General features: G+C 62.8%; 60 protein-coding genes and 3 pseudogenes (1 of these 63 running past the window's edge). 23 read left to right on the forward strand and 40 right to left on the reverse strand.

Annotated elements, in window-relative coordinates; genetic code table 11:
• Positions 1-15 precede the first annotated feature (15 nt).
• The 6 genes from PX554_RS23410 to PX554_RS23435 form a co-directional block, all read right to left on the reverse strand.
• The gene (locus tag PX554_RS23410; protein WP_275504704.1) at positions 16-1,374 is read right to left on the reverse strand and encodes an FUSC family protein; all 1,359 of its coding nucleotides are present in this window, start codon (positions 1,372-1,374) and stop codon (positions 16-18) included.
• Positions 1,364-1,915, reverse strand: coding sequence for a MarR family winged helix-turn-helix transcriptional regulator (locus PX554_RS23415; protein WP_169801002.1), 552 nt, complete (start codon positions 1,913-1,915; stop codon positions 1,364-1,366). The genes PX554_RS23410 and PX554_RS23415 overlap by 11 nt, the downstream gene beginning before the upstream one ends.
• A gap of 124 nt (positions 1,916-2,039) precedes the next feature.
• Entirely contained in the window at positions 2,040-3,488 is a 1,449-nt protein-coding gene (locus PX554_RS23420; protein WP_067735500.1) for a coniferyl aldehyde dehydrogenase, read from the reverse strand.
• A gap of 63 nt (positions 3,489-3,551) precedes the next feature.
• Entirely contained in the window at positions 3,552-4,643 is a 1,092-nt protein-coding gene (locus PX554_RS23425) for a Zn-dependent alcohol dehydrogenase (RefSeq protein ID WP_067735497.1), read from the reverse strand.
• Between the two features lie 15 nt (positions 4,644-4,658).
• Complete coding sequence (locus tag PX554_RS23430; protein WP_067735494.1) at positions 4,659-4,934, reverse strand: hypothetical protein; 276 nt, start codon at positions 4,932-4,934, stop codon at positions 4,659-4,661.
• Complete coding sequence (locus PX554_RS23435; RefSeq protein ID WP_067735491.1) at positions 4,931-6,502, reverse strand: phytoene desaturase family protein; 1,572 nt, start codon at positions 6,500-6,502, stop codon at positions 4,931-4,933. The genes PX554_RS23430 and PX554_RS23435 overlap by 4 nt, the downstream gene beginning before the upstream one ends.
• Positions 6,503-6,907: 405 nt before the next feature.
• Between PX554_RS23435 and PX554_RS23440 the strand changes: the two genes are divergently transcribed.
• From PX554_RS23440 to PX554_RS26730, 4 genes and pseudogenes are all read left to right on the forward strand, one after another.
• Positions 6,908-7,105, forward strand: a complete 198-nt coding sequence (locus tag PX554_RS23440) for a hypothetical protein (RefSeq protein WP_084384988.1) — start codon at positions 6,908-6,910, stop codon at positions 7,103-7,105.
• A 64-nt stretch (positions 7,106-7,169) separates the two neighbouring features.
• On the forward strand, positions 7,170-7,394 hold the full coding sequence (locus tag PX554_RS23445) for a type II toxin-antitoxin system ParD family antitoxin (protein WP_217998669.1): 225 nt from the start codon (positions 7,170-7,172) through the stop codon (positions 7,392-7,394).
• On the forward strand, positions 7,391-7,720 hold the full coding sequence (locus tag PX554_RS23450; RefSeq protein WP_067735480.1) for a type II toxin-antitoxin system RelE/ParE family toxin: 330 nt from the start codon (positions 7,391-7,393) through the stop codon (positions 7,718-7,720). The genes PX554_RS23445 and PX554_RS23450 overlap by 4 nt, the downstream gene beginning before the upstream one ends.
• A gap of 89 nt (positions 7,721-7,809) precedes the next feature.
• Positions 7,810-7,998 (forward strand): annotated as a pseudogene (locus PX554_RS26730) (helix-turn-helix domain-containing protein); the annotation flags it as partial.
• Between the two features lie 72 nt (positions 7,999-8,070).
• Here PX554_RS26730 and PX554_RS26735 read toward each other — a convergent pair.
• Positions 8,071-8,265 (reverse strand): annotated as a pseudogene (locus PX554_RS26735) (hypothetical protein); the annotation flags it as partial.
• Between the two features lie 86 nt (positions 8,266-8,351).
• On the opposite strand from PX554_RS26735, the pseudogene PX554_RS23460 reads away from it, so the two are divergent.
• The 5 genes and pseudogenes from PX554_RS23460 to PX554_RS23480 all read left to right on the forward strand — a co-directional run.
• A pseudogene (locus PX554_RS23460) lies at positions 8,352-8,771 on the forward strand (Ros/MucR family transcriptional regulator); the annotation flags it as partial.
• A 108-nt stretch (positions 8,772-8,879) separates the two neighbouring features.
• Complete coding sequence (locus PX554_RS23465) at positions 8,880-9,455, forward strand: RNA polymerase sigma factor (RefSeq protein WP_067735477.1); 576 nt, start codon at positions 8,880-8,882, stop codon at positions 9,453-9,455.
• Complete coding sequence (locus PX554_RS23470; protein ID WP_067735474.1) at positions 9,452-10,423, forward strand: FecR family protein; 972 nt, start codon at positions 9,452-9,454, stop codon at positions 10,421-10,423. The genes PX554_RS23465 and PX554_RS23470 overlap by 4 nt, the downstream gene beginning before the upstream one ends.
• A 48-nt stretch (positions 10,424-10,471) precedes the next feature.
• A complete protein-coding gene (locus PX554_RS23475; protein WP_157081177.1) occupies positions 10,472-13,072 on the forward strand; it encodes a TonB-dependent receptor in 2,601 nt (866 codons plus the stop codon).
• A gap of 94 nt (positions 13,073-13,166) precedes the next feature.
• The gene (locus PX554_RS23480) at positions 13,167-15,485 is read left to right on the forward strand and encodes a hypothetical protein (RefSeq protein ID WP_157081176.1); all 2,319 of its coding nucleotides are present in this window, start codon (positions 13,167-13,169) and stop codon (positions 15,483-15,485) included.
• A 161-nt stretch (positions 15,486-15,646) separates the two neighbouring features.
• Here PX554_RS23480 and PX554_RS23485 read toward each other — a convergent pair whose 3' ends face one another.
• From PX554_RS23485 to PX554_RS23520, 8 genes are all read right to left on the reverse strand, one after another.
• Entirely contained in the window at positions 15,647-16,348 is a 702-nt protein-coding gene (locus PX554_RS23485; RefSeq protein ID WP_067735465.1) for an SDR family NAD(P)-dependent oxidoreductase, read from the reverse strand.
• A complete protein-coding gene (locus PX554_RS23490) occupies positions 16,345-17,085 on the reverse strand; it encodes a glutathione S-transferase N-terminal domain-containing protein (RefSeq protein WP_067735462.1) in 741 nt (246 codons plus the stop codon). Before PX554_RS23490 ends, PX554_RS23485 begins: the two co-directional genes overlap by 4 nt.
• A gap of 10 nt (positions 17,086-17,095) precedes the next feature.
• Positions 17,096-17,956 (reverse strand): CmcJ/NvfI family oxidoreductase, encoded by an 861-nt coding sequence (locus tag PX554_RS23495; RefSeq protein ID WP_067735459.1) that lies wholly within the window; start codon positions 17,954-17,956, stop codon positions 17,096-17,098.
• Between the two features lie 40 nt (positions 17,957-17,996).
• Complete coding sequence (locus tag PX554_RS23500; RefSeq protein ID WP_067735456.1) at positions 17,997-18,521, reverse strand: hypothetical protein; 525 nt, start codon at positions 18,519-18,521, stop codon at positions 17,997-17,999.
• Positions 18,522-18,805: 284 nt separating this feature from the next.
• Positions 18,806-19,720: a HEPN domain-containing protein gene (locus PX554_RS23505; RefSeq protein ID WP_067735453.1), complete on the reverse strand. Its 915-nt coding sequence runs from the start codon at positions 19,718-19,720 to the stop codon at positions 18,806-18,808.
• A gap of 1 nt (position 19,721) precedes the next feature.
• On the reverse strand, positions 19,722-20,255 hold the full coding sequence (locus PX554_RS23510; RefSeq protein WP_084384985.1) for a type II toxin-antitoxin system VapC family toxin: 534 nt from the start codon (positions 20,253-20,255) through the stop codon (positions 19,722-19,724).
• Positions 20,252-20,566, reverse strand: coding sequence for a type II toxin-antitoxin system Phd/YefM family antitoxin (locus tag PX554_RS23515; RefSeq protein WP_245656544.1), 315 nt, complete (start codon positions 20,564-20,566; stop codon positions 20,252-20,254). The genes PX554_RS23510 and PX554_RS23515 overlap by 4 nt, the downstream gene beginning before the upstream one ends.
• Before the next feature lie 200 nt (positions 20,567-20,766).
• Entirely contained in the window at positions 20,767-21,720 is a 954-nt protein-coding gene (locus PX554_RS23520; RefSeq protein ID WP_067735450.1) for an SDR family NAD(P)-dependent oxidoreductase, read from the reverse strand.
• Between the two features lie 125 nt (positions 21,721-21,845).
• Here PX554_RS23520 and PX554_RS23525 point away from each other — a divergent pair, with 125 nt between their 5' ends.
• Positions 21,846-22,754, forward strand: coding sequence for an AraC family transcriptional regulator (locus PX554_RS23525; protein WP_067735447.1), 909 nt, complete (start codon positions 21,846-21,848; stop codon positions 22,752-22,754).
• A gap of 80 nt (positions 22,755-22,834) precedes the next feature.
• Here PX554_RS23525 and PX554_RS23530 read toward each other — a convergent pair whose 3' ends face one another.
• Both PX554_RS23530 and PX554_RS23535 read right to left on the reverse strand, forming a co-directional pair.
• Positions 22,835-23,395: an RES family NAD+ phosphorylase gene (locus PX554_RS23530; protein ID WP_067735444.1), complete on the reverse strand. Its 561-nt coding sequence runs from the start codon at positions 23,393-23,395 to the stop codon at positions 22,835-22,837.
• 6 nt (positions 23,396-23,401) lie between these two features.
• Positions 23,402-24,037: a hypothetical protein gene (locus PX554_RS23535; protein ID WP_067735441.1), complete on the reverse strand. Its 636-nt coding sequence runs from the start codon at positions 24,035-24,037 to the stop codon at positions 23,402-23,404.
• A gap of 116 nt (positions 24,038-24,153) precedes the next feature.
• Between PX554_RS23535 and PX554_RS23540 the strand changes: the two genes are divergently transcribed.
• The gene (locus PX554_RS23540) at positions 24,154-24,600 is read left to right on the forward strand and encodes a hypothetical protein (RefSeq protein WP_067735438.1); all 447 of its coding nucleotides are present in this window, start codon (positions 24,154-24,156) and stop codon (positions 24,598-24,600) included.
• Positions 24,601-24,603: 3 nt separating this feature from the next.
• Here the strand turns inward: PX554_RS23540 and PX554_RS23545 are convergent, their stop codons facing one another.
• Positions 24,604-28,329, reverse strand: a complete 3,726-nt coding sequence (locus PX554_RS23545; RefSeq protein WP_067735435.1) for a conjugal transfer protein TraG N-terminal domain-containing protein — start codon at positions 28,327-28,329, stop codon at positions 24,604-24,606.
• A 14-nt stretch (positions 28,330-28,343) separates the two neighbouring features.
• A complete protein-coding gene (locus tag PX554_RS23550; protein ID WP_067735432.1) occupies positions 28,344-29,762 on the reverse strand; it encodes a conjugal transfer protein TraH in 1,419 nt (472 codons plus the stop codon).
• A 104-nt stretch (positions 29,763-29,866) separates the two neighbouring features.
• Between PX554_RS23550 and PX554_RS23555 the strand changes: the two genes are divergently transcribed.
• The gene (locus tag PX554_RS23555; RefSeq protein WP_275504706.1) at positions 29,867-31,057 is read left to right on the forward strand and encodes an ATP-binding protein; all 1,191 of its coding nucleotides are present in this window, start codon (positions 29,867-29,869) and stop codon (positions 31,055-31,057) included.
• A gap of 27 nt (positions 31,058-31,084) precedes the next feature.
• Here the strand turns inward: PX554_RS23555 and PX554_RS23560 are convergent, their stop codons facing one another.
• Positions 31,085-31,669: a hypothetical protein gene (locus PX554_RS23560; protein WP_067735177.1), complete on the reverse strand. Its 585-nt coding sequence runs from the start codon at positions 31,667-31,669 to the stop codon at positions 31,085-31,087.
• A 66-nt stretch (positions 31,670-31,735) separates the two neighbouring features.
• Between PX554_RS23560 and PX554_RS23565 the strand changes: the two genes are divergently transcribed.
• Together PX554_RS23565 and PX554_RS23570 are read left to right on the forward strand one after the other, a co-directional pair.
• Entirely contained in the window at positions 31,736-31,987 is a 252-nt protein-coding gene (locus PX554_RS23565; RefSeq protein WP_067735082.1) for an AbrB/MazE/SpoVT family DNA-binding domain-containing protein, read from the forward strand.
• Positions 31,984-32,382 (forward strand): type II toxin-antitoxin system VapC family toxin, encoded by a 399-nt coding sequence (locus PX554_RS23570; RefSeq protein WP_067735085.1) that lies wholly within the window; start codon positions 31,984-31,986, stop codon positions 32,380-32,382. Before PX554_RS23565 ends, PX554_RS23570 begins: the two co-directional genes overlap by 4 nt.
• Before the next feature lie 47 nt (positions 32,383-32,429).
• Here PX554_RS23570 and PX554_RS23575 read toward each other — a convergent pair whose 3' ends face one another.
• The 6 genes from PX554_RS23575 to PX554_RS23600 all read right to left on the reverse strand — a co-directional run bounded on the left by PX554_RS23575 (position 32,430) and on the right by PX554_RS23600 (position 39,207).
• Positions 32,430-33,326 carry a conjugal transfer protein TraF gene (locus PX554_RS23575; RefSeq protein ID WP_084384970.1) on the reverse strand — a complete coding sequence of 299 codons (897 nt, stop codon included), beginning with the start codon at positions 33,324-33,326 and terminating at the stop codon, positions 32,430-32,432.
• The gene (locus tag PX554_RS23580; protein WP_067735088.1) at positions 33,323-33,928 is read right to left on the reverse strand and encodes a S26 family signal peptidase; all 606 of its coding nucleotides are present in this window, start codon (positions 33,926-33,928) and stop codon (positions 33,323-33,325) included. The genes PX554_RS23575 and PX554_RS23580 overlap by 4 nt, the downstream gene beginning before the upstream one ends.
• The gene (locus PX554_RS23585; protein WP_067735091.1) at positions 33,900-34,757 is read right to left on the reverse strand and encodes a type-F conjugative transfer system pilin assembly protein TrbC; all 858 of its coding nucleotides are present in this window, start codon (positions 34,755-34,757) and stop codon (positions 33,900-33,902) included. The genes PX554_RS23580 and PX554_RS23585 overlap by 29 nt, the downstream gene beginning before the upstream one ends.
• Complete coding sequence (gene traN, locus PX554_RS23590; protein WP_245656525.1) at positions 34,729-35,940, reverse strand: conjugal transfer protein TraN; 1,212 nt, start codon at positions 35,938-35,940, stop codon at positions 34,729-34,731. The genes PX554_RS23585 and traN overlap by 29 nt, the downstream gene beginning before the upstream one ends.
• Positions 35,937-37,856 carry a hypothetical protein gene (locus PX554_RS23595; protein ID WP_217998663.1) on the reverse strand — a complete coding sequence of 640 codons (1,920 nt, stop codon included), beginning with the start codon at positions 37,854-37,856 and terminating at the stop codon, positions 35,937-35,939. Before PX554_RS23595 ends, traN begins: the two co-directional genes overlap by 4 nt.
• A 334-nt stretch (positions 37,857-38,190) precedes the next feature.
• Positions 38,191-39,207, reverse strand: coding sequence for a TraU family protein (locus tag PX554_RS23600; RefSeq protein ID WP_067735100.1), 1,017 nt, complete (start codon positions 39,205-39,207; stop codon positions 38,191-38,193).
• A gap of 104 nt (positions 39,208-39,311) precedes the next feature.
• Between PX554_RS23600 and PX554_RS23605 the strand changes: the two genes are divergently transcribed.
• Positions 39,312-39,620 carry a type II toxin-antitoxin system TacA family antitoxin gene (locus PX554_RS23605; protein WP_067735103.1) on the forward strand — a complete coding sequence of 103 codons (309 nt, stop codon included), beginning with the start codon at positions 39,312-39,314 and terminating at the stop codon, positions 39,618-39,620.
• A 12-nt stretch (positions 39,621-39,632) separates the two neighbouring features.
• Positions 39,633-40,172, forward strand: a complete 540-nt coding sequence (locus tag PX554_RS23610) for a GNAT family N-acetyltransferase (RefSeq protein WP_245656526.1) — start codon at positions 39,633-39,635, stop codon at positions 40,170-40,172.
• A gap of 29 nt (positions 40,173-40,201) precedes the next feature.
• Here the strand turns inward: PX554_RS23610 and PX554_RS23615 are convergent, their stop codons facing one another.
• The 13 genes from PX554_RS23615 to PX554_RS23675 form a co-directional block, all read right to left on the reverse strand.
• Positions 40,202-40,849, reverse strand: coding sequence for a conjugal transfer protein TraW (locus tag PX554_RS23615; protein ID WP_067735109.1), 648 nt, complete (start codon positions 40,847-40,849; stop codon positions 40,202-40,204).
• A complete protein-coding gene (locus PX554_RS23620) occupies positions 40,842-41,654 on the reverse strand; it encodes a DNA-methyltransferase (protein WP_084384972.1) in 813 nt (270 codons plus the stop codon). Before PX554_RS23620 ends, PX554_RS23615 begins: the two co-directional genes overlap by 8 nt.
• Positions 41,644-41,877 carry a hypothetical protein gene (locus PX554_RS23625; protein WP_067735112.1) on the reverse strand — a complete coding sequence of 78 codons (234 nt, stop codon included), beginning with the start codon at positions 41,875-41,877 and terminating at the stop codon, positions 41,644-41,646. Before PX554_RS23625 ends, PX554_RS23620 begins: the two co-directional genes overlap by 11 nt.
• Positions 41,874-42,203, reverse strand: a complete 330-nt coding sequence (locus PX554_RS23630; RefSeq protein WP_067735115.1) for a hypothetical protein — start codon at positions 42,201-42,203, stop codon at positions 41,874-41,876. Before PX554_RS23630 ends, PX554_RS23625 begins: the two co-directional genes overlap by 4 nt.
• Before the next feature lie 5 nt (positions 42,204-42,208).
• Positions 42,209-44,704, reverse strand: coding sequence for a TraC family protein (locus tag PX554_RS23635; RefSeq protein WP_067735118.1), 2,496 nt, complete (start codon positions 44,702-44,704; stop codon positions 42,209-42,211).
• On the reverse strand, positions 44,701-45,324 hold the full coding sequence (locus PX554_RS23640; RefSeq protein ID WP_067735121.1) for a TraV family lipoprotein: 624 nt from the start codon (positions 45,322-45,324) through the stop codon (positions 44,701-44,703). The genes PX554_RS23635 and PX554_RS23640 overlap by 4 nt, the downstream gene beginning before the upstream one ends.
• Positions 45,325-45,359: 35 nt before the next feature.
• A complete protein-coding gene (locus PX554_RS23645; protein WP_067735124.1) occupies positions 45,360-46,664 on the reverse strand; it encodes a TraB/VirB10 family protein in 1,305 nt (434 codons plus the stop codon).
• Positions 46,661-47,443 (reverse strand): type-F conjugative transfer system secretin TraK, encoded by a 783-nt coding sequence (locus PX554_RS23650; RefSeq protein ID WP_067735127.1) that lies wholly within the window; start codon positions 47,441-47,443, stop codon positions 46,661-46,663. Before PX554_RS23650 ends, PX554_RS23645 begins: the two co-directional genes overlap by 4 nt.
• A complete protein-coding gene (locus tag PX554_RS23655) occupies positions 47,427-48,062 on the reverse strand; it encodes a TraE/TraK family type IV conjugative transfer system protein (protein ID WP_067735130.1) in 636 nt (211 codons plus the stop codon). The genes PX554_RS23650 and PX554_RS23655 overlap by 17 nt, the downstream gene beginning before the upstream one ends.
• Before the next feature lie 5 nt (positions 48,063-48,067).
• Positions 48,068-48,334, reverse strand: a complete 267-nt coding sequence (locus PX554_RS23660) for a type IV conjugative transfer system protein TraL (protein ID WP_067735133.1) — start codon at positions 48,332-48,334, stop codon at positions 48,068-48,070.
• A gap of 110 nt (positions 48,335-48,444) precedes the next feature.
• Entirely contained in the window at positions 48,445-48,822 is a 378-nt protein-coding gene (locus tag PX554_RS23665; RefSeq protein WP_245656529.1) for a hypothetical protein, read from the reverse strand.
• A gap of 226 nt (positions 48,823-49,048) precedes the next feature.
• Positions 49,049-49,825: a DsbC family protein gene (locus PX554_RS23670; protein WP_067735136.1), complete on the reverse strand. Its 777-nt coding sequence runs from the start codon at positions 49,823-49,825 to the stop codon at positions 49,049-49,051.
• On the reverse strand, positions 49,809-50,117 hold the full coding sequence (locus PX554_RS23675; RefSeq protein WP_067735139.1) for a hypothetical protein: 309 nt from the start codon (positions 50,115-50,117) through the stop codon (positions 49,809-49,811). Before PX554_RS23675 ends, PX554_RS23670 begins: the two co-directional genes overlap by 17 nt.
• 350 nt (positions 50,118-50,467) lie before the next feature.
• On the opposite strand from PX554_RS23675, the gene PX554_RS23680 reads away from it, so the two are divergent.
• The 7 genes from PX554_RS23680 (at position 50,468) to PX554_RS23710 (ending at position 55,124) form a co-directional block, all read left to right on the forward strand.
• Positions 50,468-50,908 carry a hypothetical protein gene (locus PX554_RS23680; RefSeq protein ID WP_067735142.1) on the forward strand — a complete coding sequence of 147 codons (441 nt, stop codon included), beginning with the start codon at positions 50,468-50,470 and terminating at the stop codon, positions 50,906-50,908.
• A 122-nt stretch (positions 50,909-51,030) separates the two neighbouring features.
• Entirely contained in the window at positions 51,031-51,447 is a 417-nt protein-coding gene (locus PX554_RS23685) for a helix-turn-helix domain-containing protein (protein WP_084384973.1), read from the forward strand.
• Positions 51,447-52,085 (forward strand): GntR family transcriptional regulator, encoded by a 639-nt coding sequence (locus PX554_RS23690; protein WP_067735147.1) that lies wholly within the window; start codon positions 51,447-51,449, stop codon positions 52,083-52,085. The genes PX554_RS23685 and PX554_RS23690 overlap by 1 nt, the downstream gene beginning before the upstream one ends.
• Before the next feature lie 177 nt (positions 52,086-52,262).
• Positions 52,263-52,400 carry a benenodin family lasso peptide gene (locus PX554_RS23695; protein ID WP_157081164.1) on the forward strand — a complete coding sequence of 46 codons (138 nt, stop codon included), beginning with the start codon at positions 52,263-52,265 and terminating at the stop codon, positions 52,398-52,400.
• Between the two features lie 59 nt (positions 52,401-52,459).
• Positions 52,460-52,597, forward strand: coding sequence for a benenodin family lasso peptide (locus PX554_RS23700; protein WP_157081165.1), 138 nt, complete (start codon positions 52,460-52,462; stop codon positions 52,595-52,597).
• 11 nt (positions 52,598-52,608) lie between these two features.
• Positions 52,609-53,325 carry a lasso peptide biosynthesis B2 protein gene (locus tag PX554_RS23705; protein WP_275489109.1) on the forward strand — a complete coding sequence of 239 codons (717 nt, stop codon included), beginning with the start codon at positions 52,609-52,611 and terminating at the stop codon, positions 53,323-53,325.
• Positions 53,325-55,124: an asparagine synthase-related protein gene (locus PX554_RS23710; RefSeq protein ID WP_084384975.1), complete on the forward strand. Its 1,800-nt coding sequence runs from the start codon at positions 53,325-53,327 to the stop codon at positions 55,122-55,124. Before PX554_RS23705 ends, PX554_RS23710 begins: the two co-directional genes overlap by 1 nt.
• Here PX554_RS23710 and PX554_RS23715 read toward each other — a convergent pair.
• Positions 55,104-55,910, reverse strand: the 3' end of a protein-coding gene (locus tag PX554_RS23715; RefSeq protein WP_067735156.1) for an Atxe2 family lasso peptide isopeptidase. It continues 1,293 nt past the right edge of the window; only the last 807 of its 2,100 coding nucleotides appear in the window; the start codon falls outside the window, past its right edge — the gene reads right to left on this strand; it ends in the stop codon at positions 55,104-55,106. The two genes, PX554_RS23710 and PX554_RS23715, sit on opposite strands and share 21 nt — an antisense overlap.

Here is a 55,910-nt window from a genome sequence, read left to right on the forward strand (position 1 = left end):
TTCAAGTGCGCGCGATCAAATCGGAACGCTGCGCGGCATCAGATTGGAATGCCTGCGCGCGATCGTCGGAATCCGCATTGCAACAGAGCCAGCCGCCGCAACGGCACCGAGCAGGGCCAGCAGAAACGTGCGGAGCGCGGGCACGGGATCGTCCAAGGTCGCCATAATGCAGCAAAAGACACCGGCAAGCTGGGCAGCGGTGGCCCCATTCGGCCAGGCGGACGCGATCCAGAACATGGCCGCGCCAAGGGTTGCCACCACCACGGCCAGGGCCGATAACAGGGCCATGCCGTGATCGATGTGGAGGCTGGTTGCCGTATGCGGCACGGAAGGCCGTTTGAAAGCGGGAGTCGGCTTCGTATCGTTGCCCAGATCCCGCCTCAGGGCGAGACAGGTTTCCCACACCGCGGCGAAGTCGTCGAGACGCAACGCAAGATTGGCAGCGAGCATATCGGGCCAGGACGACGCCGTTCCCTTCTCCGCCGCTGCGACAGCGGCTGGCGGGGGAGGGGGCGTCGCCTCGCCCTCCGCTTCGCTCGTCTGTCGGATCCATGAACGCCAACCGGTCAGCCACCGGCCCGTCCGGTCGGGATAAGGACCAGCCTGGGAAAGCGCCGCGACATGATCCTCTATCGTGGAAAGCAAGGGCAGGAGTCGGGTCATTTGCTGCAGCAGCACCCGAAGGTCGCGTGTCACCTCGGCATAGGAGGACGTGTCGTAGGCGACATGCGTGGTCAGGTTGCGCAGATCGACAATGTCGCTGGCCAGAGATTGGCGGACCCGCCGAGAGCGATCATCGGCTGCCTGTCCGGCCAGCGCGTCGTCAGCCAGCCGGGCTGCATTGGCGAGCCACGCATCGACGCGAACGGCCAGAACGGGACCGGCATGACTTGGTAGAAAGATTCGGCTCACCAGCGCCGAGCAGGTGATGCCGAGCGCGATCTCTTCCACTCGCGCGACCGCCACGTCGAAGCTCGCAGCCGGCGTATCGACGAGCGGAAGGCCGGCGAGCACCACCGTATAGCCGGCAAGCATGAAGACATAGCTTCGCGGGCTGCGGTCGAGCAGGCTGACATAGAGGCACAACCCCATCCATAGGGCGAAAGCGAGGGTCAGCAGTTCTGGAGAATTAACGAGGTTGGGAACAAGCAGGACCGTCATCACGGCGCCGATGGCGGTGCCGGCCAGTCGATATACGGCTTTTGACGTAATCGCGCCCGTAAGCGGATGCGCGACGAGATAGACGGTACCGACTGCCCAATAAGGTCGTTCCAGGTCGAAGCGGAGCGCGATCCAATAAGCAAGCATCGCAGCGCCGAAGGTCTTCAATGAGAAAACAACATTGGGCACCGTGATGACACTTTTAGTCTTCACGCATGCCTCGGCCGCTCTCCAGTTGATCCAGCACCGACGCAAGATGGCACAGCACGCGATAAGCGGCCTCGAAGTCGTCCTGCTCCAGCGACTTCAACAGCCGCTCGCGCAAGTCCTCGGCGATCCGCTGGGTCTTAAGGCCAACACGATGGCCTTCATCTGTCAGTTCGAGGCGCTTGGCTCTGCGGTCGAGAGGATCTTCAACGCGACGCAGCAAGCCATCCCTTTCGAGACGGTCGAGGACACGGACGACAGCTGAGCCGTCCAGCCCGAGCCGATTGGCCAGCTCACCCTGCCGTAAAACTCCATCGCCGACATGCTCGATTTCAAGGACTGCGAGTGCCATCGCGTCCGAAAGCCCTTCCCGTGCCAGGTGTTGGCCCAGGATACGACGCCACGCCTGCCCGGTCGCCAGAAGCGCGCGGCCGAACTCTGCTCGACGATGTGCCTCAGATGTCCCTTGCTTATTCGTTCCCATTTCCACAAAATCTTCCGAAGAGAATAGCTCTGTCCAGGTTTCCAGTTCGAAATGGCTGCCCACAGGCCGAGGCCGCTTCGACGATCGTGTCCATTTGCCTCCATAAACCACTGCCGATCTGCTTTCTGGAGCAGCCGGGCTTCGCCGCCTCCTTTTTACAGTGAGCAACTCGTGGATTGTCCGTTGCTCAGGGCCTCGCAAGCACTTGAGCGAGAAGCTGCTTGACCGGCTCACCATAAGGCGGGCGTAACAGGGCGTCTCCCTCAGGGGCATCCGTTTGCCGGAAGATCGCCTTCGGGTGGCTGAAGCTCAGGAAGCCCCAGCGCCCGTGATAGGCGCCCATGCCGGAATCGCCGATCCCGCCGAACGGCACATCGTCGACCGCGACATGGCTGATGCAGTCGTTGATTGTCACGCCGCCCGATGTCGTAGCGTCGAGAATACGGCGTTCTTCGTTCACATCCTGCCCGAAATAATAGAGCGCGAGCGGCCGGGGATCGGCATTGATCTGGGCGATCGCCTCCTCGACCGATCCGTAGGAGAGAACCGGGAGGGCGGGGCCGAAGATTTCCTCATGCCTTATCCGCATGTCGCGGGTCGTGTTGAGGACAAGGGTCGGCGGTATGCGATGCGCCGATTGCTGTGTGAAATCCTCCTGTGCCGGGTTGATCTCGACAAGGGTCGCACCGTTGCTGGCCGCGTCGTCGAGCAGGCCTTTGATCCGGTTATAATGGCGCTCGTTGACGATTGACGTGTAGTCGGGATTCTCCTTCAGCGTGGGAAACATCGTCGCGACCGCCGCCCGGGCGGCCTCGACAAAGTCTTCCTCCAGTCCGCGTTCGACGAACACATAGTCGGGTGCGAGGCATATCTGGCCGGCATTGAGCGTTTTTGCCGCCATGATCCGGCCAGCCGCCTGCTCGAAATTGGCCGAGGTGCCGATGATCACCGGCGACTTCCCGCCCAGCTCTAGCGTGAGCGGGGTCAGATTCTCGGCGGCGGCGCGCGCTACATGATGGGCAACGGCGGTGCCGCCGGTGAAAACCAGATGGTCGAAAGGAAGCGCCGTGAAGGCAGCGCCGATCTCGGGTCCGCCCGTGACCACCGCCAATTCCGTTTCGTCGAAGCTTTCGGCCACCAGGCGCTGCATCAGTTCGGAGGTGATTGGCGTCAGCTCCGAAGGCTTCAGTATCGAGCGGTTGCCAGCGGCGAGGACGCCGATCACGGGACCGAGGGCGAGTTGGACCGGAAAGTTCCACGGGCTGACCACCCCGATCACGCCTTTGGGTTGAAACTCCACGCGCGCTTCTGTGCCGGGGAAGGGGGCATCATAGACTTCCGGCTTTAGCCAGTCGGCCAGATGCGCTTTGGTGTGCTTGATGGAGGAGAGCAGCGCCGCCACATCGTATAGCAGACTGGCCTCGCGGCTGTGGCTGCCGAAGTCCTGCGAAATGGCGTCCGCGAAGTCCTCGCTATGCGCCGTCAGCAGCGAAGCGAGCCGGTCGAGGCGATCATGGCGCAGGGCGAGGCTCGGATAACCGTCGGCCAGATAGGACTGTCTCTGACGGTCGAGGAGGCGTTTCATTTCCTCGAGGCCGTTTCCGGCTGCAGGAGAATCGGTTTTGGAATCGGTCATTGCTCTGTCCTTTCGCGCCACGATCGCGACGCTTGGGGAACACGCCTGTGCGTGCCCCAGCCGTCAGAATGATGTGATGACGCTGCGCGCGATCGCGCCGCCCTTGAGCGCGTCATAGGCTTCGTTGATTTCCGAGATGTTGATCTCTCGCGACACGAGGTCGTCCAGGTTCAGCCTGCCTTCGAGATAAAGCGCGGCGTACATCGGGATGTCGTGCTTGATGTTGCTCGATCCCATGTTCACGCCCTGCACCCGGCGCTGGGTTGCGAGAACCTCTTCCGTCACCGCCAGTTCGATCTTCGAGCCGGGCTTGTGGACCCCGATCAGATAGGCGCCGCCGCCGACCCGGGTCATGCGCACGGCCTGCTCGGACGTTTGCTTCAGGCCCACCACCTCGAAGGCGTGATTGACGCCGCCGCCGGTCAATTCGAGCACCGCGACCACCGGATCGACTTGCGAGGAATCCACCACGTCCGTCGCGCCGAAAGTCTTGGCCAGCTCCAGCTTGGATGCCTGCACATCGACGGCGATGATACGGGTGGCGCCGGCCAGCTTGGCGCCGGAAATCACGTTCAGGCCGACGCCGCCGACGCCGATTACCGCCACCGTATCTCCGGGCCGCACCGCAGCGGTGTTGATCGCCGCGCCGGCGCCGGTCACAGTGCCGCAGCCGAGCAGGCACGCCTGCGGGAAGGGAAGCTGCTCGGGCACCTTGGCCAACTGGTTTTCGTGGACCAGCGCGCGTTCTGCGAAGGCTGAGGTGCCGAACGCCGGCGTCACCGGCTGGCCGTTGCGAGTCAGGCGCTGGCCCAGGGCCGGGTCGCGCAGCGTCTCGCTGGGATGCTCGCACTGGTAGGTGCGGCCAGCAAGGCAGGAACCGCAATGTCCGCAATATTGGATCAGCGACGCCACGACATGGTCGCCCACGGCGAATTCCCGCACGTCCGGGCCGATACCAACCACCACGCCGGCCAACTCATGGCCGAACACCGCCGGCAGCGGGATGCCAAAGTCATTCTGGGCCATGTGGAGGTCGGTGTGGCATAGCCCGGAAGCCTTGACCTCCACGAGCACTTCCCGGCCGACCGGCGCGTCGATCTCAATATTCTCGATATCGAAACGGCTGCCGGTCGCATTGATAACTGCTGCTTTCACGATAATTCTCCGACGTTATTTTTTCTTCGGTGCCTGGACGGGACGCCGGAACAGCATCTTGACGAGAGTCCAGATCAACCCGGGCGTCACAAACTTGAGGGCGGCGCGTAGTTCTTCCGGCCTGAGAACGACCTTCATGGGCATGGTGCCCATGATCTTTCCTTCGATGACGATGCCTTGTTCGTGGGGAGCAACGGAGGCGACGTCCATGAGGATCGTCTTGTCGAGCGTGAAAAGCTTCACGCTGTTCTTGGCGGCCTTTGCACCGCCGTCGGTGACGGAACTGGTCACTGCGTCACCTCGTCGAAATCCCAACCCTTGTCACCGAACAGCTTCACGGCGGTGACACGGCCCCCACCGCAGACGCCGCCCGCGGTCGGGTGCATGAACACACCGGACAGGTACAGGTTCTCCACGCCGGGCACCGTGTATTGCGACAGCGACGGCGTCGGGCGGTGGCCCTGGCTTTGCATCATCGGCGACGCCAGGCCGGACACGTCGCCATGCTGGAAGGTGGGTGAATAGGCGGCGATGTCGTCCGGCGTGTCGAACGCCTTGCCGATGACGCTGGCCTTCAGGCCCGGGAGGAAGGAATCGACCAGATCGAGGGTTTCTTCCTCGACCTCGGCCTTGTGGTCGGCCCAGGATGAACCATCGGCGAGCTTGAACGGCATGATGCGCCAGACGAGGAAGGCGGACTTGCCTTCCGGCGCGCGGGTCGGATCGACCTTGTGCGTGGAGATGGTGCCCAGCGACGGGATCTTCGGAATGTAGCCGTTGCGCACGTCGAACAGCAATTTCTTGTAGTCGGCCAGCGAGGTCGGGCACAGGCCGTTGAGCCAGGAGTCGTTGATGTCCGGGTGGACATAGGTCGGCGCCTTGTCCAGCGCATAGTGCGCGGTGACGCAGCAGAACGTGGCGGTTTCGGCGCGCGAGATTTCGTACTGGGTCTGTTCTTCGATGCCATCGACCAGCTTGGGCAGGTTGAACGGATGAATCTGGCCGACCACGGCCTCCTTGGCGAGGATCTCGCTGCCATCGGCCAGGCGCACGCCCACCGCCTTGCCATTGACGGTCAGCACCTTCACCACGGTCGAATTGGCGCGCAGCACCGCGCCATGGTCTTCGAGCTGACGGATCAGCGCATCGACCAGGCCGCCGCTGCCGCCGCGCGGCGTTTGCAGGCCGTACTGCTCGATGAAGGCGGGATACATGAACAGCGACCCGCCCTCGCCCTTGGCTTCCGGATCGACGAAATGCTCAGTCAGCAGGCGCGACATGTGGATCTTGAGCTTGTCGCTCTCGAAACGCTCGTTGAGGATGTCGAGCGGGCTGCGCTGCAGTTCGTGCAGGGCATTGCGGCCCATCGCGCTCTGATCGAGCAGGGCGATGAAAGCGCCGTAGGGCGGCGGCGGCACGAACATGCCCTGGATCGCCAGCGGTACGAAATCGACGCTGTCCTTGTACAGCTTGTAGTAGGCGTCGGCATCCTTCCTGGAGGCGTTGGCGGCGATATTGTCGATGGTGCGGTCCAGATCGTTATAGCCGATCAGGCTGCTGCCGTCGGTAAAGGTAGTGGAATAAGCCGCGCTGGGGCGGATATATTCCAAGCCATATTTGCTCTTCAGCTGCAACTCGTCGTTGGCGATGAGCGGGTTGATGAGAATGCCCAGATGAGCGGACGAGTGCAGATCGTGCTTGAACCCGGGGAGGGTGACTTCCTTGGTGGCGACACCACCGCCAAAAAATGACTTGCCTTCCAGCACCAGGACCGACTTGCCGGCCTTGGCGAGATAGCCTGCCGTGACCAGCCCGTTATGGCCGGACCCGATCACCACCACATCGAAATTTTCAGACATGCCGCTGCTCCAAAAATAGATACGTCTCCATGAGCGTCATCGATGGAGGGCTCGACTCGCTGGTCGGTATCGAACCCATTGATATTTGCTGAAAATTACTCGAATCCGACCTTTAGAAACCGATGATACATCATGCAAATACGTGACACATCATCTAATTGGGGGTGTCAAGAGTCATTCGTTGCAGCGCTAACGGTCGTCTTGCTGGCCTGATCGAAGGACGAGAGGTGGGGCAGGGCGGACGGATTTCCTGTCAGGGAGATCGATCGGCAAGAAAAGTGGCGTCGTGGCGCGAGTTAGGGATAGGACCGTCCTCATGATGAGCCGAACCAAGACAATGAGAATCGATTCTGCGTCCAGAATTATCGTGGCTGCACCGCGAACGATCTTGCGCTGCACCTCGAAGTGACGCTCTTCGGCGCAGCCCCGGCCTTGCTGGACGGGCTGACCGATCCCGACCGCCGCCAGCGCCATGCCGCGACCACGAACCTCGCCCGCCATATCGCCGAGCGGCTGCGCTGCTTCGACATCCGCAGCGAGGAAGCGGGAGCGCGCTATTGCCAGCCGGCGCTGTTCCCCGACGATCTCGGCCCGATCGCCTGACGGTGGCGCGATCGTCAATCTTGCCAAATTTTGCCAAACATCTATCTTGGGCACCATGAGCACGATGAACATCTCGCTGCCGGACACGCTCAAGAGCTTCGTCGACGAACAGGTTGCCGGGCGTGGCTACGGCACCAGCAGCGAATATGTGCGTGAGCTGATCCGTAAGGATCAGGACCGCCAGCGGCTTCGCCGCCTGTTGCTCGACGGCGCGGAGTCCGCGCCCGGCGTCCCGGCCGACGCCGCCTATTTCGACGCATTGCGCGAGCGGACCAGCCGCACGCAATGACCGCGAAGGCGGTCGTTCCGCGCGCGCAGGCTCATCGCGACGTCGAGGACGCAATCGACCATTATGCGCGCGAGGCCGGCGCGGACATCGCGCTCGGCTTCGTCGAGGCGCTGGAGGCGGCCTATCGCTGGATCGGCGAGCATCCGGGCACGGGATCGCCGCGCTACGCGCATGAACTCGACCTGCCGGGCCTGCGCCATCGCTCGCTGGGCCGGTTCCCCTATCTGGTTTTCTATGTCGAGCGCGCCGACCATATCGACGTGTGGCGCGTCCTCGACGCGCGCCGCGACATTCCCGAATGGCTGCATGTTTCGGACGACCAGTAGGGAGCAGCGATCCCGACGCCCGAAAGGGCGAATAGCCGTGTGGACTATTTCCTACACGAGTAATTCGATTGGCGACCACAGTCGCGCGAATGACTCCTTTGCGGAAAATCGTGGCGCGTAATTTGAAAGCCCTTCGCGATGCGCGTGGTCTCGGTCAGGTGGAGCTGGCCGTGATTGCCGGAGTCGATCGCAGCTACATCAGCGACATCGAGCATGGGAAATATAGGCTGTCGATCGACAAGCTCGACAGCCTGGCCGAAGCCCTCGGCATCGCGCCGGGGGAAATGCTGCACCCGCTGACCGCAACACAGCGCCCCGGCAATCTCGCGATGGGTCGCGCCGACCGCCAGCGCGTCATGGACACGGAGCATCTGGACCCAGCGCCGGGCGCGGCGTTCGGGCGGGTGCAGCGAGCGGGCGAAGCCGCCGCTGCGCGCCAGCGCGACGAACTGGCGCAGCGCCAATATCTGCGGGCCGGCGCCGGCGATGCCGTCGATGTGCCAGCATAGCGCGGCCGGGCCAGCGGCGAGGCTGCCCGCCAGCATATCGAGTCGGATCGAGCGCAGCCCATCGGAGAACAGGATATGTTCGCCTTCGTCGTCGAGGAGCGAGGCGAAGCAGTCGAGGCCGCGCAGCGCATGTCGGTAGCAATTCCGTGGCGGTGGGCGACCTGCCGCAGCTCATCGCCAATGTGCATTCGGCGCTGGCCGGACTCGGTGCGCCGATCCAGCCGACGGAGACGGCACAGCAGCCGGCGGTGACAGTTCGCAGCTCGATCAAACGCGACCACATCGTCTGCCTGGAGGACGGCAAGAAACTGAAGATGCTGAAACGGCATCTGAAAACCGATCACGACATGACGCCGGACGAATATCGGGCGAAATGGCAGCTCCCTTCCGACTATCCGCTGGTCGCACCCGCCTATGCCGAACAGCGCCGGGATCTGGCGCACAAGATCGGCCTCGGGCGCAAGCGGGCCGCCCCGCCGGTGCCGCCGACACCGAAACCGCGCGGGCGTCGGCGCAAGGTAGCCGAACCCGTGGAGGAGTAGCAACGACCGGCGCCGCGCCCTGAAATAAAAATGAAACCGTTTTAAGGAGGTTGCCGCGCCGGGCGTCTAAGGGGAGGTAGAGGGCCTTCCTCTCGAACGGATTGATGGATGGAAGAGCAACGCCGCCGGAGGATCGTGGCGTGGGTGGCCGATCGTGTCATGCCCCACGAAGGGAAGGTGCGTGCCTGGCTGAGCCGGTCGAAAATGCAGCAGGAAGACATAGACGACGTGATTCAGGAAACCTATTGCCGCCTCGCGTCGCTGGATGACGTGGCGGCGGTCGATCGTCCTGACGCCTATTTCTTCTCGATCGCGCGTAATCTTCTGACCGCGCAGATGCGGCGGCAGCGTATCGTCCGTATCGACGCGGTTGCCGACATCGAGGCACTGGCTCCCTTCGATGAAACCCCTTCGCCGGAGCGGCAGGTCGGCGGACGCATAGAGGTCGACCGCGTTCGTCAGATCGTTGCGGGCCTGCCGGAGCGTTGCCGACTCATCTTCGAGATGCGGAAGATCGAGGGCATCTCGCAGAAGGAAATCGCGCGTCGCCTCGGCGTTACGGAATCGACGGTGGAGAACGACGCGGCCAAGGGCGTGCGCCTTGTCCTCGCAGCCCTCCGTGAATCCGAACAGGCGAGCGTCACGGCGCTGGAAAGCGGCTGGCCGCAGGGAGGTGCAGCATGACGCGCCAGACCGCTGCCGAAATCGAACAGGAGGCCGTCTTCTGGCTGATGCGTATCGACCGCGAAGGACGAACGCCCCAGCTCAAGGCCGAACTGGATACCTGGGTATCGGCCGATCCCCGTCGGCAGGGCGCGCTTCTTCAGGCCGAAGCGGCTTGGGCGATGCTCGATCGTCTTGGCGACGACCACTCCGCGGCCGACGAAGAGGAGCCGGCTCCGCCCGGGCTGCTGACCCGACGTCGCGTCCTCGGCGTAGCAGCCGGAACCGGATCGGCGCTGGCCGCTTCGCTCGCGTTCGGCGTCTATTGGTGGGGTGCGGGCACCGAATTTCGCACGACGGTTGGGGAAATCCGCCGGGTGCCGCTGGCAGACGGCTCCAGCGCGACGATCAACACCGCCAGCGATGTCCGGGTCCGACTTGAAAAGAGCGTGCGGCACGTCCGCATCGACCAGGGCGAGGTCTGGTTTCAGGTCGCGAAGGACCGTGCCCGGCCGTTCATCGTAGAAGCTGGACGCATCCGGGTTGAAGCGGTGGGAACCGCCTTCTCGGTGCGCCGCCGCGATGATGGCGCCGATGTCCTCGTGACCGAGGGTATCGTTGAAGCCTGGGCGGATGGTGCCGAAGGCGCCAAAATCCGTCTCGGCGCTGGCGAGCGAGCATTCGTCGCAGATAATGCAGCCGTCACGCACAATGAGGCGAAGCCGTCCGAGGTCGATCGCGCGCTCGCATGGCGGGGCGGCAAGATTGACCTGGCTGGAGAGACGCTTGCTCAAGCAGCAGCCGAGTTCAATCGCTACAACCAGCAGAAGCTGACGATCATTGACCCCCGCCTGGCCGGCGAACGCTTCTACGGGATATTCCGCACGGATGATCCCGGCGGATTTGCGACGGCCGTCAACCGGAGCCTCGGAGCGCCAGTGGAGACTTCGGAGAACGGCAACATAGTAATCGGCCAACCATCATCCTGATTTTTTCCGCGTCCGCTAAGGAAGCGTCGTTGCCGGGACTCTTGCGAATTGAAGGCATTTGATGCCGATCTCGCAAGGGGGACGATTGTGGTTGGATATCGGGATTTCGCTCGTCACGGACTCATGGCGTCGGTAGCGGTTGTCACGCTGGCAGTCGCCTCGCCGGCCTATGCACAGACCAAGACTTTCGACGTTCAGGCGCAGGATGCGGCATCCGGCGTCGCGTCCTTTGCGCGGCAGGCCGATATTCAGCTCCTCATTTCGGCCCGTGACGCCTCCGGGAAGCGCACGCACGCCGTGAAAGGCAATTTCTCGATTGAGGAGGGATTACGGCACCTTCTCAAGGGCACAGGACTTCACGCACAGGCCACGGGGGCGCAGACCTACACAGTGGTCCCTATCGAAGATGCCGACTTAACCGATGCTGAAAAGAGTCGCAGCGACAACTCCGACATCGTCGTCACAGGTTCCCGGATTAAGGGATCGCCGCCGACATCGCCGGTAATCGAACTGAGCCAGCGAAGCATTCGCGAAGCAGGGCAGACCAACCTCGGCCAAGTCATCCGCAGCATCCCCCAAAACTTCTCCGGCGGACAAAATCCGGGAGTAGCCAGCGGCACGCAGGGCAGCGTGAGCGATCAGAATCTCACTGGTGGTTCTGCTCTCAACCTTCGCGGTCTCGGCCCCGACGCGACGCTCACCCTTCTCAACGGAAAGCGGTTGGCCTACGATGCCTTTACTCAAGCGATCGACATCTCAACGATCCCGATCGACGCGCTGGACAGAATTGAAATCGTCGCGGATGGCGCCTCGGCGATCTACGGCTCTGATGCAGTCGGCGGTGTCGCCAATGTTATTCTGAAACCGGACTATGACGGGGTGGCGACATCCGCACGTCTTGGTCAAGCGACCGATGGGGGCGACTTTCAGCAGCAATACGGCATCGTTGCTGGCAAACGGTGGTCCGATGGCGGGTTTATCGCCACTTACAACTTCTCCCGCTCGACCCCGATCTATGCGGATCAGCGAGACTATACGGACTATCTTCGACAACCCTACACGCTGCTCGGATCGAACAAGACCCACGCGCTTGTCGTGAGCGGGCATCAGGACATCGGTTCCTTTGCGACATTCTCGATCGACGGTCTTTACAGCAAACGCCTATCAAATTCGGTCACTTCGACGACGGCAATCGGCCGGACCTCTCTATCGTCGGAGAGCTATACCGTAGCGCCGAAGATCGAATTTCATCTCCCACAAAGCTGGAGCCTCTCCATCAGCGGCCTTTACGGACGCGACGACACGGACAGCGATACCAAGGCATACGCAATCGCGACGGGTGCCTTTCTCGCCGGAGGCGTCACCTGCTATTGCAATTCGGTCAAATCCGTCGAGCTGAACGCGGAAGGACCGTTATTTCAGCTACCAGGCGGGCAGTCGCGCGTGGCGCTCGGCGGGGGCTATCGCGAGAACAGCTTCGATCAGAACAATATCACGAGGCAGATTCGGACTTTCGGCAAACGGCACAGCTATTACGGCTTCGGCGAACTCTATCTTCCGGTCATCGGGAGCGATCAGAATATCCCCTTCGTTCGCAGCCTGTCGTTCACGGGTGCGGTCCGATACGAAGATTATAACGACATCGGCGGCATCGCGACCCCGAAGATCGGTGCGATCTACTCGCCGACCGAGGACTTCGATTTTAAGGGGTCTTGGGGAAAATCCTTCAAGGCGCCGACCTTGGCGCAAGAGTTCTCGACCACGACAGTCTATCTTTATCCCGCTGCCCAATACGGCACCGGCTTTCCGAGTAGCGCGACGGTCCTTTATGCGCTCGGCGGTAACAAGAATCTGAAGCCAGAGCGCGCGACCACCTGGACCGCCACGTTGAGCATTCATCCGAGAAGCGTTCCCGGCCTGCGCGTCGAGGTCAGCTATTTCAACGTGAAATACACCAATCGCGTCATACAAGCCCGACTATTGGGCGATCTTTACAACAATCCCAGCCTGGCGAATCTGATCCTTCGCAACCCTTCCGTCGATCTACAAAACAGCTTCATCGACATGGCGCCGGCCGGCATCATGAACATAACAGGGAAGCCATACGATCCGGCGAACGTCGCTGCGATTATCAATGGTCTCTATCTGAATGTTTCCTCGCAAAGCGTCGAGGGCGTCGATGGCAATCTGAGCTACCGCATCGACGTGGGCGACGGCCATATCACCCTGGGAGAGCAGGCCAGCTATATCTCAAGCAGCCAGCGAACTACGCCGACATCGGCGCCGGTGACTCTCGCCGGCACGACCTTCGACCCGCCTCATTTTCGGTCCCGGTCCAGCCTGTCTTGGGACCGTGGCGGGTTGGTCCTCTCGGCCTTCCTCAACTATCTCGGAGGCGTCACGGACCCGACGCTAACGCCGCCGGTCAAAGGCGATTCGATGACCACGGTCGATCTCGCTGCGGTTTACAGCCTCAAGAGCGGCCACGGTATCTTCAGCAACATCGACCTGTCGCTTTCGGTTGAAAATCTCCTCAATCAACGGCCACCCTATCTCAAGAACTCGCAGGCATTCTACGTCAACTACGATTCTACCAATTATTCCGCCATTGGAAGACTGGTGAGCTTCAGCATAGCGAAACGCTGGTAGCGTAATCCACTATCATCGGGGGCGCGGAATTATTTTCCAGCCCCGATGATACGTTTTGAATTTCAACAGATTTATCATCTTGACGAGGCGATCCATGAGAACGCGGCTGCTTGCTATTTCTTCTGTATTGCTGATTGGTGGCCTCTCGCTGCCGGCCAGCGCAAAGCGCCCTTATACTCTCAGGGATGAAGTTCAGTTTGCTGACTTCTGGTTGGATAACGCGGCAATCTCGTATTCGCCGGACGGAAAGCTGCTCGCGGTCAACGTGAGGCGCGGACTGTTGAAAGAAAGCAGGATCGAAAGTGAACTGCGTATCTATTCCGCGGATGCGTTGCGGGCGTTGGTGAGTGGAGCAAGCGCGAATCGCTTATCACCATCCTCCCTGTGGACGATTAAACTTGCGACGTCGAAAGCGGGGCCGAGCATTGACGGTATAAAATGGACCGCTAATTCTCAAGCCATCGTCTTCTTGCAGAAGACGACGGCCGGTGTGAAGCGGCTCATGCTGGCCGATGTAGCCAACAAAACGCTGTCGTCACTTTCGGACGACGGTCAGGATGTTACCGGCTTCACGGTCGCCGATCGCGCTCACTTCGCCTACGCGGTCAGAGCGGTTCGGGATGGTGGACGAGGCGCATCCGATCAGCCCTCGGAAGTGCTGACCGGGCGTTCACTCACGGATGTTGTCATCCCTGAATCCCTTGACCATAGCATCGACCGAAATACGATTTGGGCTGCCACCAACGGAACGGCGCGGGCGGTCTTAGACCCGGCTTCCGGGAAGCCATTGGTCGTCTTCGACGAAGGCGTCCGTGCCTTGGCGATGTCTCCTGATGGACGATGGATTTTGACGGCGCTGCCGCTATCTGTCGTTCCCGATGATTGGCGCGAGCGATACCCATCGCCTACCAGCGCGCGATCCAATCCGATCCCAGCGGGACGCCAAAATGTCGACTCGCTATTCGGTCACTCGCTGACGTCCAGATATGCGCTGATCGACACGCGGACGAATGGAACATTGTTTCCACTTAACACGCCCACCGGCCGATCTGCCGGATGGTGGCCTGATGCGTCGCCAATGTGGTCGGCCGATGGTAGTGCGGTCCTGCTACCTGGCGTATTCCAACCCAACGCCGATTTAGGAACGAGCGCGGCACCGCCCTGCATTGGGGTTTTCTTGATCTCTTCTCGCGCAACTCGGTGCGTCGAGCCACTAGCGAAGACCTATAGTAAAGGAGGCTCGATGGTTCCGGGAGCCGAATTTATCTCTGCCATCAAGTTCGACGATTCTGCTGGATCGTCTATTACAATCACTGCGAAAGATATTCGGACCGCCGAGGTAAGAAACCGTCACTACGTTTCAAAAGCCGGAGGCGCGTGGGCAATGACAGCGACTGAACCTCGCCGTGATACGATGGCCAGCTTTAGCGTCAGCGTGGATCAATCCGCCATTCAGCCACCACGCCTGCTCGTGACCAACACGGCGAACGGGGTATCGCGCGTCGTTTGGGACCCAAACCCGGAAATTGCAGATATAACCTTCAGTAAGCCTCAGGTCTTTGAGTGGACCGACAGTGCAGGTCGACAGCAGAGCGGCGGTCTCTTTCTGCCTCAAGATTATCGTCCTGGGAAACGCTATCCGCTGGTTATCCAGACACACGGCTTCTCCTCGGAATTGTTCCGGCCGAGCGGCGGCTACACCACAGGTTATGCTGCTCAAGTCCTAGCGGCGAGTGGGATCATAGTTCTGGAAACTCGCTGTCGTGACGCTGAGACTGTGACGCCGAGGGAAGCAGCCTGTCAGGTCGACGCATATGAGTCCGCAGTCAAGGCCCTCGCAGCAAAGGGTATGATAGACCCCGAAGAGATCGGCATTATCGGCTTTAGTCGCACCTGTTATTACGTGATGGAAGCTCTCACAAAGAGTTCAGTGCGCTTCAAAGCGGCGTCAATCACAGACGGCGTGAACGAAGGCTACTGGCAATACATCATGTCGGCGGGCCTGTTGAACGACAGTGGCATTTCCGCCGAAGCGGACGCAATGATCGGCGCGAAGCCCTTCGGTGTCGGTCTCCAGACTTGGCTGAAGAACTCGCCCACATTCAATACGGACAGAATTAGCGCTGCGGTTCAAGTGGTCGGCGAAGGGAAGCTAAGCCTGATGTTCATGTGGGAACCTTATGCCTTGTTGCGCTTCCAGAATAAGCCGGTCGATCTGATATTGCTCAATACGGACGAGCATCTATTAACCAATCCTACGGTTAGGATGGCGTCGCAGGGCGGTTCGGTGGACTGGTTCCGGTTCTGGCTGCAAGGCTATGAAGATCCCGATCCTGCCAAGGCCGAGCAATATCGGCGCTGGCGGGAGCTGCGGCAAATGCAGGAGGCTTCTTCGGCGGCTGCGGCGCGCTAAGTTCGGCCGATGCCCGCAGGGCCCTGCCCGATGCAACGTCGGGATCCTCGATCGGGACCAGCACATGCATCGGCCGGAGCCGCAACGAACCGTCGGCACCTTGGCGCAGGCAGCAGGCCGAGACATCGGTCAGCACCGCGAACGCTCGCCGCTCGCCCATCTCAGAAAGGTTCCACCCAAGGCCTAAGTTCGATCTCCCAGGTCCAGGCGCTGCGGGGTTGGGCGAGCACCGCGAGATAGCTCTGCGCGATGGCGTCCGGATCGAGCGTGCTGTCGGGACGGTCGCGCGGATCGGGGCGGACGGCGCTCCGGACGGCGCCGTCGATCACAAAATGCGCGACATGGATGCCCTTGGGCGCCAGTTCGCGCGCGGCGCTCTGGGCGAGACCGCGAAGGCCGAATTTGCCGATCGCGAAGGTGGATGAACCCGCGAACCCCTTGACGCTGGCGGTGGCGCCGGTGAGGAGGATCGCGCCCCGGCCGAGCGGTTCGAGCCGCTTCGCCGCCTGCTGGACGACGAGGAAGCCGCCGAACGCCGACACCTCGATCGCCCGGCGCACCTCGTCGGGATCGAGGTCGACGATCGGCCCGCGAATCCGGCCCGACGGATTATAGACCACGATCTCCGGCACACCGACCCGCGCTTCCACTTCCTCGAAGAGGCGGGCCACCGCTGCCGGATCGGTGGCATCGGCCGTAAACAGGGCGGCGCCGGTCTCCTGGGCGAGGGATTCGAGCTTGCCCACGTCACGCGCGGCTGCGGCGACCTTGAGCCCGGCCGCGCTGAGAGCACGGACCAGCGATGCGCTGATCCCAGGTCCGGTGCCGACGACAAGCGCCGTGCGATAGGGCAGGGCGCTCATGCCGGAACCTCCGTCGTGGGCGCGGGTCTCGCGCGCTGATTGTAGAGGATCTTTCGCCGCCGTTCCTGTTCATCGGGCGGCAAGCTTGCCGGGTCCTCGGCCGGTCCCGCGTCGACCGCAAGCCCGCGCTGGACCGCCGGTCGCGTCGACACTTCGTCGAACCAACGCCGGACGTAGCGGAACTCGTCGAGATCGATGCCCTGCTGCTGCCAGGACACCGTCCAGGGGTAGGCGGCGATGTCGGCGATAGTGTAGTCGTCGGCAGCCAGATAGCGCCGGTCGTACAGGCGGTTGTTGAGCACGCCGTAGAGGCGATGCACCTCGTCATCGAAACGGCGCCGGGCGTAGGAGAGATCGCCGGCAGTTTCGGGCACGCGAGAGAAATGGCCGCGCTCGCCGAACTTGGGGCCCTGGTTGGCCATCTGCCAGATCACCCATTGGGTCACCTCATATTTCGCGCTGATGTCGTCCTGCGGCCAGAAGCGGCCGACCTTCTCAGCGAGGTAGAAAAGGATAGCGCCCGATTCGAAGACGCTTATCGGCGCGCCGCCGCCTTTGGGCTCGGTATCGACAATCGCCGGCATGCGGTTGTTGGGGCTGATCGCGAGGAAGTCGTCGCTGAACTGGTCGCCGCGACCGATGTTCACCGGAACGATGCGGTAAGGAATGGCGAGCTCCTCAAGCAGGATCGTCACCTTCTTGCCGTTCGGAGTCGGCCAATAATGAAGATCGATCACGGCGGTCCTTTCAGTCGAAAAAGGCGATGGTACGGAACTCGATGCTCTGGCGCGGCGGCGTGCCGGGCGGCGTGGTCGGATCGGCAAAGCCGCTATGCGGCGCGAACTGCGCGACGGAGCCGTCCGAATCCCAGCATTTGATGAGGATCGCCTCCTCGGGCGTGAGGTCGGGAACATAGAGCCAGCGCTGCGCGGGATTGTAGGCGATGCCATAGGTCTCGCCGCGGCGATGCGGGAAGATCAGGTCGGTGGCGATCAGGTCCTCCGGTGCGAAGCTACGCGCGTCGCCGAGCACGAGCGGCCAGTCGCGCGCGGGATAGCCGATCGGCCGCCAGACATTGATAATCGCCGCGCGGCCGGCAAGCAGCGCGTCGGCCTGTCCGCCCATGATCTCACGCACGCGCTTGGGTCCGGACCACAGCGTCTGGTCGACATGGACGCGCGAGGCGGGTGGCCGCGGCAGATCCAGTGTCCTGTCGTCGGAGGCGTCCTGGCTGGCACGCCGCCGGGTATGGTCGAACACCACGACTCGCGCGGCGCCGGTTACCTGCATGACGAGCGCCGCGGTTTCAGGGTGGCCGAGGGCAAGCGTCTGCGCTTCGTCGAACAGATCGCCGACTCCACTGGGCGACCGAACCACCGCGATACCTTCGACCTCAAGGCTGAGGCGGTCGGCGAAGGGGCGGGCGTTCTCGATACGGACATCATGGTCGCGATATTCACCGCGCCGCTCGGGAACGCCCTCGGGTGGCGGTCCGGCATAGGCATAGGGCTTTTCTCCCGTGTGCTCGGTAAATTGCAGAACGGCTGTCACGCTTTTCGAACCTGCCGCAGTGCGCGATGGGGAATTGGCGAGGGCATTGATGCTCATGTCTTGCCGCTCCGTGAGAATGTGAGGAAATCGTGCTGCATCACGCTGCCCGCCGTAGCTCGCTGCGGGCGAGGACGATCCGTTCCAGTTCGGAGAGTAGCTGCCACAGCCAGGCAGCATCCGGCCCCGCGCGATGACGGCCCGGGCAGCGACAGTCGGCGACCTTCTTTGCTGCCGCGATCTCGCCGCTGCCGGCGCCAAGTGCATCGACAAGCAGACTCGCGTGCTCGATCGGGGCCAATGGATCGATCCCGGCGTCCGCGTGCAGTGTCGCCCACCAGATCGCATCGATGGTGCTGTCAGCGAATAATCTGCGGCCGCAAACTGCCTTGGTGATCTCTTGCACGACCTGGCGTGGTGAGACGCCCTTGCGGTCCAGTTCGTCCGCGCTGATGCAGTGCCGCCGCGTTGCCTCCTCCGTCCAGTCCCAGTCGCGCCAGCTTGCATGCGGCCGGATCAGCCAGCTTCTGGTCCCTTCCGGTCCGCTGATAGCGACCTCGATTGGAAAGGATCTGCCGTGTCGGGGAAGGCAGCTTGCCTCGAAATCGATTGCGACAAAGTCCATTGCGTACGTCCTGAAGCGCCGCATCGCAAAGGATCTTCCAGAGTCGCCAGCGGCCTCATCTCACATATCGAATTCACCCGCGATTGCCCGCATAGAATATCTACTAATTGAGTAGGGATTAATCGTTGGGACTCGAAATGCTGGCGGCCGGCCGTGTCACAGCTGCGACGATCGGCGGCCATCGCGCTGTGGCGCTTTGGTGAGCCGATCGACCAGCTCTGGCGTCCCATAGCATTGATGGAGGATGTGATGCCCCGCGGCGACAGATCGAAAATGCGACCGGTTCAGAGCGTCGCCTTCAACTCGGCCAGTCTCGCGGTGCAGATGTCGTTGACGATCGTGCCCAGTTCCTCGACGCGCTCTCCGAGCCACCGAAGCTCCTGCTCGGTGATGCGGTAATGCTTGGAATAGCGAGCCTTCACATAGGCGTCCTTGAGCTTCTCGAACCGGGCGCGGTCCTTCTTGCTCTCGCGTGGCCAGGCCGAGACCAGCCGGATCGAAAGCCGCTCGGCCTGCGTCCGCAGAAAGTTCAGATTGTGAACGTGGGGCGTGTAGAAGGTTCTGACGAGCAAGACACAGTGATAGAGTTGCTCGCACGCTTGATGTAAATTGAACGCGGCGTGACGGTAGGATTTCTGTGAAAGGCAGAAATGGAATACCTTTTGGGAATCGACCGCCAGCGAGAACCAGTAGTCATAATATTCCTGCGCCATGTCGAACGCCTCCTGCGGCGTCTTGGGCTTGGGGGCGAGCAGGTCCTCTTCGTCCGCCTGATAGAGCGCGATGCCGTCGCGGGCGACATCCATGAAGAAATATCGGCCATGCGCCAGCCCGTCATTCACCTCCTGGAGGCTGTGGACGATGAAGTTGACGGGCGTCTTGAGCGACCTCGTGATCGCGCGTTCGCGGGTGAGCCGTTCCTCGGCTCGCTCCCAATAATCCACCCGGTCCGTCAGTTCCTTCTGGTTGACGATCACCAGCAGATCGAAATCGGATTGATATCCCTTCGCCGTATGCGGTTCATCGACCCAACCGCCACGCGCGTAGGAACCGTAGAGGATCACCTTGAGAATGCGGCCCAGCTTGCGCTGGCCGTTCGGCTTGCCATGGGCGTCCTCGAACTCCTCGAACAGGATTTGGATGACGCGGTCCAGCTCGCGCTGCTTTGCCGCTGGGAGATGGTCGAGTTCGGTGCGCATGTTACTTCGATCTCCGCCGCCTCGTTCGGTTAAGGACGGTAAGCCGGTCGAGCAGGTCAGGGGCTTTCAGATCATCGACCACATGGTCCAAGCCGGAAGCTGCGTGAAAACGTCCCTCCCAGGGGTTCAAGGTTGCGACGCCCGCCGCGACGAAATGCGTGACGTCGCGCGTCACCGCGACCATGTCGCTTTCCTCGGCTAGCACGGCGACGAACAGATCCGGCTGCCCGAACGTGTGGCCCTTCTTGCGGCCGCCCTCGATTTTCAGCCGCCATCTGAGCAGGGTATCTTCGGTTATGCTCAACGTCCGCCCGACAAACAGCGGACGCAAATTATGATCGAGCCATGTGGTGATCGAGGTCCGGCGCTCGACATCGTCGAGTTGCTCGATCCCAAAGCGGATTTCCGCGAACACGACATCGGACAGGAACAGGTCGCTTTCCTGCTGGCTGCTGACGAAAGCGACAACGCCGGGATCGGGGCGGGGCTTGCGAAGATCGGAAACCACGTTGGTATCGAGCAGGAAACCGTTCAAAGCTCCACCTCGCGCACCTGCCCGACGGTGGTAGCGCGGTCGAGATCGAGGTCGCTGAGTGGTGAGGTCGCGAGCGCTTCTACGAGCCGCCGCCCGGTCCGATCCCGGTGGTCCCTGTCCCAGGCTTCAGCCGAAACGATGATGACGGCGTCTCGCCCGTGGAGTGTTACCCTCTGGGGGCCGTCCTCCTGGGCCAGGCGCACCACCTCGCTGAAGCGGGCCTTCGCATCCTGCAACCGCCAGCGGCGGCGAGGATCCGGGTTGATCGAGGGTGCTTTGCGCGCGGCCATTTCCGCCTCATAACTGGTCATCGTGACTATATTATGGCCTATTGGCCGGTGCAATTCAACAAGCGATCGAGGCCGGCATCTGTTTTCTCACCGATCGTGGTAGGAGCGCGAAATGACCGGGGACGTGCTGATCTATGCACCGCGCGCGGTCCACCGATTTCCATGATCATTTCGGCTAGTTGGAGAACCATCGAACCAAACGCGCCAGCCGGGGAGCATCATCAAAATGCGTTGATATTGGTGAGTTCAACCGATAGCCGCCAAAGCTTCTCGGCTTCCTTTCCATCGGCTGCATAGGCTTTGACCCCGACAAACGGCGCATCAGCATCTTCCGCGCGTATCGCGACGTCGCAATCCTTGCAGTAGAGACCCCCGAGCCCGTCAAGCTGAGGCGAGGTTGCCGCCCAGACCTGCGTTGCTGCTCCCTGTTCCGGCGTTTTGAAGGTTGGATCGATCGACACTCCCGCCTCGTCGATCCAGCCTTGCGCCACCATCTCGCTCCTGGTCATGTAACGCTGCAGCGGCGTAAGAATCTTGCCCGGACTGACAGAAAATGCCCGAACGCCGCGATCGTGGGCGAGGCGGTCGAGATGAACCGCGAAGAGGGCGTCAGCGGTCTTGGATTGGCCGTAGGCAAACCACTTGTCATAGCCGTGCTCGAATTGCACATCGTCCCATCGGATGGCGGACAGATGATGCGCGGCCGACGAGAGCGCGACGACCCGGGCGCCTCCGTCGAGCAACGGCCAGAGCAGATTGGTCAGCACGAAATGCCCGAGATGATTGGTCGCGAATTGCGCTTCCCAACCCGGCCCGACTCGTGTTTCGGGACAGGCCATGATGCCGGCGTTATTGATGAGCATGTCGACATGCCGCCCCGATGCCAGCGCACGGGCAGCGAAGGAATGCACACTGGCAAGGTCCGACAGGTCAAGCGTGTCGATTTCCACGCCAGGAATGTCTCGCGTCGCGATCTTCGCCACGTCCGGTTTCCGCGCGGCGACGAGCACATCAACGCCCGCTTCGGCAAGGGCCTTCGTCGTCTCCAGACCAAGGCCGGAGTGACCGCCCGTGACAATGGCGCGCTTTCCCTTCAGATCCAGCCCCGCAAGAACTTCCGAGGCGGTCGATCGGGCATCAAAACCCGAGCCGAGGGGGTTTTGATAATCAGTCATGATCGTTCTCCAATAACAGGCAGGCCAGATCGCTGATCCTGCCTGGGGTAGAGTTAGCGATGGCAATCGAACGATCCATGCGCCAGAGTTCGCCAATCTATCGCGCTAGTTCGGATTGTTGTGATATGGACCCGTTGTCCGATGTGCTTTCCCTGTTGAGGTCCCGAAGCATAATCAGCGCGGGCCTCGATGCGGGGGGAGAGTGGGCGATCCGCTTTCCAGCCCATGAGGGTATCAAGTTCAACGCTGTCTTGCGGGGCGCGTGCTGGGTGCAGGTCGATGGCGAGTCCGAGCCGTTGCGTATTGAGGCGGGTGACTGCTTCCTGCTGACGCGCGGGCGCCCATTCCTTTTTACGACCGACAGAACGCTCCCCGCGATCGAATCCGCGACAATCTACGACCAAGCGTTGAATTGTGTCGCGACCTGCAATGGTGGTGGAGATTTCCTCCTGATCGGTGGCCGCTTTTTCTTCGATGGCAGACATGCCGAGCTGCTGTTCAACGCCTTGCCGGCCATCGTCCATGTCCGTTACGCTTCGAACCAGGCGGCGGTGCTACGCTGGTCGCTGGAACAATTGGCGACGGAATTGAAACAAGGGTTGCCCGGCGGCACACTGATGGCGGACCATCTCGCACAGATCATGCTTCTCCAGGTAATCCGGCTCTGGCTGGCCTCGGACAAGGAGAAACATACTGGTTGGCTGGGGGCGCTGGCCGATCCGCGCCTTGCGCGCGTCCTGGGGGCTATGCACGGGGAGCCAGCCCGGCGGTGGACACTCGCCGAACTGGCCGGGTTCGCTGGCATGTCCCGGACTGTTTTCGCAGGGCGGTTTCGAGATGTCGTCGGGCAGACGCCGCTTGGCTACCTCACCGGATGGCGGATGCGCCTTGCCGCCGATCGCTTGCGGCACACCGATGAGAGCGTGGCGAGCATCGGGTTCTCTGTCGGCTATGAATCCGAAGCGGCTTTCAGCGCCGCATTTCGCCGGTCGGTGGGATGCACGCCAATGCAACATCGGCGTTTGGCTGTGTAGCGCACTAGCAATTTCGAATGATTTCCTCATCTCTTCCGGTTCCGGCGTGCCCCGCTTCGCGATACCCTCGTTATCCCGCCCTAAGGCTCGACATAAATTTTGCCGAAATGGCCTGCCAGGGCCGCAGCTTCGGACGGCGATATTGAGACCCTGCTCACCGGGCCGGCTTCGATCGCCGCGGCCGCACGATCAAACAGGGCGACGCAGCGCCGGTTGTCGAACCGGGAGGTATAGAGGATGCCATCTGCGGCAGTCGTGGCGTGGATCTCGGCGCAAACCGCCCAGCTTCGGACATAGTCGATCCCATGAAGGTCCGTGAAGGACAGTCCGTGCGCCGAGACGCCGGCGTCGAGGAGTGGATAGAGTCGGAGCGGCCTTGTCGTTACCAGTTCGCTGCGCACCCGCGCCTCTACCATCGTCGAAAGAACGTGCGGAGTCGCGGGCGCGCGAACGAGGGTTTCGCCGAAGGCTGTTTCGAGAGTCCGGGCGGCATACAAAACCTTGTAGCTGCCATCGGGCGAGTCATAACGGGACAGCGGCGTCTCGCCATCTGGTCCGAAGTAGATCGGGTCATGGCCGGTACGGTGGATGCGATAAAGGCGAACGCCGGCATCGATCCGTCTCAGTCGAACGGTCGGCACGGATGATCAGGCTGCCCAGCTCGCCGCGAGCGCTGCAAGCTGCTTCAACACCCTCGGCTCCGGCCGTCTGGTCAGCGTTTGCAAGATCGTCTCGGGTTGCGCACCGAACCCTTCGAGCGGTGTGGTGAGCATCATCAGCTGCTCCCAAGGATTCATGTCATCGAAGGCCTCCAGCACAGCCTTGAGACCCTGTAGCACCTCGCCGTCGACGAACTGCGCGGCGGGATAGCGCATCTCGGCTCCATAGGGGACCCCCAGGATTTGCCGGCGCTGGCGTTGCTTGTCGATCGCGGCTGGCGTGACCCCAAACATCGCTGCGACGTCGGCGCGATCGAGCATGCCGCCCGCGCGGGCGGCCATGTCCTCGCGGAAGCGGACCGTCTTCTCGCGCGCTGCCATGATCGCTTCGAGATCGGCGGGCGATTCTGGGGCGATGTCGCGCGGCGCGATGGCCAGCGCATGGCGAAGATCAGACGTGCCCACGATATCGGCCAGCGTATCATCGCTCGCGGACTCGACCGCCTTGACGATGGCGAGCGTCAGCTTTTCGAGCGCCTTGCGCCGCAGCGTATCGTTCGTCAGGCTCGTGCTGCGACCGCCTGTTTTCCGACGCGCCGGAACGAGAGAAGCGTTGGTTGCCATCGGTGTCCTTTCTGTCTCCAATATGCCAATAGCGACAAAAAGGACAAGCGCTGATCGCCATTCCGCCGTGACAATCGCGATCCGAACTGCTATATGGCTATCGAAAGGATTTCGCGATGGAGCAGACCATCGAAACCAAAGATGCCGCAAACAAAGCACCCTGGCCCGGTCTCTCGGCCTGGCTGTGGAAGCCTTGGTATGCAAAGCTCTGGTGGCTGATGGCGGTGACGACTTGGCTCGTCGCCCTTTTCGCTCCCAAGACCCTCGTTCCTCCCGACGGAACCTTTGCGTTGGTTCTCACGCTGATCTTTCATCCATTCGCGCTCTTCTGGTACGTCGCTATCCGTGCACTTTGGGTTTGGCGGCAGCAAGTGGTTTTCCCTTGGGACCCCGGCTATACGGACGAAAGTGCCGACGGTGATCATACTGATGAACTCTATAGTGGCGACGGTATCGGCTTCCATCGCCCTATTCCGATGTCGTATATGTCCGATCCGACCGACATCCGTTCGCCTCTGAATCCCGCAAATCCGGCCTATATTGTCAGGCACCGTCACAACTGATGGCTATCTTTTCTTAAATTCAGCGTCGCCGTCTCGAGAGCTATGATCCAAATCATCAGAGAAGCGGCCCGTATCGAGAATGCTGCGCTGCTCTATACCTGTTAGCGGAGCAGACCAATCTCCTACGCCTCGGCCAGATGAGGATTGGGTTAGATATCGGTTTCTTAGACCTTGAGAGCCGAGGATTTGTCGGCTCAATTCGAGGGAGAAGGCCTTCTCAGGAGCCGCAGATTTTGTGGATGCACGTTCCGCATTGGCGATAGCTTCGCGCACGTCATAGTTTACGATGTCCATCGTTGCCATTGCGTCGATCGAGCCTGTGCCCGTATCGCTACTGCTTGCGCCGACCTGCACAGAAGCTCGCCCACTATACCCCGAAGACGTCGAATTCCCGTCCTTCGCTCCAGAACCGCGTCCTCCGCGCGAGGCCCCGCCTTCGATCTGGCCACCGACTATCGTCCCTTGTGATACCTGATGCATTGCGCTCCGCGAAATAGATCGGGTCCAACCAGTCTGCGTCATGATCGCCTGCACGTCGCGCTGGAGCGTGTCGGCAACTTGAGGCTTGAGCCGCCAATTCCCTTTGCGGTCCATCTCGAAGCCACCGCGCAGCCAATTCTCCATCGCGGCACGGCCTTCCTCACCACCGCCCATGAAATGCTCGATCGTATCGGGGCCGGCCTGCTTACCCGCCTCGAACCGCGTGCTGGTATCGTTGCGCGCTGAACGGCTGAAGTCGGTCCCGCTCGACACCAGCAGGTCATTATCAGCGAAGCTGAACCGTGCCCGCCCGCCATTGGCGATTGCGCCGAGCTGGCTCTCGTTGATGAGACCAGCCTTATACATCGCAGCGGCGGTCTGGGGCGTCAGGTTGAGGCTGAGATCACCATTCTGGTCCATGGCGATCTGTCGCTTGGTCAGGGTAACGCCGTTTTCGGCGAGCAGCCCCTGCATTCGGGTCAGACGCTCATTGTCGACGATGCGGGTCAGACGCTCGTTCCGCGCGCGATCGGCGATGCCTTCCGCGCCGCCTTCGGCCATGTCCACCTGATTGCCGGCCGTGCGGCTCAGCGCCTGGATGAAGCTGTCGAGACGCGCTGCCTCGCGCGTCGAGACACCGGCCGCAGCGGCGCCTTCGGCAAAGCCGAAATTCTCCGATTGCCGCCGCTGCTCGCCGATCCGGGCCGCATCGCGCGTGCCGCTGGTACCGACTTCGCGCTGCGCATCGAGCTTGCCCGAGCGTTCCGCGAAATCATAGCCAGCCGCCTCTAGCGTGCGGCCATAGACGCTGGTTCCCTCGCGCGCCGCCTCAGCGGTCGCACCATCAGCCGTGCCGACACTAACCGCGGCATTATAGCGCTCCAGCGCGCGCTCGACCTGACCCTCGTTCCGCCCGGTCGCGCGCGCGAGCTGGGTGATCGCGGTGCTTCGCGCTTCGCCGGAGAGCGCGTTGATGAAACCGATGCGGCGGGATGTCTCGTCCACGGGGAGGCCAAGCATCGCGGCGGCCTCGCGTTGGCCCTGGTTACTGCCAGAACGCCAAGCCTGTTCGGTCGCGACATTGGACCGCTCCACCCCGGCGACATTGTCGCCGGCATAATCGCGTCGGCCTTCCATCGCGCCGACCTGGGTCTGCGCCGCGGTGAGATCGTTCTCGAGCAAGCGCTCCTGGTCGAAGGTATTGGCGATCAGCTTCGCGAAGGTGGGATCGGACTGTGCCTCGGCAATGATCCCGGACGCCTTGAGTTCAGCATCCTTAGCGGAATAGCCGCCACGCTCGAAGTGCCGGGTCGCCGCCTGCATCATCATCCCGTAAGCCCGTTGATCGCCGAAGGCGCGCCACTGGACGAGATTCTGCGCGAAAGCGGCGAACGCCTTTTCACCGGTCTGACCTTCCCCGAAATAGGTGGTGCCGAGCGTGCGAAGCGCATCCTTTTCGGCGAACTGGTGAATAGCTGTCGTCGCAGCATTCGCCCGGACTGCCCGCGCGACCTGTGGATCCGCCAGATCGCGCCCGTTGAGGGCGGGGGCGAGCCTTCCCAGTTCCTCGGCGCCCTGAAGGCCGCCGAGAGCGAAAGCGGTGCCGCCGGATGTGCCTGGACGCTCGCCCAGGATGTGATCTGCCTGGCCGAACGCTCGGTTGGCCCCAAATGTCGATCTCTCGCCGAAATCCCCGAAGCTGGAGGATGCGGCTGCCCGCGCCCGCGTGCCGAGCGCGGAGGCCTGGGCTTCGAGTGCCGAGGCTTGTCCCTCGGTCGTCGCCATCGGAGCGGCCGCCGCCGTGCCCTGGCCGGCGACACCAAGCGCGCCCGAGGTGAAAGAGGTGAAGACATTGCCGCTGAAGCGGAACACGGTGAACACGAAGGCGCCTGCCAGGCCGGCTGCCGCTGTGCGGAAGCTGCCGAAGATCGCCAGCGCCTTCATCGCCGCCGAGGGTGCTAGCAACCACGCATTGGCGGCGAGCGCGTTCGATCGCAATTCCTCGAGCGCGGCATGGGCACGGCCCAGCGTGAGCTGATAGATGCCCGCGTCAATAACGCCCCAGAGAGCTACGAACACGAACAGGCCGAGCGCGAAGCTCGCGACCCGGAGATTGATCGGCGTCAGGATGAACAGCAGCGCGACAGGCACCATGAATAGCATGATCCCGAACACCGTCGCCCGGATCGTTGGCATCCATTCATTGGCGACCGACAGGGTCGCAAGACCGTTCGAGATCACTGCCCGGTTGGCCATGACGCGCGCCGCGCTGGCCGGCGAATCCTCGAACAGGACGTCACCAACCGTATTGCCGAGTAAGATGTGGGTCAGGAGCGCCTGAGTGGACAGCGGCTGACCGAGCATCATCTGACCCATCTCGCCCAACTGCTGGCGGCATCGGTTCATCTGTTGCGCGTCGTCGACGTTGAAGCCGGTGCGGGCGCAGATCTGCCGCGTATAGCCGTCGAACAAGGCAGGGTCGGACAGGCGATCCGAGATATGCGTCCAGGCATCGGTGCAGCTCATCGTCGTGCCGCCCTTGTCGCTCTCGGTATAGACGGTCGAGAAAGTGGCGGGTCCGGCCATCGCCGCGAAGGCGCCCGGCAGGTCCGTTGCCGTGCGGAACAGCTTGTCGTCATCGATCCCATAGGCAGCTGAAACGCGCGCCACCGGATAACATTGCCGGACATAGTCCTTGATGGTCGCGTCGAGGAAGGTGTCGGTCATGGGGCCGCGCGGGGAAACCGCGTTGAGGAAGAGATCGAAGCTGTGGCCACCCGCGCCGAACTCGATCTTCGCATCGGGGTCAATGGTATTGTCGTCGATGGTCTCGACCAGCGCCCGCTCGATCATGTTGGTCACACCCGCCACCAGCACAAGCAGATTGGGGACGCCGCCGACTGGCTGATAGGCGTTGCGGACTCGGTCATAGACATGGACCGTGCCCGTGGTGGCGATCAGCCCCACGAACAGCCCGACGCCGAACAGCATTTGGAACCCGAATGCGACCAGCCCCATTCCCGAGCCGCGCACGCTCGCCACTATCGCCCCAAGGCCGATCCCGACCGTCGCGACGATCAGCACCAGCGTCTCATATCGGGGATCAGCGAAGATCATCGAGACGAGCCGAAACGCCTCCACCGTCTCGGCGAAACCGTCATAGGTGTGGAAACTCGTATCGACGGCCAGCGCCGGCGTAGCGGCGAGCAGCGCGGGGAGGAGGGCAAGCAGTTTGGCGATGCGGCGCATGGACTTGCCTCCCGTTACTGGTTGCGCGCGGCCGCCGCGCCGGCGGCGTCGCGAGCATCGCGGTCGCGGTCGCGGATGAGGCCCGCATAGTTCGCCGACAGGTTCGCCGCCGAGAGCGCTGCCATATAGCTCTGCCGCATCTGCGCACGCTGGCGCAGCACCTCGTCGCGCAGATCCCGCAGCTGCTCGATGCCCTTGGAGAGGATGCGTGTCTGGCAGACATTGGCGTTGTTGCCATCGGCGGCACCGGCCGTGGTCGCGCCCCGCTCGGCATTACTCACCGTGAAATCGATCGTGCGGGTGAGGTCGTTGAGCATCTGATAGGCAAGCGTCAGCGCGACCAACTCGTCGGTATCGGAGATAACCGAGTCGACCACGCCCTGCCGCACGCCCCATTCGAGCATCCGGTAGATCGGCAGCGTCCGGACGTTGGCGACGAACTGGCGCTCCTCGGTGCTGAGCGCGGCGCGCGTCCTGATCTTGGTGGCGATCGATTCCATGCGCTCACGCGCAAGGATAAGCGCGCCGCGGCCGCCGCCATCCTGCGAGCAATCCGCCGCCGATGGCGGGATGTTCAGCGATCGACGCTGGACGCGCCCGGTCAGGAAATCCTGCGAGCTTTCGGTGTCCTGCGCGGGGCATTGTGGGATGGCGGTGAACAACGGAACCTTATCGGCCGGATCCCAGCGCATATAGACGTCGCCCACGCGGGCGCGCATCACGCTCGCCCAGTCGCCGGCGCCGACGCGCGAGGCAGCGTGGGATAGCAGCGACCCGGTACGGAAGATGTCCGTGACTTCCGCCGGGCAGTTGGCGAGCACATCCTTCAGATCCTCGGTCGGGTTGTTGTTGTTCGCCTGGATCTTCTCGCGGCTTTGTTGATAGCTCTTGGCAAAGCCCTCCTTGACCGACTTGTACCCCGTCATCTCCTCGATGATCCCGCCCATATTGTCGTCGCCCTTGGCGATCTGGACCATGCGGTTGGCGAGTCGGCAGTCGTTGACCTGGATACTGTTCAGGAAATTGGTGGCGGCTTCCATCTTCGAGATGATGTTCCCCATCTTCTCGTCCAAGGTTTCGAGGAGATATTGAAAGGCCACGGCGGGCGCCGCCTGAAGGATGCTCTCCAGTTTCTGGACGAGATAATCGGGGTCGAGGAAACTCATGCCGCCTAAAAACATATCGATGCCGCCGCAGCCGGCGCGCACCTTGGGAAGGCTGATCGACATCAGATAGTCGTTATGGACGTCGACCCGTCCGGACATACCGCCTGCCGTGACGTAGCCCCGGGTCTGATCCTCGAAACTGCCAGGCGAGGTATAGGTCACATTGTCGAACCAGCTTTCCGCCCAGCTCTGGGCGTGGGCCGGCGCAGCAGCGCACCAGCAGGCGAGCAGGGCGCACAACGCGGTAATCAGGCGGGGTCGAACCATGGCGGGAATCCTCTTCGCAGAAATGGTCGCGACAGCTCGCCCGCCAGCAGAGCTTGCCACGGAAAGAATGACGGGGTGTGATAATTATCCTTGTAAATTCGGAGTTGCGATCCGAATATACGAGGATGATTAAACGACGTATCAGGACGGAACTGGCCGCAAGGCTTGACGAGACGCCTGCTGTCGCCCTGCTCGGGCCGCGACAGGTTGGCAAGACCACCCTGGCTCAGGAAATCGCTGCGACGCGGCCATCTGTGTATCTCGACCTGGAATCCGAAGCCGATCGTGCGAAGATCGCCGACGCCGAGCAGTATCTCACGAGCCACCAAGACAAGCTGGTCGTTCTCGACGAGGTCCATCGCTTGCCCGGCCTCTTCCAGATCCTCCGTGGACTGATCGATCGCGGCCGACGCAAGGGGCTCAGGGCAGGGCGGTTCCTGCTGCTCGGATCGGCATCGATCGACCTCATGGCGCAATCTGGAGAAAGCCTCGCGGGCCGCATCAGCTATCTCGAAATGGGCCCGCTCGATGCGCTTGAGGTGCCGGAGCAGGATTTGCCGGGTCTGTGGATCCGGGGTGGGTTTCCCGACAGCTATCTCGCGCGAAGCGATCGCATCAGCCTTCGCTGGCGGCGCGACTTCATCCGCACCTATCTTGAGCGCGACATTCCCATGTTCGGCCCGCGTATTGCAGCGGAGACGTTGCGACGCTTTTGGACGATGCTGGCACACCATCAGTCCGGGCTGCTCAACGCCTCGGAATTCGCGCGCAGTCTTGGCGTGGATTCCAAGACCGTCGCCAGCTACCTCGACCTCCTCGTCGATCTGCTGCTGGTTCGCAGGCTTGAGCCTTGGCACAGCAATGCCGCCAAACGCCTGACGAAGTCGCCCCGCATCTATGTCCGCGACAGCGGCCTCGTCCATGCGCTGCTCAACCTGGGCGACCAGGAGGCGGTGCTGGGGCACCCCGTGGCGGGTGCGAGCTGGGAAGGCTTCGCGATCGAAAGCTTGATCGCCGCCGCGCCCGAAGGGACCGTCGCGAACTTCTATAGGACCCTGGCGGGTGCGGAAATCGATCTCGTGCTTACCCTGCCGCATGGCGCTCTCTGGGCCATCGAAATCAAGCGCAGCCTCGCCCCCAAAGTCGAGCGCGGATTCCACCATGCGGTTGAAGACCTTCAACCTGCCCGCAGGATCGTCATCTATCCCGGCGTCGAGCGCTTCCCGATGGGACACGCCATCGAAGCAGTGCCGCTCGCGCAGGCGAGCCGTGAACTTCTCGCGCTTCATGATTGAGGCGAGGGGAGAAGGCGAAGAGGACATTCAGCGTCTCCCTGCCGGGGAGCGACTGGGAACGCCAACGATGCCAGTGAACTTCGACATGGCCCGCACGCCCACCGCCGGCCGAACCCCGGTCAGCATTTTCGCCGCGAGGTAGAGATTGCGCGCCAGATTGGGCGCATGGTCTGTCCCGATCGCGATCGGGACGATCCGCGAGGCGTCATTGATCGGTCGGGCCCAGGCGACCGGATGCCCGACCCACGGAAGGCCAAGCCTCCCTGAGCGGATCATCGCCTCCTGCGCGCTGATTGTACGCACCTGCCAGCCGTAGCGCCGTCCAAGATCCGTCAGCTTTCGCCAGAGATCGCCGCAGGGAACGCAGCCTGGACTCGTCGTCATCTCGACCACGAAGGCTGAGCCCTGCCCGCCCAGGGTTGCCCCGAAATCGTCCGGGAAATCTCGGGTCACGGGAACACGCGACAGCCATGCCTGCATTGTCTGGCTATCGCTGACGGGATGGATCGCGGCGCGCATCGCCTGCTCGCGCGTGACGGTCTGCGCGGCGGCCGCCGAGCCGATCACGATCGCTATTCCGGGAAGACCGAGCAAAATCGCAAGCGAGCGCATCATGCCGTCCTTTCCTTGAAGGGAAGGAAGTTCTTCCTTACAATGGCCGATGAAAGGACTCGGCGGATGAACGCGATCACCATTACCTCCAAGGGGCAGATCACGCTGCGGAAGGAATTGCTGAGGCATCTTGGCGTCCACCCTGGGGAGAAGATCAGCATCGACAAGCTGCCGGGCGGTGAAGTCAGGATTCGGGCAGTTCGGCCTACTGGCAAAATTTCCGATGCGTTCGGCATGCTGAAGCGGGAGGGCCGCAAGTCGCTATCGATCGAGGAAATCAATGAGATTACTGCGAAGGGCTGGGCCGGCGAACTGTGAAGATCACGGCAGACGCCAATATTATTCTTCGAGCCCTCGTCGAAGATGACAAAATCCAGACCCCCATCGCAAAGAGAGTGTTGGAGGAAGCTGACTTGGTCGCGCTGACGCTTCCTGCCTTGTGCGAGTTCGTCTGGGTGATGTTGAAAGGCTATAAGGAAAGCCATGAGCGGATCGCTGCAGCCATTCGCACCTTGATCGCCGCCGGCAATACCGAAGCTGACGTGGCCGCAGTGGAGGCCGGGCTCGCATTTCTCGACGCCGGGGGCGACTTCGCCGATGGGGTCATCGCGCATGAAGGGCGATGGCTCGGGGGCGAAACCTTCGTGAGCTTCGACGAAAACGCCGTTAAGCTTGTGCAAGGAAACGGTGAAAAGGCCCGTGTCCCCGCCTGATCCGGCAGCCTGCTCGATCACAGGGCATCGCATGGTGATAACCACCTTCATGGCCGGGGCTCCGTGCCCGCATTGACGAGATCGCCACCCAGCGCGCGTGGATCGGTCGAGGAAACCGGCCCGTTTGACAAAGCATCGAAGAAGCCGTTGTCCTCGCCGGGGCCAGTCATGAACTGCTCGGGCCGGATATCGCCGAGCAGCAGCCGCACTGCCTGGTAAGCCATCTGGGCGAGGTTCGGATAGGCCTCGACGCCCGAGGCAATGATCATGCGCTGCTGGCTGCCCCGCCGGATCAGCATCGTGGTCGGCGTGATCTCGACACCGAACCGCTGTGTGACATCGGGGCGCCGGTCGACATCCATCAGCGTCACCTGCCAGCCCATTTCCTCCTGGAAACGCTGGACGATCGGCCACTGGACCCGGCAATAGCCGCAGGATGCGCGCGAGAACATGACCAGCGCGAATTCGTTCGCGTGCGAGCGCAGATAGGCCCGGCGGATGGCATCCTTCTCGGCGGTGAGTTCTGAGCGGGCATCCGTCACCATCGGATTGGCGGACTTCGAGTTGAGTTCGGGGTGCGTCAACATCGCCAGTTGCGTGACGCCGGCAAAGGCACGCGCCTTGCGGCGCGCGAAGTCCTGAAGCCGCCAGAAATCGGCGACCGCATCGACCGTCAGGACCGTCGCCGCATAGTCGCGCTGCTGCTCGATCAGCTTGCGGATCTTGGGCGGCGTCCAGGTCGCCAGCTCCGCCATCGGGGGGATCACCGGCTTCACCAGCGCATCGGGATCTTCTTTAGCGGGCGGGGCCGGCTTGGGAGCCTCATACCACCAATAACCCTGCTTGGGCCGTTCCCGGGCGCCCGGCTCCTGGGCCTCCGCCGCGGCGGAGGAAAGCAGGCCCGCCGCGGCTGCGACCGCGACCAATGGAATGGCCCCCTTCACAGCAGCTTCTCCATCCGCGTGAGGCGGCTGATCGGAACCAGCCCGAAATAGCGGCTGTCGAAACCGCGCGGGTGATGCGAGCCGACATAGACCATCCCCGGCGGGATCATGCCGCTCCACTGAAGATGCTGGAGCCGGAGCCCATGCAGCCCGTAAGGCAGGCTCACACCGAGCAGCTCGCCGTTGCAGAAATAGCGCCCATCCCACGCGTGCGGCGCCGAGACCGATGGGGTCTCGATATGGTCGAGATGATCGCCGGGCATACACAGCGCGTGCTTGGTCACGCTGACCGGATTCGGCCCTGCGATCGGATGCCGCAGCGTGAACTTCACATAGTCGCCCCTGACGATCGGCCCCGGCGCTTCACGAACGGCCCAGGCATCGATCGAAGGGCTCATCACCAGCGTAATCTTCGGCAGCACCAGTGCCGCGAACAGCGCGACCGGCAACACGATCGCGAACGCGCGCCATAGCCGCTCCGGCCGGGCGGGCTCGCCCATGCCCGCCGCGCCCAGCGCGACCGCCGCCTTGCCCGGCAACCGGCACAGCCGCGGCCAGAGGCCGCGCAGCGCCTCAACGAGAACCCAGAAGAGCCTGAGCATCGCGCACCTCCGCTTGTCCGCCCAATCGGGCATATTCCTCGAAGAGACCGGCAAGCGCGCTGTCGCCATAGACGACATGCGTCGCTCTCGGGCTCTCATCGTCCCGCTCGCAATAAGCCTCGGTCGGATCGCCTGGGATCATCGCCAGCGCGGGCACACGGCCCACCCCATGCTGGCGGAACACGATCGGATCGACGATGAGCTGCACATTGCGCATCGCGCAGGCCGGTCCCTCGCAGCCCGGATCGATCCGCAGGATCTGCGCCGAGAGCTTCGCCATCGGTCCGACCTTGTGCAGCCCTCCCAGCATACCGCGAAAGGCGAGCACGCCATGGACCCGTTCGAGTTGCGCGGCATAGGTCCTGAGCACGGGGATCGGCATGGACGACGAGACGAACAGGACCGGCACCCAGGCTTTGGCCGCCGGCGCTGGTGCTGCCTTGGCCAGCGCCTTCTCCTCGGAAGGTTCGAGTCCGAACGCCTGGCGCAGCCGCTTGGCCTGAGCCTCCCGCTCTGCCGCCATCCGTGCCTCGCTCGCTTCCAGCGCGGCTTTCGCGCGGGCGTCGATCACTGGCATCGCCTTCCGGGCGCGAAGCCCCTCGAAGGCGCGCCGGCGCTCCGCCTCAGTCGGCGCGGGGGGCAGATGCGGCGAGGGCACCTCGCTTGACTGCGCCTTCTGCCGTGAAACGGCGCCCTTCAGCCGCTCCATCACGACGTCGCCTTCCTTCTGCGCACGCTCGCGGGCGGAGTCCTGGGCGAGCGCCGCACTTGCAATGCTCACCGCCAGGAGCACCGCGGCGCTACGGCTTGACGGCGTTGAGATACGCATCGACGCGCTCCTTCATGTCGATCTGGATGTCGGACTGGGCGCGGGCTTCGATGTCCGCGTAATATTCGGAAAGATCCATTTTGGAGAAATCCAGCGCCTGAAACTCTTCCGGCGTGAAGCCGCGGCACATCGGTTTCTTGGCCGTCCCCCAGAGATTGCCGTTGAACGACTTGAGCTGGGGCCGCCCCTGCTCCTGGATGATGCGGCCGAGCTTGGTGTTGAAGCAGCAATGGCCTCGCGCCTTCTGGAGGCAGATGCCGAGGAAGCTCGACGTGCAATAGCTGCCGATCTCGTGGCAGAAGCCGGAGCTCCGCAGCATCGCGGTTTCCATGTCCTGCTGGTCACAGCCCGAGAACAGGAAGTCGATCATGAAGTTGATCGCAAGGCTGACTGCGATCGAGGTCGGATCGAACCCTACAACGAGAGCATTGAGGCCGGCGTTGGCCGCCTGGCTCGCGGTCGCACCCGCCTGGAACGCAGCATAGGCGGCCTTCATCCCGTTGAACACGCCTTTGGCGACGGCGATCTTGGTGCTGATCGATGACAGGGACGAGCCCATGCCATCCTTCACGATCTTGCCCTTGTCCTTGCAGCAATTGGAGAGCGTGGTGCTGAGACCCGGCGGGCGGCAGCGCATGCCGCGTCCGCTGAAGATCTCGATCGTGCCCATGCAATTGCCCTCGGCGTCCATCCCGCCGTCGGGTTCCGTGCCTGGATCGGCGATCGGCGGCTCATCCACGATCGGATTGGTCTTGATGTCGGCGCATTGGTTGGGCGAGCAGGCCGGAACACCGCCGGTGGTTTTCGCGATGCAGGCGAGCTGAGGCCCGAGGGGACAACTATATTGGCCGGCGGCATCCGCGACACAGTCCACTTCCTGGATCGGGCAAAGGAACTGTCCCGACGGTGTCGGCGTGCAATAGGCGGTCTCGCCTGGATCGGCGGCGTCGCCATTGCCGTTGAGATCGGCCGCGCACAATTGCAGGCTTTGGGGATCACTCGGCGTTTCGCCGCCGGGTGCCGGGTCAGGCTCGGGCTGCGGTTCGACGAGCCCGGCAGCCTGGATCTGTTGCTGGGGCAGGGGTTGCGCCAGCGCGGTGCCATGCCAGCTCAAGCCAATGCCGATACCGAGCGCCACCATGCACGCAGCCGCGCGTGGACCAAGATACCAGAGGCGCGTCATCGCACGGTCCCCGTGCAGACGAGGTCGGCGCCGGCGAGACGGACCGTTTGCATCATCACCACCGCTTCAGGAAAATCGTCGAGGCAGCCGCAGGCGGAAACGACCTCTTCGCCCGGCCCGGCCGGGCAGCGGTTGTCGCTGTCGCAGGCATGGTAGAAGGTGTCGTAGCCAGTCGGATTGTTTTGCTTGTTGCCGACCACGCCATCGAGCGCGGCATCGTTGTTCGTCTTGGGCGCCCGCGTCTTGCAGATGGCCTCGCAAGCCGGAACCGAGCCGCGATCGGGCAGGCTGAAGGCGCGCGTCGATTCCACGAAGCTACCGTCGCTTTGCCGGGCCCGGTCGGCGAGCATCGTTTCGGTGGAATGATCGATGATATAGGTGCCGCGGCTCGTGTCGGGCTGCGCGATGTCGTCGATCTTGCAGCGATAGGTGCGATCCTTGAGAAAGAAGTCTCGGGTCAACTCGGTGGGGCAGGAGACACCGCCCATGATCCGGGTCTGCGCCAGCGGCCGCAGTCCCGTCGCGACCCCGTTGATGAAGGTCTGCACGCCATCGACCAGCTCGCGGTCGATCCGGCACTGCGGATCGGCCGCAATGGTCCCGCATCGATCGACCACCTGTTCGAGCGTCCGGCAACTGCCGTCTACGTCGACATGGACCTGGGCGAAGCCCTCTCCGCCCTCCGCGACCGCTACCCGCAGCCAGATCTCATGATCGCCGGGCGTGAGCCAAGGCTTCAGGTCGAGATTGGGATAGCGATAGAAGGTCTTCTTCTGCTCGCATTTGCCGGGCGGCACACCCATCGAGGGCCAGTTCTCCGGTCCCGACGCGACCAGCGTGCCGTCGATGCGAACCTGTCCCCAGTCGTCCGCGAAATATTGGCTGAGCCTCGCATCGACGATGCTGTTGGCGTCGCCCACATGCAGCGTCATGCGAAAATCGATGAGACTGCAATTACCGCCGAGGCTGTTGTCCGCAGGAGAGCCCATCAGAAAGTCGAACGAGGACCCGTTCTGGATTGTCGAATACCCGCCCGACACCCGGCTGATGATATCCTCGGCGCGGGGTTTAAGCACCGTGACCTGCCGTTCGATGGTGCAATGGCGGTATTGCAGCGCGGTGCCGACGCCGACCTGCGAAGCCGCCAGCGCCTGGAAGACCGGGCTGCCGGTCGAGGCCGAATAGGCGTCCGCAGCGATGGCGGTCGGGGTCGCACGATAGGCCGTCTGCGGCAGCGACGGATTGGCGGTGCAGGCCGTCGATTGGGCACCGACGTAGCGGATCATCGGCCCGTCGATCACCGCTTCCGCGACGCCATAGCGCGGATCGGCGGTGGTGAGCGCCCCGATCATGCCCCCGCCAAGATCGCGAAGGACCGAGGCCATATTGCCCCAGGCGAGATTCGTGCCGCAACTGTTGTTGATGCAGTAGCACCCCGATAGCTGCGGCATATCGACCTGGGTGAGCTTCAGGTTGCGTGCGCCATCGACATCCCAGCGGAAGAAATTGCATTGATTCCAGGTGCCGGGCTGACAGGAAATGACGCCGTTGGCGCAGATGCCCGAAACCGCGACGGGCAGGCTGGTCCGGCTGTCGATCGCGCCATCGAGATCGGTGTCGCGGGCGATGCTGATGGTGGAGAGATCGCCGCCCGACCCGGGCTGCACCAGCACCTCCATCATCGTCGCCGTCTTCTGGCACGCGATATTCGGCGAGAAGGTCTTGCTGTCGTCGACGGTAGCGATCGTCTGGCCCGCAAGTCCCGGCGTCACATAGTTGTTGAGCAGTGTGTCGCTGTCGCTGGTCTTTGCGCGCGACGCTGCAGCGGCGGCGCGGGCGCGCTCCTCGGCGGTCTGGGCGGCGGCGGGTACGGCAACCAGCGCCGCGAGGCAGGCGAAGGGAATGACGCGCCTCATGGCCATGTCCCTCTCGGCTCATGTGTGCGGGAGCCGGGCCGGAAGCGCAGCATCGCGCGAAGCGGCAGGCGGGCCTCATCCGAGGCGGTCACGCGATAGACGGCCTGCCCGTCGAAGATGGTCAGCACGGCCACCGCGGCGCGGAGTGGCTGGGGGGCGCCCTCCCGTGCCGTGGAGGGACCGGTGGCCGTGCTGACCGGGGGTGGAGCGGCGCCGAGGGGGCTGTTCGACGCCGCTCCCATCCCACGCAGCCAACCCAGGCCCTCCAGGCCTTGGCGGGCAGGCCTCCGAAGATGGCCGGCAGCGTGCGCAGGATGTTGGGGAAGCGATCTGCTCATGGCACCGCAATCCCGGCGCAGCAGATCACTTTTTCAAAAAGCATGAACTGGGCGTTGTCCTTGCCCGGAGCGTGCTTGGCCGAGGACCATAGCGCGCCAGGGCGCCCGATATTGACGCACTTGCCGCCCTTCACGGGCTCCATGATCTGGAGCTTGTAGCGCGATTTGGTCCAGATAGGCTGGGGGATGAACGAACAGCCGTCGGCCGAACTGATCGTAAGCGCGCCCAGGCGTCCCATCATGAAGGTGCCGCGCGCGGCGAGCCCGGCCCAAGCCTCGACGCTGTCGTCGAAATGGATGTCGCCGGCGATCGGATAGGTCGCCCCCCACGAACCCATGCACCAGAAGAGAGGATCGATGACCTTCCCGGCTGCGGCAGCGGCGCTGTCGCCCATGCACGCGAGGCCGGCGGCGGGATTGCCGAACAATATGCCCTCGGGCTGGATAATCGCGCCCAAAGTGCCCGATTGCCAAGTCGGCAGTACCTCGGTGATCATGGCGACATCGAAGCCGTCATTCTCGAGGCACGGCAGGTCCGTGAACATATCGAGCATCGCCCAGACGGGGCTGATGTAATAGTGCATCTGTGCGAACATCTTGCGCGTGTTGGTGCCGTCGGAGATCGACGATTGGCTACCCTGCAGCTTGCCGCCGGTCGGCATGAGATCGGCGCCTAACGCCATCATGCAGCCCGGTTCGGTCACCACATCGATCATCCGGTTGGGCGACCAGTACGAGACCTTGACCCCGAACCAGAACTGTAGGCCTTTCCGGCAGGCGCAGAGGGGCTTGGACGCCGACTGCGCGTCGAGCGCCTTGTCGAGTTTGTCGTAGCTGCCGATACGGATGCCGCCGACCGTGATGGGAAAAATGCACGTCCAACGGACTTTGGTAATCGGATTGAAGACCGTTCCAGCCTCGCACATGGAGGCATGGGCCTGGTTCGGCCAGCCAATCGTTGCCACAAGGCCGATCAGGACACCGATAAAGAAGACGTTCCAGCGACGCATCATTGATCCCTCTGGACGCGCATGATCGGACGGGCGCGTGTTATTCTTGAAATGTGCGTCTTTGCGACGTACATGATGGGCCACTGTGTAATGGAAAGGAAAAGGTCATGCAGGCGTTCGACGACTTCACCGGCTCGGTGAGCGAGCGCAGCACGGTGCGAATGAATTTTCGCACGAAGCCGCATATCAAGCGGACCATTCAGCGTGCCGCGGCGCTTTCGGGCGTGGATGACTCGGTCTTCACCATCAACGCCGCATACAAGGCTGCGCTTGAGACTATCTCGACGCACGAACGCACCGTGCTCAGACCCGTGGATCATGAGGCGTTCTTCAACGCCCTCGATAATCCGCCGGCGCCCACCGAGCGGCTGCGCGAAGCCTTCGCGCGTCACGACCGGATGATCGAAAACCGCTAAGAGCGAAACTGCGTGCCAGAAGAAGAAATGAACATCGAGCCGCTCGACCCCAAGCGGCACGACCGAACGAGTTTCGCTTCCGGCGTTGGACCGGTTGACAACTATCTGCGCAAGACGGCGAACAAGCTGGCCCAGGCCGACAATGTGCGCGCCTTCGTTCTCGTCTCTAGGGAAGGCAGGATCGTCGGCTATTACACGCTGAACGCGCACGACATTCATTATTCCGATCTGCCGGGGTCCTTCGCCCGCAATCGGCCAAGTCATGGCCGGATTCCCGCTGCCTTCATCTCGATGATTGGGGTTGATGCCCGCTATCAGGGCCAAGGCTATGGTGGCCTCCTGCTCGCCGATGCTCTCAAGCGCATCTATCGGGCATCCCGTGACCTCGGAATCGCTGTTGTGCTTCTCGATGTTCTCGACTGCGGCGATCCGGTGCAAGTCGAGAGGCGCAAGCAGCTCTATCTGCGTTACGGCTTCCGAGCCCTGTCGGAGGCTCCGCTTCGCCTCTATCTGCCCGTCGCGACGATAGGCCAGCTGATAGAAGCGCCATAGAGCGCAATCCTCTCCGCACAAAGAGCGCATCATTGGCTGGCTCCTTTCGGCATGGGCCGACTCTTGGGGCCATATTCGGTGAGGACGAGCTTGGTGCCGGATTGCGCGACGATCACCGGCGCGACCGTGAGCCCGAGACGATCCTTCACGCGCTCTTCGAGAATGTAGATGGCGCGTCCGGTCTTCTCGCTGAGGTCGATCGCGTCGCCGTTCTGACCTCCGAGCGCAGTCAACAGGATAAAATCGCTCGGCCGCGCGACCTTCAGCGCCCAGCCAAGATCGCGCGGATGCACGACCACCAGTCGCTGCGGCAGCCGCACATAGGTCAGCGGATTGAAGGTGAAGCCCTTGGGATAGAGGACCCGCCCGTCGGGCAGTTGGATATCGAAGTCGAGGGTGTAGAAGGGAACAAGCGTCCGCACCCGGTCGGCGCCCGCGACGGCCAAGGGAGCCGCCTTGAGCGCGCTCCAATGCTCGCGCGGCCCGAAGGCCTTGCTCATATCCTTGGGCAGCGTCGCCACTTTGGCTTCGATCTCGGCGAGCGCATCGGGCTCGGCGATCGGCCATGTCCGGCCGATTTGGGCGGTGGATGCGTAGGCCGCACCGGCAAGCGTAGCGCCGGCCAGCAGCAGGGCCGCCAACGCGCGGGCAGCGCAGAAGTTAGTGCGGTCAGTCATCGCCGTCCTCCGGGTAGAAGGCGGCGAAGCCCTGCAGGCGCAGGCGCGCGCGTTCCGCCATCGCGGGGTCGATCTCGCAACCGAGATAGCGCCGGCCCGTCCTGAGGCAGGCTTCGCCCACGGCACCCGATCCGGCAAACCAGTCGCCGACAAGGCCGCCGGGCGGGCAGGACGTCTCGATCAGGGTTTCGAGCAGCTCGACCGGCTTTTCGGTCGGGTGGATGGCCCGGCCATGGCAATTCCGCACGACCAGGACCGAGCGCATCAGGCGAGGGCCGCCGTCCAGGCTGCGATAGTGGCCGACGCCGATATCGCCCATATGCGGGGGACGCGTCTTGCGCCGCACCGTTCTGGCTGTTGCGTCGGGCGTCGTGCGGACCGCATTATGGACCAGTCGCCACGGCGTGTCGGTCCGATAGAACTGCGCGACGATCTCATGGACCCGCCGGAAGCGATCGGCGTGGAAGCTGGTGCCGTTCTGCTTCTGCCAGATTACGTCCTGCGCCAGGCGCAACCGGGCCTTGTGAAGCGCCGGCGCGATCCGCAGGAAAGAGCGCAGCGAGCCGAAGATCCAGATCGATCCAGTCGGCCGCAGTGCCGCGCGCGCCAGCATCAGCCAGCCCTCGACCTGTCGATCCCAGCTCAGCGACGTGTCGCCATAGGGCGGATCGGCGATGATGAGGTCGAAAGGCCCTCTCGCCGGCATTTGCTCGCGACAGTCGCCCGTGAGCAGGATCGCAGAGCGGATGGCTGTGCCGGGGCTGTCGCCGGTGTTCAGGGGCGGGAGGCGAAACTTAGCGGCCATGGCGCCGCCTCCAATGCTCCGCCGGTGGATCGGGGAGGCCGACCAACGCCGCGACGAAGGCGACCAGGGCGATTGGGGTGAGCACCCAGACCAGCAAGCGGACGCTGCCATCCAGCCCCGGCACAAGCAGGAGCAGCAGGCTCTGCACCAGCAGCAGCAGGAAACCGCCAAATGCGAGGCGGATCGCCGTTTGCGACGGCTTGGCGGAGATGAGCCCGTTCACGAGCGCGGACCTTTTCGCAGGCGCGTCATCAGTTTGGCGGTGGACGCCGACAGGAACAGCAGCAGGAGGCCGGTCGCGAAACAGGACGCCGCCACCAGCGCCGTGGCCCGCAGCACAAGCATGGTGGGCTGGTGGAGCAGCAGGCCAGCGATCAGCACCAGCGACCCCATCATGACGGTTTCGATGCCGACCAGTCGAAAGCGCCAACGGAAGGATTCTGCCTCGAACCGTTCCTCGACCCGTTCTTCGACCATCTTTTCGATCAGGTCTTCATCGGGCCATTCCAGCTTCAGCTGGTCGGGATGAGGGGTGAAGAGACGCCGCATGACGATCAGACCTCCCCGCCCAGAATTTTGGCCGGATCGACGCCTGCCAACCGGCAGACCGCCTCGAGCGGCGACAGGCCCTGACGCAGCAATCCCTCGAAGGCGGCAACTTCGTCGGGCGCGGACGTGTTGATCCAGTAGGAGAAGGGATCGACCACGAGCCGCGCGATGCCCAGGCCCAGCGGTGAGTCGATGAAGACTTCCGAATAATTGGGCTTGGAGTTGCGGACCGATTTCAGGAGGTCGAGGACGAACCCCGAATAGTCGAGGATCTTGTTGTCGACCGCCCGGTCATAGGTCGAGCCCTGGAGCAGAAAGCGCGTCGCCGCATTTTCGAGGATGACCTGGCCGGTGCCCCCGAACAGCAGCAGGTCGTTCATGCTCTGGAGCACGATGCCGAACGACCCGCGATATTTCCGCGCGCGGCGATAGCCCTGGCCGAAGGCCTCGGCGAGCCGCGACAAATCCTGGCCATCGCCTCCGGTCATGAACTGGGCGGATTCGTCGCAGAGCACGAAGCGGGGACGGTCACGGGCGGACAGGTAAAGTTCCTGGGTGACCGCGTTGACCACCACCATCACGATCACGTTGAACAGGTCGGGCATCGCCTTCAGGCGTTCGAGTTCGAGCACCACGAATTCATCGGCGCGAATGTCGAGCGTCGAGGCCCCGTTGAAATAGTGACCATAGGCTCCGTCCGATCCGAAATCGCGCAGGTTGAAGGCCAGCTCGCGTGCCGTCGGAACCAGATGCTCGACGCGATCAAGATCGCTTTCGACGAGCGCGGGATAGGTGCCGAGCCATTCGCGCACCGCATCGATGCCGTGATCGGCGCGTCCGGTGTCGATCGTCCATTGGACCGCCGACTTGAGCAGGTTCCATTCGGAGGTGGTGACACCCTTGCGGGTCGAGGCATTGGCCATCTCGGCGACGATCGCGACCGCCATCGTGATCGCCGACTGCTTGTCGTCGCCGTCGAGCGCCAGCCCCATGTCGAAGGGGTTGAGGACCAGATGCTCCTCGCCGATGTCGATATAGCGGCCCGAGCACAGCGTGCAGAGCTTCCGGTACGACCCGCCGATATCGATGATGCGGATCAGCGCGCCATTGGCGTAATATTGCTGGCAGAGGTTGTTAAGCAAAAAGCTCTTGCCCGCGCCGCTCTCAGCCGAAACGATGAAATTGTAGTTGTTGATGCGCGGGTCGAAGAGGTCGAGCGTGATGAGCTGCCCCTTGCGGCCCGTGTAGAGCAGCGCAGGGCGACCGCCGCCGCGGAAATCGGTCTGGATCGGCGCCATCAGCACCGCAGCCTTCACCGGCATGCGGAAGTCGCGCTCCAGCATCCTGAGCGTCGACCGGTCGGGGTAAAGGCCGAACGGCAGGCTCATCACCAGCAGGGTCGGGTTGAGATAGCTCTCCTCCTGCATCGAGAAGGGCAGCGGCTCGCTTTCCCATAGCCGCTTGGCGCGCGCCGCCAGTTCGCGGGCGTGTGCCCGGTCTCGGCCGAACACCCAGACCGTCGGAATCACGCGCACGAACTTGGAGTTACCGGCTTCGTCGAGAATCCAGCCGATTTCATCGATCTGCTTGCCGACCTCGACGGCGAAGGAGCCCGCAGCCTTTTGCGCGGACAAGATCTGGGCGCGCTTGTGGATCTCGAATTGCGAATGATCGAACAGGATGTTCAGCGTGTAGAGGAATGGCCCGCCGATCTGGTCGCTGTCCTCCGAGGAGCCGCGCATGCCGCCCATCAGCCGGTTGGCGCGCTCTGCTGTGATCCTGCGCGCGGGTGCCTTTGGGGTCAGGCAGCGGGCTACCTGGTTGCCGAGAAACACCTCGGCACCTTCGAAAACGAGATCGGGGCCGGCGTCTATGATCTGCTTGGCGATCGGCGGGGCCCCGACCGTTGTGCCATCGGCGAACACGCCGGGGGCAGGAGCCGTCACGCCGTTGAACACGCGTCGGTAAAACGCGACCATCTCTTCGGGCTCGAGGCGGCGGATGCCGAGCTTGGAAAGCTGCTCCTCGACCTGGCGACGCAGATCGTCGCCGAGCGGGCGCCGCGTCTTGATCGACAGCAAGGTGCGGAAGTTCCGCACCGGGATTCCATGCAGCGCCTTTAGCCCGTGGCGGCCGCGGCTCAGATAGTCATGTGTCCGACGTGCCGAAGCCTGGATCAGCGGATCGTCGCGGGTCTTGAGATCGAGAAAAGCGTCGAGCGCATCGTCGATCAGCGGATCGGCGAAGGTGTGAAGCTGGAGGACCGTACCGTCCGGGAAATGGATGTTGAGCAGGCCCTGAAGCGCACCCTGAACGTGCGCGAACATATAGGCTGTCGGCACGATCTCCCACGCATGGCCCCAGGTATCGTCGAGGCACAGGAACGCTTCCGTGTCGCCGTCCCAGGCTATCAGCGGGAGATAGTCGGAAAAGCTGTCGCGGCGGACGGCGTTGCGCAGCCGCGCATAGCTAAGCCCTCCGCGGGATGTCGCCGCGCTCATGGCCGGGGTTCCGGCAGAGCGGGCTGGGGCGCGTCGGGCGTATCGCCCGGCGCGGCTGCCTGTTCCTTGACTTGGCCGAGCACGGGCGCCTTCGATGCCTGGCTGGGTGAGGACACCAAGGTTCCGCCCACGACCCATACCGGCTTGTCCACCACCGAATAGACGTAGCGCGGCATATAGAGGCGATCTGGCCGCTGCCGGTCGGCATAGGGAAGGATCAGCGTCCGCACCGTGCGCGCGGGCTTGAGCATCGGTGTCACCGGCGCATCGATCAGCCCCTTCAACTCGCGATAGACGCTGTCCTTATAGCTGCCATAAGCAGAGCCGCCCGCGACGACCTTGCCCGATTTGGCGGGCTTGCCGCCATTTTCCGCTGCCGTGCCGCGCAGCATTTTCTTGTCATTGGTGACTGCCGGATCGGACTTGGATACCACCCCGGCGACAGCATCCTCATAGGCCTTTTCCGGGTGGATGCACTGGCCGTGATCCTTGTTCTTGCAATCGAACTTCTCGGAATAGGGTGACATCATCGAGCCGACCGTGGCGCAGCCCGAGAGTCCGACGATCGCGGAAAGGGCGAGCATGACGCGCAGCGGAGGGCGCAAACCGGAGATCGGCATGGGGGGCGTTCCTTGGCTGGAGACAATCGGGCGCATCAGAACTTGCTCCCGACCGTTGGCTTGATTTCGAGGGCGAGGCCCTCCTGCACGACGACGACCACATCCTTGGCGGCGCCGACTTCGACGACGGGCCCCGCCTGGCGGGCTAGGTCCAGATAGAAATCGGTCAGCTTATCCGAGGACTTGGACAGGCCCCCGGCAATGCCGGACTTGGCCGCATCTCCGGCGTCGAGCGTGCGGACGCTGCCGAGCGCGGAGGTCGAGACGTCGCCGAAGGTGTTCTCGACCGATTGGGCGATGCCGGAAATGGTGCCTGCGATGAACGATCGAGCGAGCGTCGCGCCGGCCCGGGTCACCACTTTGCCCGACAGGCCTTTCTTGCCATCGGCATCGACGAAGAAGCCTTTGATCGCCTGATCGACAACGGCATGTTCGTCGAAATCGACGCACGAGATCGAGACGAGCTGGATCTCGACTCGCTCCTTGGCGAGGCTGCCCGTCGCGTTGCCGATGACGAAGCAACCCGCAAGGTTCGCCTTCACGTCGTTCGGGAGCACCGCTGGCGCCTGGACCCGCGCGATGATCGGTTCGGGGTTACTGGTCGCGTCCCGGCTCGCGAGCGCGTCGATGCCGGTCAGCAGTCGCGCTTTCATGAAACCAGGTGGCAAATAGATTGTCCTGGTCGCTTTTTTTGATCGCGCCCCGCCGGCCGCGCCTCCTTCCGCCGCGACTGCCGTGGTGGCCGCACCGATCGCGCCGACCTGCCGTTCGGTTGGAGGCGCAGGCGGGGCGGGGGGTGCCGTCGGCGCGGCGGGCGGCGCTGGCACTTTGTCCGCCTCGGCCTTCGCTTCGGGCGGCGACGGCGGATAGGCCGGCGCATCCCCCGGCAATGCCGGCGGGAGTCCGTCCTCGGCGGTCGGCGCCGGGCCATGAACGGCGCCTGCGGTGCCGGGAACGACCTTGCCCTCCTCGATCGCCGTGACACGGTCGCCGAGCAGCGTCTGCCCATCGAGGATCTTCTGCAGATCGCCGCGCAGCTTTACTTCAAGGCTGTCGCCACGCAGCCCCGCGCCCATGTCGAGCTTGGAGGCTTCGGGCGGCTTGGGCGGTTCCTTGCCGCCATGCGAAGACGCCGTGTAGAGACCGATGCCGAGCAGCGCGATCGTCGAGACCACGCCGAGCTGCTTGGCGCGCAGTTTCTGGTCAGACGTCAGCCGCTCCCATTGCGCGCGCAGATCGAAAAGTGCGGGACGGAGAGAAACGTCGTCATGGACGTCGCGCGGATCGGCCGGGGGCAAAGGGGCGCCCTTATCGGGGCCGGAGGCGTTTTCGGGGCTCATTGCTGGATACTCCGCCGCACGACGATCAGCCGCGCGGTCTCAGCCGGAGCCAGGCTCAGGCGATCGAGCGTGATCGAGAAGATGTCCGACCCCAGCGCGCCATCGAGAAAGTCGCGTTCGTCGAGCGTCACCGCGGTATTTGCCCTGACCAGATATTCGCTGACCGACAGCCCCGCGCCCTCGATCTCAAGGCGTCGGCGCTCGGTGAGCGAGACCGTTGGCACGTCGGCGATCATCAGCGGGGCGCTCGCCGGCGCAACCTCCGAAAAGGACGCAGGCACCCGGTCCTGCAGAATGGCCAGCGCGATTCCGACCGCGCGCTCCTCCTCGACCAGCGGCCCCAGCAGCGCGTCGTTCGCCCGAGCCCGCTGCGCGGTGCCCGGCATCAGCGTGACAGTCTGCGCCGGAATGTCGGCCGGTTCGGCGTAGAGCGGGTAGATGGCGCCATTGCAGGAGACGAAAAACTCCGAAGGCGTCGTCACATAGCTGCGGGTCTTCGCGCCGGCATCGTCGGTTTCGAGCACCAGGAACTTGATCCAGGCGTCCGACCCGCCGCGCTCGACCGCCAGGCCCTTTTCGGCCGAGAATCTGACGTCGTCGATCTCGCCGCCGACGCACACGACATGGTTCACGTCCCGGTTCGACAGCCGGATCCGGCTGGTCTGGTCAGGCAGCGCCGCGATCGATTGGGCGAGGGTGGTGGAGGACGCCGAAAGCAGCGTCATGAAGCAGGCAAGCCACAACGGGCCGACACGGCTTCGCTTACCGGACATCGGCATTGAAATTCTCCTCCTGAAGGGCGGTCAGCCAGAAGCGGCCGTTCTCGAGCGCGTATCGGATGTGCAGATCGCCCCGGAACTTGCGGATCACGCCGCCGATCACGCGCACCTTCTCGACGGGCACGACGATCTCGCTGCTCGTATAGGTGACGGGCTGATCGCCGCGGATGTAGGTCGCGATCGACAGCGTGGGATTGTTGCTGAGTTCATCCAGCAGCCGGCTGAGGCTGTCGCGCAGGCCGTTATAGCTGCTCGGATGGACGATCGTCAGCAGCTCCTGGAACTGGCGATCAGCGGAATAGGCAGAATAGGTGCCGGACAGGCTGACGATGTTGAACGTGATCGTGCGCAGATACGCCTGTGACGGCTTGTTCCCGGTCACATAGAGATCGCCGCCCGAACCGAAGGGCACGATCACCGTGCGACTGTTTTGGTTCGAGGTATAGAGGACGGTCCCCAGCACCGCGGTAATGCCGAACAGGCCGATGATCGCAAACTTGAGCAGCCGGTTCTCCTCGAACAGGTTCGCGGAGCCTTGGAGATAGCGGTGCAGATGCCAGCTCGGGCGCGTGTCGCCGATCATGTCGGTCGCGGCTTTACGTCGGAAAGGATGCCCCATGCGCTCTACTCGAAAAAGCGGGTCTGGGTCGGACCCGGATAGTGACGGAAGCGCGTGAGGCCCCAGCGCCAGGCCAGATGCGGGATGAATCCGCGCGGCTTGGTGCGCTTCCAGGGAATGAAGAGGAGAAGAACGCCAATGAGCGCCCAGCCGATGATCCCGCCGACGATGACCGCGACGAAGATCGTGCTCATCACGACGATGAACTCCTGACTGTCGAACCAGAGGATCTGGACCGGCCGGTGCAGGAACTGCGGAAGACGTTCATCCAACGTCCTTCTCCCTTGCTTCATCACGCATCAGCGTGATTTCCGAGAGGCGACCACCGCCCCCCGTCTCGAAAGGCGCGCCTGGCCGGAGGCCCGGCGCGGCGCGCCGAGGCTCAGATCACCATGCCGAAGGTCTGGAGGATCGAGTCCGCCTTGATCAGGCAGACCGCCGCCACGATCGTCGGGATGCCGATCATGATGTTGGAGAAGAGCCGCGAGACCCCGAACAGGAAGGCGGCGACGCCGCCCACGAAGCCGAGCGGACCCTTGACGCCCTGGTTGACCACGATGTCGTAGATGTCATAGCCGAGGTCGCCCGCCGCCGGCGCCGCGAAGGCGTGGGCGACGCCCGTGCCGGCGAGCGCCGCCACCAGCAGCAGAAGGGCGGCGTCGAGGGTGGTGAGCGTCCGGCTCCGCAGCCGTTCGAGAAAGGACCCCCTCCCGGCCAGATAGGCCGAGCCGAAGCCCTGCAGGCGAAGCAGTTTGAGCATTGATGGTCTCCTCAAGAAAGGAGCCGTCCGAAGACATGCCTGCCGGCTGCGATCGAAATCGTGTCCGGCCGACGGCAGTTCTGGACGGCTCCACAAGAGCACGGCCGCCGGCATCTCGGCCCTCGAACCGCCGGGCGCGCGCTCCTTCGAGCGGCTGCCGCGAGCGGTCGTGAGGCCCGCCAGATGGAAAGGGCGCGAGCGGACGATGCCCGCTGCCACGCGAGGCTCAGGGGCGCACACCGGCGCTTCCCTTCTGATCGACAAAGGCCTGGAGTTCCGCCTGCTGGAAGCCCGAGACCAGCTTGCCGTCGACGAACAGGGTCGGCGTGCCGCTGATCCCCATCTTGCGAACGGTGGCCGCATCCTTGGCGACCTTGTCATGCCCGGTCGCACATTTGAGAAGCGTCGCCGGCCTCGCGCCCGCATAGATGGCCTTGAAGGTCGCCTCCTTGTCGGGCGAGCAGAGGATATGCTCCGCTTTCGCCGCGGCTTCGGGATGGATGCCGCTCACGAAGTAGATGAGGCGCTGCACCGGCTTGCCCTCGGCGGCCTTGGCCAGCCAGAAGCGTTCGAGCGCCTGGCAATAGGGGCAGTCGGGGTCCGTGAACTCGATCACCTTGGGCGCACCGGCCGGGCCGATCAGCAGCGCATCGGCCGGGTCGATCGCGGCGAGTCGTTTGCGGGCATTGGCATCCTGCGCGAGGGCGGTGACGTTGAGCCCGTTGCGGTCATAGACCGCGGCGAAAAGCAGGTGCCCGCTTTCCGGCGCGAAATAGATGATGCGTCCGCCCGCGCTCGCCTGATAGATTGGCCCCTTCACGGGCGCAGGACCGAAATCCTCGAAGGTGAGGTTGGTGAAGGTCTGGCGCAGCTCGCGCTCGGCATCTGCCGCGGCGGCGGCGAGCGGCTCACTGGTCGCGGGGCCCGCCGGCGCATCTTGGGCAAATGCCGGCGTCGCCAGCACCAGCATCGCCGCGCCAAGCAGCTCAGCGGCGCGGCGCATGGGAAGCCTCCTTCACGAGACCGCCGGCTTGCGCGAAAATACGCGAGTCGACCTTGAGGGCGGTTCCGATGGAGATCGCGGTCGCCGTGGTGTTGGTGGGCGAGGGGGCCTGCGCCACGACCAGTCGGGGACGGATCGAATAGCTCGGACCATCCTGGACGACCGTCAGGTCGCCGCGCTGATCGCAGGGATAGGCCTCCGCGTCGCGGGGATTGTCCTGGGCCTGGGCGGGTGCGGCCAGCAGGGCCAGCGGCAGCATCACGGCAAGCCCGGAATGGGGGCGCATGTTCATAGGACAAGTCTCCTCGTGGCGCGGGACGGCGCTTGAATTTCGGGTTGGCTGGTGCGGACCGACTGTATTCGGGCTTCAGCCGGGGCTGCCGATGACCGTCGATCCGGTGCGGCACGAGAAATGACGGCGCCTCGAAAGGTCCGCAATAGGGAGGGCATTGAAGTGCCGATCCGGCGAAAGAAAGCTGAAAAGTCCGCAATTTGAATGCAAACGGCGGTCAGGCGCAGAATAGGCACGAAATGGCGTTGATCGGCACTTCAGTGCCGATTTGTTCAAAATTGGCGTAAAAATGGACCGATTTTCGCACTCAAAGAGGCGGCAGATACCGAAAGAGAGGAGGTGGAACGCAGATGGGCCGAGCAACACGCAGCTTCAAACTCCGGCTGTCCCCGGCCGGCATGGATGTCTTTATCGACTCGCATTGCCATCTTATTCGCACGACTCGCTGCCTCATCGCGTGGGGGACCACGCTGCATGTCGCGGTGAACTATCTCGACACCGTTCCGGCGAGCGCCATCGTCGAGCGCCTTGGCGAGTTGGGGGAAGCGCGGCTGAGCGGCAATGAAGAGCACCATGTCGGCGCGCCGCAGCGGCTATGGGACATCGCCTCGCGCATCGTCGATCGGATCCAGCGTGCCACGCCTGACCGCGAACCGCCGACTCTGGGCATGATCTATCTCCTCGCGCTCCAGCAGCTGCCCAACGCGAGAGGGGCCGATCTCATGGATGCGTTTGAGCGCACTCAGACCGCGCTGCGACGCCCGCAGGTCAATAACCGCACTATTCCATAGACCTGACCGCTCCAGTTCCGACAATTTGGCTGGGGTTCTTCTTGACCATGGTGGTATGTCCACCTAGCTATAAAAGCTCGATTGGCCTTGGCGGGCGGAATCTCCCGTAAGGAGACACGGAAATGTCGCACGAATGCGCGGCTTCCGTTGCTGAAAGTCCGCTCTCGCACGTCAAGTTGCAGTCCGGGCGACAGATAGAAGAGGCACGGAAGAAACTCGGTCTCACGCAGCGCCAATTAGCGCGGGAACTTGGTATGGGCGAGCGTTGGCTGCGGGAAATTGAGTCTGGCAACCCGAAATCTACTCTCGATGATCATTTGATCTGCGCCTATCGTCTCGGTCTGTCGACCGGACATATCCTGATACCGCTCCTCTTTGCCGGCCAACGCATGTCCTATCCATTGCAGCTCGCTGCCGGCGACCTCTGCGATCTCGAACGGCTTTGCATCGAGGTGATCGCGGAGCGCAAGCTCAACCAACTGACCAGAGCGCTGACGCCTATATGGCATGGCCCGACCCTTGCGATCGGACCGGCCTGATGATGTCGGCGTTCGATCCGATCATGCAGGAGCGCGTCTATCAGGCGCTGAGAGCGGACTATCTCGCTGGGCATTTCTCGGCCGGTGAAAAGCTCGATGTGCCCGAACTTGCCGATCGCTATCGGTCGAGCAAGACTCCGGTCAGGGAAGCAGCCTGCCGGTTGATGGGGGAAGGACTGATCGATCCCCATCCCGACGGTGGGTTCAGGATTGCGTTCGATGGACCGGACGATCTCATCGACCTTTACGCCTGGAATATGCATCTGATCCTGAGCCTGGTCCATGGCGTCCGGGAATCGATGCTCCGGGAAACCCTCGACCGCCTCGCCGGCGCTTCGATCGGTACCACGGCGATTGACCTTGCGACCCACACCGGCGCCATCTTCCTGGCGTTTGCGCAAGCCACCGGCAATCCGAGGGCCATCGCTACAATTCGCAATATGAACGAGCGGCTTTACTATCCGAGGATCTTGGAAATCACAGACACGAAGGAGGCCGCCAGGGAGTTGCGAACCCTCACCAACTCCGCCGTAACGGATGTCCAAAAGAACATTCGCCGGCGGATCGAAGCCTATCACGACCGGCGAATCCACCGTCAAAAAGCTGTTAGGGACTATCGCCACCAACGGCCAACATAAGAAAAACTGGCAGAATACATTGGCTTCGCTGTCTCGGGAGGCATTCCCGATGAATGTTGAGTTGGCGCGCACGGATACCGCGCCATTTTGTCGGGATATATTCCGACCATTCCCCGATTTGCTTCGGTTACCGTTGGACTGCCGCGAATTCTCGCGGCGGATCAAGAGGAGCGTGTCATGGAGCGCAATGACGAACAGCAACACGGCGACGTGATCGATCTCGGCGCGATCGTCGAGGAGACCAAGGGTCCCTCCGGCGACCGCGACGACTTCGTCGGTGGCCTTCGCCAAACCATCGGCCTGACGGACGAGTAACCGGCGCGGCTGCGGTTGCAGTCGCCCGGCGATCCATAAACCTATCTGGAGATATTTCGATGGAAACGGATACCAAAACATTGCCCGAGGACGTCCTGGATCTCGGTGATGTTTCCGAGCTGACCCGCGGGCCGGACGGGAACAAGGACGACCTCATGGGCGGACTCCGCACCAGTATCGGTATCGCCGAGGATTGAGCGATCGCCGCGTGCGGGTGCTTGCCGGCCGGATCCAGCAAGCGCCCGCATTTTTGAATGGGGCATGCTGGATGTTGTCCGTCCGCGAAAATCTACACCATTGTTTTTGCGGCGGCCGAGCGATCTTCCTCGATGCGGCAGCAGGACGCTATTTCTGCTTGCCTCCGGCAGGCGAGACCGCGTTCGAGGCATTTGTTAGGGGGGCGGCGAATCCCGAGCAGATCGACTGGCTCCGGTGCCGGAATATCCTGACGATCCAGCCAGCGGCCGTCACGTCTGCCACTCCATCTCATCCGAACGCGTTAGACACCTCCGCGCCCGTGGCACTACCGTTTGACGCCAACGCAGGCCTTATCGCCTTGGCTACGGTTGAAAGACTGTCGGCGCTGTTGATCCTGAAGATCAACGGATTTCCACGGATCTATCGGCATCTCGCTCGGAAACGACGCGCTACCCGATTGTCCGGAGGCACGGGGACCAGCTCAAACGTCGATGCCGTTGTCGGCGCTTTTGCCGCAACCGATTTTCTCTTTGGCCGCACGAACACTTGCCTGCCAAGATCGCTTGCCTTTCTCTCCATGTGCAATCGCCGGGGATATTATCCGCAGCTGGTTATCGGGGTTCGGGTGAACCCCTTTACCGCGCATTGCTGGATTCAGGACCAATCGCGAATCCTCACGGATTCGGTTGACCAGGTCCGTATCTTTACACCCATCCTGGCGCTCTGATGGCTCCCCGATACCTCATTGTGGAATCGCGTCGCGCAGAAATTCTGGATCTGTTCGCGACGCGCGTGCCCCCGCAGATCGGTCTCTCTATCGTTTATCGGGCGCGCCATGCCGTTCTTCTTGCCTCTGATCCGCAGTTGGTGACGGTGTTGCCGAATGGATGCGGGGCCATCTTCGGCTCACTGTTTTATCGACACGGACCCGGTCGCCGGATCGAAGCAATCGAGCCCGCTGAGGCTGAGCGCATCCTTGCCACTGGGGGTGCCTCGCTCATCGATCGCTACTGGGGTGGATATGTTGCACTTGTCGATGACCAACGCGGTCCTCGAATTATCCGCGATCCTTCGGGTGCATTACCATGCTATTTCGCCGGGCGACCTGATTGCCGCGTAATCGGCTCCGACCCAGCGATCCTGGCTGAGAGCGGGTTGTATCGCCCCCAGGTGGATTGGGGCTTCGTCAGTCGATACTTTTATTCTGGCGGCCAGCCCAGCGGCCGTACCGGCCTGGTTGGTCTGCACGAGGTCCAGAGAGGAACCGCTTTTCAACTACTGCAAGACGGTATCAGCACCGATACTCTCTGGACACCGTGGGATCATGTCCGTCGCGGAGAGCAACAGTCCGAACACGCCAATGCGGAGAACTTGGCAAGGGTTCTGCAATCCACTGTCGGTGCCCTATCTTCCCAGTTCGACCGGATCGTGCTTGGCGTGTCTGGAGGCCTCGACTCTTCCATTGTCGCTGCCGCTTTGCGCGCTGCGAACCGCAAGCTCTCCTGCATCACGCTCTCGACTGACGACCCGGATGGTGACGAGCGATACTATGCACGCACGCTATGCGAAAAACTCGACACGCATCTGGACGAGCGAAAACACGATCTGGATAAGATCGATCTCGGCGTGTCCAGCGTCGCACATCTCCCGCGGCCAATAGGCCGGCTTCAGGCTCAGGCCTATGATGCGGCTATCCTGGAGATCGCGCGGTATTACCAAGCAGACGCCATATTCACGGGCAATGGCGGCGACAATGTATTCGCATTCTCCTATTCGGCGTCACCGGTCGTCGATCGTTACGCAACCGAGGGGCTGGCTTTTGGTTCGGTTAAAACCCTTTTGGACATTTGCAAACTTTCGGGAGCCAGTTTTTGGCAAGCGCTCCTGACAGCGCACCGCATCTGGCGACGCCCGAGCTATGCCTATAGCTGGCGCACCGATCCAGAGTTTCTACATCCTGCCATTGCCGCGGTTCTCGATGGAGCAGACGATCAGCACCCTTGGCTCATCGCGCCGCGAGACGCGCTGCCGGGAAAATCAGGGCACATCGCGTTGCTGCTTCGCATCCAGCAGCAGTTGGACGGAATGGACCCAACAGCAGCGCCGCCTATCGTCAATCCCTTGATGAGTCAGCCTGTCATCGAATGCTGCCTTGGCATTCCGTCCTGGCAATGGGTGGCAAACGGTGAAAACAGGTCGATTGCGCGGCAGGCATTTTCCAATCGGCTTCCTCAGGCAATCGTGTCGAGGCAGTCGAAAGGAGGGCCGGATGCATTCTGCCAGGCAATCATATCCCGACACCGCGCTGCCATACGGGACCGTCTCCTCGGTGGTCATCTGGTCGAACGCGAAATCGCCGACCCCGCGGCTCTCGACGCGGCGCTCTCGGATGATCGCCCGGATCTCGGCGGAGCCCATGTTCGCATCATGGCGTTTCTCGATACCGAAGCCTGGATTGATCATTGGCTGGCCAAGTCAAACGCCCCGATTGATCGTGAAATCAACCTACCGGCGTGCCTCTCGTAGGCGATCCCATCCGGGAACTTCCGTCGCTGCGCGGCTATACGAAGGTCGGATATCCTTCAGCCAATAATCAAACCAGGCGATGCTGCGCTCATAGATCGATAGCCGATGCGCCGGTTGCCATTTGATGTGGTGCTCATCCGGATAGACATAAAGCTCCACCGGACCGTTGGCTTGCCTGAGCGCAGTGTAGCTTTCCAGCGCGGTGAGATATTCGTCGTCAGACAGTTGCATGAGGATCGGCGTTCTGACGGCCTCGGCGTTGCGCGCAAGAGAGATACGCTTCCAAAAGTCGTCGGCCGTCGCGGTCGGCGCTGGATATCCCTCCTCGACGAAATGGCGCGTTGCGGTCGGTCCCACGAGCAGCATCGAGGTCGGATCGAAGCAACAATTGCTTATCGCCGCAGCCGCGAACATCGGATCGTTGATCAAGCCGAACAAGACGGTCGAGGCTCCATCACTTAGTCCGGTGATTCCTATCTTGTCTCTATCGATCAGCCCGCGATCAGCGAGAATTTGGATCGCTTCCCTGAGGGAGGACTGAACACTTTTCCTGTCCGCGAAATCCTCCGTATCAGCCTTGCTGACCCCCGCTTCGTCCTTTGCACGAAAATAGCCGATGTCGCGAGGGCGGGCGAAGCTGAGAACCATGTATCCACGGTTGGCAAATGCCTGGATCGGATACTCGTCTCCGGTCCCGCCTCTCAGAAAGCCCCGTGTCTCATACTGCACGATGACAAGAGGATATTTCTTACCGGGCTCGTACCCGACAGGAAACACCAGGTCAGC

The sequence above is a fragment of the Sphingomonas pollutisoli genome, assembly GCF_029167165.1.
GTDB classification, from domain to species: domain Bacteria; phylum Pseudomonadota; class Alphaproteobacteria; order Sphingomonadales; family Sphingomonadaceae; genus Sphingomonas; species Sphingomonas pollutisoli.

Coding starts and splice junctions, on each gene's coding strand:
- PX554_RS23695 (WP_157081164.1), top strand. CDS start 52,263: ATGGAGCGCAATGACGAACAGCAACACGGCGACGTGATCGATCTCGGC.
- PX554_RS23615 (WP_067735109.1), bottom strand. CDS start 40,849: ATGACTGACCGCACTAACTTCTGCGCTGCCCGCGCGTTGGCGGCCCTG.
- PX554_RS23690 (WP_067735147.1), top strand. CDS start 51,447: ATGATGTCGGCGTTCGATCCGATCATGCAGGAGCGCGTCTATCAGGCG.
- PX554_RS23540 (WP_067735438.1), top strand. CDS start 24,154: ATGGAGCAGACCATCGAAACCAAAGATGCCGCAAACAAAGCACCCTGG.
- PX554_RS23420 (WP_067735500.1), bottom strand. CDS start 3,488: ATGACCGATTCCAAAACCGATTCTCCTGCAGCCGGAAACGGCCTCGAG.
- PX554_RS23505 (WP_067735453.1), bottom strand. CDS start 19,720: ATGCGCACCGAACTCGACCATCTCCCAGCGGCAAAGCAGCGCGAGCTG.
- PX554_RS23525 (WP_067735447.1), top strand. CDS start 21,846: ATGGACCCGTTGTCCGATGTGCTTTCCCTGTTGAGGTCCCGAAGCATA.
- PX554_RS23465 (WP_067735477.1), top strand. CDS start 8,880: ATGGAAGAGCAACGCCGCCGGAGGATCGTGGCGTGGGTGGCCGATCGT.
- PX554_RS23520 (WP_067735450.1), bottom strand. CDS start 21,720: ATGACTGATTATCAAAACCCCCTCGGCTCGGGTTTTGATGCCCGATCG.
- PX554_RS23640 (WP_067735121.1), bottom strand. CDS start 45,324: ATGCCGATCTCCGGTTTGCGCCCTCCGCTGCGCGTCATGCTCGCCCTT.
- PX554_RS23595 (WP_217998663.1), bottom strand. CDS start 37,856: ATGAGGCGCGTCATTCCCTTCGCCTGCCTCGCGGCGCTGGTTGCCGTA.
- PX554_RS23560 (WP_067735177.1), bottom strand. CDS start 31,669: ATGCGCTCGCTTGCGATTTTGCTCGGTCTTCCCGGAATAGCGATCGTG.
- traN (WP_245656525.1), bottom strand. CDS start 35,940: ATGACGCGCCTCTGGTATCTTGGTCCACGCGCGGCTGCGTGCATGGTG.
- PX554_RS23565 (WP_067735082.1), top strand. CDS start 31,736: ATGAACGCGATCACCATTACCTCCAAGGGGCAGATCACGCTGCGGAAG.
- PX554_RS23605 (WP_067735103.1), top strand. CDS start 39,312: ATGCAGGCGTTCGACGACTTCACCGGCTCGGTGAGCGAGCGCAGCACG.
- PX554_RS23535 (WP_067735441.1), bottom strand. CDS start 24,037: ATGGCAACCAACGCTTCTCTCGTTCCGGCGCGTCGGAAAACAGGCGGT.
- PX554_RS23580 (WP_067735088.1), bottom strand. CDS start 33,928: ATGCTCAGGCTCTTCTGGGTTCTCGTTGAGGCGCTGCGCGGCCTCTGG.
- PX554_RS23700 (WP_157081165.1), top strand. CDS start 52,460: ATGGAAACGGATACCAAAACATTGCCCGAGGACGTCCTGGATCTCGGT.
- PX554_RS23550 (WP_067735432.1), bottom strand. CDS start 29,762: ATGGTTCGACCCCGCCTGATTACCGCGTTGTGCGCCCTGCTCGCCTGC.
- PX554_RS23665 (WP_245656529.1), bottom strand. CDS start 48,822: ATGCTCAAACTGCTTCGCCTGCAGGGCTTCGGCTCGGCCTATCTGGCC.
- PX554_RS23620 (WP_084384972.1), bottom strand. CDS start 41,654: ATGGCCGCTAAGTTTCGCCTCCCGCCCCTGAACACCGGCGACAGCCCC.
- PX554_RS23480 (WP_157081176.1), top strand. CDS start 13,167: ATGAGAACGCGGCTGCTTGCTATTTCTTCTGTATTGCTGATTGGTGGC.
- PX554_RS23675 (WP_067735139.1), bottom strand. CDS start 50,117: ATGAACATGCGCCCCCATTCCGGGCTTGCCGTGATGCTGCCGCTGGCC.
- PX554_RS23635 (WP_067735118.1), bottom strand. CDS start 44,704: ATGAGCGCGGCGACATCCCGCGGAGGGCTTAGCTATGCGCGGCTGCGC.
- PX554_RS23600 (WP_067735100.1), bottom strand. CDS start 39,207: ATGATGCGTCGCTGGAACGTCTTCTTTATCGGTGTCCTGATCGGCCTT.
- PX554_RS23680 (WP_067735142.1), top strand. CDS start 50,468: ATGGGCCGAGCAACACGCAGCTTCAAACTCCGGCTGTCCCCGGCCGGC.
- PX554_RS23445 (WP_217998669.1), top strand. CDS start 7,170: ATGAACATCTCGCTGCCGGACACGCTCAAGAGCTTCGTCGACGAACAG.
- PX554_RS23670 (WP_067735136.1), bottom strand. CDS start 49,825: ATGCGCCGCGCCGCTGAGCTGCTTGGCGCGGCGATGCTGGTGCTGGCG.
- PX554_RS23435 (WP_067735491.1), bottom strand. CDS start 6,502: ATGTCTGAAAATTTCGATGTGGTGGTGATCGGGTCCGGCCATAACGGG.
- PX554_RS23495 (WP_067735459.1), bottom strand. CDS start 17,956: ATGAGCATCAATGCCCTCGCCAATTCCCCATCGCGCACTGCGGCAGGT.
- PX554_RS23485 (WP_067735465.1), bottom strand. CDS start 16,348: ATGAGCGCCCTGCCCTATCGCACGGCGCTTGTCGTCGGCACCGGACCT.
- PX554_RS23710 (WP_084384975.1), top strand. CDS start 53,325: ATGGCTCCCCGATACCTCATTGTGGAATCGCGTCGCGCAGAAATTCTG.
- PX554_RS23500 (WP_067735456.1), bottom strand. CDS start 18,521: ATGGACTTTGTCGCAATCGATTTCGAGGCAAGCTGCCTTCCCCGACAC.
- PX554_RS23645 (WP_067735124.1), bottom strand. CDS start 46,664: ATGAGCCCCGAAAACGCCTCCGGCCCCGATAAGGGCGCCCCTTTGCCC.
- PX554_RS23685 (WP_084384973.1), top strand. CDS start 51,031: ATGTCGCACGAATGCGCGGCTTCCGTTGCTGAAAGTCCGCTCTCGCAC.
- PX554_RS23470 (WP_067735474.1), top strand. CDS start 9,452: ATGACGCGCCAGACCGCTGCCGAAATCGAACAGGAGGCCGTCTTCTGG.
- PX554_RS23630 (WP_067735115.1), bottom strand. CDS start 42,203: ATGCGGCGTCTCTTCACCCCTCATCCCGACCAGCTGAAGCTGGAATGG.
- PX554_RS23585 (WP_067735091.1), bottom strand. CDS start 34,757: ATGCGTATCTCAACGCCGTCAAGCCGTAGCGCCGCGGTGCTCCTGGCG.
- PX554_RS23450 (WP_067735480.1), top strand. CDS start 7,391: ATGACCGCGAAGGCGGTCGTTCCGCGCGCGCAGGCTCATCGCGACGTC.
- PX554_RS23655 (WP_067735130.1), bottom strand. CDS start 48,062: ATGGGGCATCCTTTCCGACGTAAAGCCGCGACCGACATGATCGGCGAC.
- PX554_RS23650 (WP_067735127.1), bottom strand. CDS start 47,443: ATGCCGATGTCCGGTAAGCGAAGCCGTGTCGGCCCGTTGTGGCTTGCC.
- PX554_RS23515 (WP_245656544.1), bottom strand. CDS start 20,566: ATGACCAGTTATGAGGCGGAAATGGCCGCGCGCAAAGCACCCTCGATC.
- PX554_RS23545 (WP_067735435.1), bottom strand. CDS start 28,329: ATGCGCCGCATCGCCAAACTGCTTGCCCTCCTCCCCGCGCTGCTCGCC.